This window comes from Bradyrhizobium sp. ORS 86 (assembly GCF_045571475.1).
In the GTDB taxonomy this organism is placed as follows: domain Bacteria; phylum Pseudomonadota; class Alphaproteobacteria; order Rhizobiales; family Xanthobacteraceae; genus Bradyrhizobium.
Genome location: NZ_CP120699.1, coordinates 5,916,212 through 5,973,138 on the forward strand (window position 1 = coordinate 5,916,212; position 56,927 = coordinate 5,973,138).

General features: G+C 61.9%; 53 protein-coding genes, 1 tRNA gene and 1 pseudogene (2 of these 55 running past the window's edge). 16 read left to right on the forward strand and 39 right to left on the reverse strand.

Features of this window, described 5'->3' with window-relative positions:
• On the reverse strand, positions 1-960 hold the 5' end (the start) of the coding sequence (locus P6U25_RS27265; RefSeq protein ID WP_407147850.1) for a Druantia anti-phage system protein DruA. 1,059 nt of this gene lie to the left of the window's left edge; only the first 960 of its 2,019 coding nucleotides appear in the window; its start codon is at positions 958-960; its stop codon lies beyond the left edge, outside the window.
• On the opposite strand from P6U25_RS27265, the gene P6U25_RS27270 reads away from it, so the two are divergent.
• Positions 951-1,466, forward strand: coding sequence for a sigma factor (locus P6U25_RS27270; protein ID WP_407147851.1), 516 nt, complete (start codon positions 951-953; stop codon positions 1,464-1,466). The two genes, P6U25_RS27265 and P6U25_RS27270, sit on opposite strands and share 10 nt — an antisense overlap.
• 960 nt (positions 1,467-2,426) lie before the next feature.
• On the opposite strand, the pseudogene rplC reads toward P6U25_RS27270, so the two are convergent.
• From rplC to P6U25_RS27310, 8 genes and pseudogenes are all read right to left on the reverse strand, one after another.
• A pseudogene (rplC, locus tag P6U25_RS27275) lies at positions 2,427-3,143 on the reverse strand (50S ribosomal protein L3); the annotation flags it as partial.
• On the reverse strand, positions 3,136-3,447 hold the full coding sequence (locus tag P6U25_RS27280) for a CHAT domain-containing protein (protein ID WP_407147852.1): 312 nt from the start codon (positions 3,445-3,447) through the stop codon (positions 3,136-3,138). The pseudogene rplC and the gene P6U25_RS27280, both read right to left, overlap by 8 nt.
• A complete protein-coding gene (locus tag P6U25_RS27285; RefSeq protein ID WP_407147853.1) occupies positions 3,431-4,306 on the reverse strand; it encodes a hypothetical protein in 876 nt (291 codons plus the stop codon). The genes P6U25_RS27280 and P6U25_RS27285 overlap by 17 nt, the downstream gene beginning before the upstream one ends.
• Positions 4,303-5,574, reverse strand: a complete 1,272-nt coding sequence (locus P6U25_RS27290; RefSeq protein ID WP_407147854.1) for a hypothetical protein — start codon at positions 5,572-5,574, stop codon at positions 4,303-4,305. The genes P6U25_RS27285 and P6U25_RS27290 overlap by 4 nt, the downstream gene beginning before the upstream one ends.
• Positions 5,575-6,525 (reverse strand): DNA/RNA non-specific endonuclease, encoded by a 951-nt coding sequence (locus tag P6U25_RS27295; protein WP_407147855.1) that lies wholly within the window; start codon positions 6,523-6,525, stop codon positions 5,575-5,577.
• Positions 6,522-9,737, reverse strand: coding sequence for an ATP-binding protein (locus P6U25_RS27300; protein ID WP_407147856.1), 3,216 nt, complete (start codon positions 9,735-9,737; stop codon positions 6,522-6,524). The genes P6U25_RS27295 and P6U25_RS27300 overlap by 4 nt, the downstream gene beginning before the upstream one ends.
• Positions 9,734-11,755, reverse strand: coding sequence for a trypsin-like serine peptidase (locus P6U25_RS27305; RefSeq protein WP_407147857.1), 2,022 nt, complete (start codon positions 11,753-11,755; stop codon positions 9,734-9,736). Before P6U25_RS27305 ends, P6U25_RS27300 begins: the two co-directional genes overlap by 4 nt.
• A gap of 3 nt (positions 11,756-11,758) precedes the next feature.
• The gene (locus P6U25_RS27310) at positions 11,759-14,653 is read right to left on the reverse strand and encodes a S8 family serine peptidase (RefSeq protein WP_407147858.1); all 2,895 of its coding nucleotides are present in this window, start codon (positions 14,651-14,653) and stop codon (positions 11,759-11,761) included.
• Between the two features lie 686 nt (positions 14,654-15,339).
• Here P6U25_RS27310 and P6U25_RS27315 point away from each other — a divergent pair.
• From P6U25_RS27315 to P6U25_RS27340, 6 genes are all read left to right on the forward strand, one after another.
• Positions 15,340-15,654 (forward strand): hypothetical protein, encoded by a 315-nt coding sequence (locus tag P6U25_RS27315; RefSeq protein ID WP_407147859.1) that lies wholly within the window; start codon positions 15,340-15,342, stop codon positions 15,652-15,654.
• Positions 15,655-15,738: 84 nt separating this feature from the next.
• Positions 15,739-16,161: an IS66-like element accessory protein TnpA gene (gene tnpA, locus P6U25_RS27320; protein ID WP_247280258.1), complete on the forward strand. Its 423-nt coding sequence runs from the start codon at positions 15,739-15,741 to the stop codon at positions 16,159-16,161.
• Positions 16,155-16,508, forward strand: coding sequence for an IS66 family insertion sequence element accessory protein TnpB (tnpB, locus tag P6U25_RS27325; RefSeq protein WP_011931031.1), 354 nt, complete (start codon positions 16,155-16,157; stop codon positions 16,506-16,508). Before tnpA ends, tnpB begins: the two co-directional genes overlap by 7 nt.
• Before the next feature lie 51 nt (positions 16,509-16,559).
• Positions 16,560-18,125 (forward strand): IS66 family transposase, encoded by a 1,566-nt coding sequence (tnpC, locus tag P6U25_RS27330; protein WP_407147860.1) that lies wholly within the window; start codon positions 16,560-16,562, stop codon positions 18,123-18,125.
• On the forward strand, positions 18,122-18,724 hold the full coding sequence (locus P6U25_RS27335) for a plasmid pRiA4b ORF-3 family protein (protein ID WP_407147861.1): 603 nt from the start codon (positions 18,122-18,124) through the stop codon (positions 18,722-18,724). Before tnpC ends, P6U25_RS27335 begins: the two co-directional genes overlap by 4 nt.
• 225 nt (positions 18,725-18,949) lie before the next feature.
• Positions 18,950-19,087, forward strand: a complete 138-nt coding sequence (locus tag P6U25_RS27340) for a hypothetical protein (RefSeq protein WP_407147862.1) — start codon at positions 18,950-18,952, stop codon at positions 19,085-19,087.
• Positions 19,088-19,230: 143 nt separating this feature from the next.
• On the opposite strand, the gene P6U25_RS27345 is transcribed toward P6U25_RS27340, so the two are convergent.
• From P6U25_RS27345 to P6U25_RS27455, 23 genes are all read right to left on the reverse strand, one after another.
• Complete coding sequence (locus tag P6U25_RS27345; protein WP_407147863.1) at positions 19,231-20,316, reverse strand: IS5 family transposase; 1,086 nt, start codon at positions 20,314-20,316, stop codon at positions 19,231-19,233.
• Between the two features lie 347 nt (positions 20,317-20,663).
• Positions 20,664-22,208 carry a DUF6538 domain-containing protein gene (locus tag P6U25_RS27350; RefSeq protein ID WP_407147864.1) on the reverse strand — a complete coding sequence of 515 codons (1,545 nt, stop codon included), beginning with the start codon at positions 22,206-22,208 and terminating at the stop codon, positions 20,664-20,666.
• A 350-nt stretch (positions 22,209-22,558) separates the two neighbouring features.
• Positions 22,559-22,634 (reverse strand) — tRNA-Lys (locus tag P6U25_RS27355).
• Positions 22,635-22,807: 173 nt separating this feature from the next.
• Positions 22,808-23,398 (reverse strand): Spy/CpxP family protein refolding chaperone, encoded by a 591-nt coding sequence (locus P6U25_RS27360; protein ID WP_407147865.1) that lies wholly within the window; start codon positions 23,396-23,398, stop codon positions 22,808-22,810.
• A gap of 218 nt (positions 23,399-23,616) precedes the next feature.
• On the reverse strand, positions 23,617-24,906 hold the full coding sequence (locus P6U25_RS27365) for a TRAP transporter large permease (protein WP_407147866.1): 1,290 nt from the start codon (positions 24,904-24,906) through the stop codon (positions 23,617-23,619).
• Positions 24,906-25,478 (reverse strand): TRAP transporter small permease, encoded by a 573-nt coding sequence (locus tag P6U25_RS27370; protein WP_407147867.1) that lies wholly within the window; start codon positions 25,476-25,478, stop codon positions 24,906-24,908. Before P6U25_RS27370 ends, P6U25_RS27365 begins: the two co-directional genes overlap by 1 nt.
• 290 nt (positions 25,479-25,768) lie before the next feature.
• Positions 25,769-26,773, reverse strand: coding sequence for a TRAP transporter substrate-binding protein (locus tag P6U25_RS27375; protein WP_407147868.1), 1,005 nt, complete (start codon positions 26,771-26,773; stop codon positions 25,769-25,771).
• A 1,081-nt stretch (positions 26,774-27,854) separates the two neighbouring features.
• Positions 27,855-28,787: a copper homeostasis membrane protein CopD gene (gene copD, locus P6U25_RS27380; protein ID WP_407147869.1), complete on the reverse strand. Its 933-nt coding sequence runs from the start codon at positions 28,785-28,787 to the stop codon at positions 27,855-27,857.
• 39 nt (positions 28,788-28,826) lie between these two features.
• A complete protein-coding gene (locus P6U25_RS27385) occupies positions 28,827-29,186 on the reverse strand; it encodes a copper resistance protein CopC (protein ID WP_407147870.1) in 360 nt (119 codons plus the stop codon).
• Positions 29,183-30,190 carry a hypothetical protein gene (locus tag P6U25_RS27390; protein ID WP_407147871.1) on the reverse strand — a complete coding sequence of 336 codons (1,008 nt, stop codon included), beginning with the start codon at positions 30,188-30,190 and terminating at the stop codon, positions 29,183-29,185. Before P6U25_RS27390 ends, P6U25_RS27385 begins: the two co-directional genes overlap by 4 nt.
• Before the next feature lie 57 nt (positions 30,191-30,247).
• Positions 30,248-30,616: a DUF2946 family protein gene (locus P6U25_RS27395; RefSeq protein WP_407147872.1), complete on the reverse strand. Its 369-nt coding sequence runs from the start codon at positions 30,614-30,616 to the stop codon at positions 30,248-30,250.
• Between the two features lie 877 nt (positions 30,617-31,493).
• Positions 31,494-31,673: a hypothetical protein gene (locus P6U25_RS27400; RefSeq protein WP_407147873.1), complete on the reverse strand. Its 180-nt coding sequence runs from the start codon at positions 31,671-31,673 to the stop codon at positions 31,494-31,496.
• 248 nt (positions 31,674-31,921) lie between these two features.
• A complete protein-coding gene (locus P6U25_RS27405) occupies positions 31,922-32,170 on the reverse strand; it encodes a hypothetical protein (protein WP_407147874.1) in 249 nt (82 codons plus the stop codon).
• A 307-nt stretch (positions 32,171-32,477) separates the two neighbouring features.
• Positions 32,478-33,437 (reverse strand): LysR family transcriptional regulator, encoded by a 960-nt coding sequence (locus tag P6U25_RS27410; protein WP_407147875.1) that lies wholly within the window; start codon positions 33,435-33,437, stop codon positions 32,478-32,480.
• A gap of 380 nt (positions 33,438-33,817) precedes the next feature.
• Positions 33,818-35,380 (reverse strand): 2-isopropylmalate synthase, encoded by a 1,563-nt coding sequence (locus P6U25_RS27415; RefSeq protein ID WP_407147876.1) that lies wholly within the window; start codon positions 35,378-35,380, stop codon positions 33,818-33,820.
• Positions 35,381-35,893: 513 nt separating this feature from the next.
• A complete protein-coding gene (locus tag P6U25_RS27420; RefSeq protein ID WP_407147877.1) occupies positions 35,894-36,838 on the reverse strand; it encodes a polyphosphate kinase 2 family protein in 945 nt (314 codons plus the stop codon).
• Complete coding sequence (locus P6U25_RS27425; RefSeq protein ID WP_407152624.1) at positions 36,804-37,799, reverse strand: branched-chain amino acid ABC transporter permease; 996 nt, start codon at positions 37,797-37,799, stop codon at positions 36,804-36,806. The genes P6U25_RS27420 and P6U25_RS27425 overlap by 35 nt, the downstream gene beginning before the upstream one ends.
• An 11-nt stretch (positions 37,800-37,810) precedes the next feature.
• Entirely contained in the window at positions 37,811-38,692 is an 882-nt protein-coding gene (locus tag P6U25_RS27430; protein ID WP_407147878.1) for a branched-chain amino acid ABC transporter permease, read from the reverse strand.
• Positions 38,693-38,764: 72 nt separating this feature from the next.
• A complete protein-coding gene (locus tag P6U25_RS27435) occupies positions 38,765-39,469 on the reverse strand; it encodes an ABC transporter ATP-binding protein (protein ID WP_407147879.1) in 705 nt (234 codons plus the stop codon).
• Between the two features lie 5 nt (positions 39,470-39,474).
• On the reverse strand, positions 39,475-40,248 hold the full coding sequence (locus P6U25_RS27440; protein ID WP_407147880.1) for an ABC transporter ATP-binding protein: 774 nt from the start codon (positions 40,246-40,248) through the stop codon (positions 39,475-39,477).
• 271 nt (positions 40,249-40,519) lie between these two features.
• On the reverse strand, positions 40,520-41,221 hold the full coding sequence (locus tag P6U25_RS27445) for an NUDIX hydrolase (RefSeq protein WP_407147881.1): 702 nt from the start codon (positions 41,219-41,221) through the stop codon (positions 40,520-40,522).
• A 100-nt stretch (positions 41,222-41,321) separates the two neighbouring features.
• Positions 41,322-42,350: an ABC transporter substrate-binding protein gene (locus tag P6U25_RS27450; protein WP_407147882.1), complete on the reverse strand. Its 1,029-nt coding sequence runs from the start codon at positions 42,348-42,350 to the stop codon at positions 41,322-41,324.
• A gap of 144 nt (positions 42,351-42,494) precedes the next feature.
• On the reverse strand, positions 42,495-43,388 hold the full coding sequence (locus P6U25_RS27455) for an SDR family oxidoreductase (RefSeq protein WP_407147883.1): 894 nt from the start codon (positions 43,386-43,388) through the stop codon (positions 42,495-42,497).
• An 89-nt stretch (positions 43,389-43,477) separates the two neighbouring features.
• Here P6U25_RS27455 and P6U25_RS27460 point away from each other — a divergent pair, with 89 nt between their 5' ends.
• Positions 43,478-44,335: a helix-turn-helix transcriptional regulator gene (locus P6U25_RS27460; RefSeq protein WP_407147884.1), complete on the forward strand. Its 858-nt coding sequence runs from the start codon at positions 43,478-43,480 to the stop codon at positions 44,333-44,335.
• Here the strand turns inward: P6U25_RS27460 and P6U25_RS27465 are convergent.
• The 3 genes from P6U25_RS27465 to P6U25_RS27475 all read right to left on the reverse strand — a co-directional run bounded on the left by P6U25_RS27465 (position 44,318) and on the right by P6U25_RS27475 (position 47,131).
• Positions 44,318-45,442, reverse strand: a complete 1,125-nt coding sequence (locus tag P6U25_RS27465) for an alpha/beta hydrolase family protein (protein ID WP_407147885.1) — start codon at positions 45,440-45,442, stop codon at positions 44,318-44,320. The genes P6U25_RS27460 and P6U25_RS27465 overlap by 18 nt on opposite strands.
• An 82-nt stretch (positions 45,443-45,524) precedes the next feature.
• The gene (locus P6U25_RS27470) at positions 45,525-46,310 is read right to left on the reverse strand and encodes an ABC transporter permease (RefSeq protein ID WP_407147886.1); all 786 of its coding nucleotides are present in this window, start codon (positions 46,308-46,310) and stop codon (positions 45,525-45,527) included.
• The gene (locus P6U25_RS27475; protein WP_407152625.1) at positions 46,310-47,131 is read right to left on the reverse strand and encodes an ABC transporter ATP-binding protein; all 822 of its coding nucleotides are present in this window, start codon (positions 47,129-47,131) and stop codon (positions 46,310-46,312) included. The genes P6U25_RS27470 and P6U25_RS27475 overlap by 1 nt, the downstream gene beginning before the upstream one ends.
• A 186-nt stretch (positions 47,132-47,317) precedes the next feature.
• Between P6U25_RS27475 and P6U25_RS27480 the strand changes: the two genes are divergently transcribed.
• On the forward strand, positions 47,318-48,241 hold the full coding sequence (locus tag P6U25_RS27480; protein WP_407147887.1) for a 2-dehydropantoate 2-reductase: 924 nt from the start codon (positions 47,318-47,320) through the stop codon (positions 48,239-48,241).
• A gap of 190 nt (positions 48,242-48,431) precedes the next feature.
• Here P6U25_RS27480 and prpB read toward each other — a convergent pair whose 3' ends face one another.
• Together prpB and P6U25_RS27490 are read right to left on the reverse strand one after the other, a co-directional pair.
• The gene (gene prpB / locus P6U25_RS27485) at positions 48,432-49,352 is read right to left on the reverse strand and encodes a methylisocitrate lyase (protein WP_407147888.1); all 921 of its coding nucleotides are present in this window, start codon (positions 49,350-49,352) and stop codon (positions 48,432-48,434) included.
• A gap of 115 nt (positions 49,353-49,467) precedes the next feature.
• Positions 49,468-50,286 carry an IclR family transcriptional regulator gene (locus P6U25_RS27490; RefSeq protein ID WP_407147889.1) on the reverse strand — a complete coding sequence of 273 codons (819 nt, stop codon included), beginning with the start codon at positions 50,284-50,286 and terminating at the stop codon, positions 49,468-49,470.
• A 129-nt stretch (positions 50,287-50,415) separates the two neighbouring features.
• On the opposite strand from P6U25_RS27490, the gene P6U25_RS27495 reads away from it, so the two are divergent.
• The 7 genes from P6U25_RS27495 to P6U25_RS27525 are packed head-to-tail and all read left to right on the forward strand — an operon-like array spanning position 50,416 to position 56,343.
• The gene (locus P6U25_RS27495; RefSeq protein WP_407147890.1) at positions 50,416-51,657 is read left to right on the forward strand and encodes an ABC transporter substrate-binding protein; all 1,242 of its coding nucleotides are present in this window, start codon (positions 50,416-50,418) and stop codon (positions 51,655-51,657) included.
• Positions 51,658-51,715: 58 nt separating this feature from the next.
• Positions 51,716-53,068 (forward strand): aromatic ring-hydroxylating oxygenase subunit alpha, encoded by a 1,353-nt coding sequence (locus P6U25_RS27500; protein ID WP_407147891.1) that lies wholly within the window; start codon positions 51,716-51,718, stop codon positions 53,066-53,068.
• Positions 53,065-53,871 (forward strand): SDR family NAD(P)-dependent oxidoreductase, encoded by an 807-nt coding sequence (locus P6U25_RS27505; protein WP_407147892.1) that lies wholly within the window; start codon positions 53,065-53,067, stop codon positions 53,869-53,871. The genes P6U25_RS27500 and P6U25_RS27505 overlap by 4 nt, the downstream gene beginning before the upstream one ends.
• Positions 53,872-53,901: 30 nt before the next feature.
• Positions 53,902-54,495 carry a 3-phenylpropionate/cinnamic acid dioxygenase subunit beta gene (locus P6U25_RS27510; protein ID WP_407147893.1) on the forward strand — a complete coding sequence of 198 codons (594 nt, stop codon included), beginning with the start codon at positions 53,902-53,904 and terminating at the stop codon, positions 54,493-54,495.
• 16 nt (positions 54,496-54,511) lie between these two features.
• Positions 54,512-54,706 carry a hypothetical protein gene (locus P6U25_RS27515; protein ID WP_407147894.1) on the forward strand — a complete coding sequence of 65 codons (195 nt, stop codon included), beginning with the start codon at positions 54,512-54,514 and terminating at the stop codon, positions 54,704-54,706.
• A 23-nt stretch (positions 54,707-54,729) separates the two neighbouring features.
• Positions 54,730-55,125 (forward strand): hypothetical protein, encoded by a 396-nt coding sequence (locus P6U25_RS27520; protein ID WP_407147895.1) that lies wholly within the window; start codon positions 54,730-54,732, stop codon positions 55,123-55,125.
• Positions 55,126-55,140: 15 nt separating this feature from the next.
• A complete protein-coding gene (locus P6U25_RS27525; protein WP_407147896.1) occupies positions 55,141-56,343 on the forward strand; it encodes an FAD-dependent monooxygenase in 1,203 nt (400 codons plus the stop codon).
• A 37-nt stretch (positions 56,344-56,380) separates the two neighbouring features.
• On the opposite strand, the gene P6U25_RS27530 is transcribed toward P6U25_RS27525, so the two are convergent.
• On the reverse strand, positions 56,381-56,650 hold the full coding sequence (locus P6U25_RS27530) for a DUF3551 domain-containing protein (protein WP_407147897.1): 270 nt from the start codon (positions 56,648-56,650) through the stop codon (positions 56,381-56,383).
• A gap of 138 nt (positions 56,651-56,788) precedes the next feature.
• Positions 56,789-56,927 carry the final stretch of a hypothetical protein gene (locus tag P6U25_RS27535; protein WP_407147898.1) on the reverse strand. 530 nt of this gene lie beyond the right edge of the window, so 139 of the gene's 669 nt are visible here — the last part of the coding sequence; its start codon lies off the right edge, out of view; its stop codon occupies positions 56,789-56,791.

Sequence of the window (56,927 nt, forward strand, 5' to 3'; positions counted from 1 at the left end):
ATAATGCTCTTCCCGAGCTTTGGCAGCGAGCTTTTGAAGTTTCGCTATAGTCTTTTGCGGGACGTGCTTTGGAAGCTTGGCCGGGAGCAGGCCTTTCTCCAAAAGGTCCTGTCGAAAGATAGCCTTCAAGGCTTTGTCGATTGTACTGAGCGCCCAGTCGGCATACTCCGGACTGGGATCGGCCTTGCAGGCAGCGATGATATCCTCGCCAAGCCAGCCGATATAACGGTCACGCGCCTCTAGTTGCACGGCAGCGCTGCTGACTGCGCCAATGCCCATAACCGGATGATTGGGTGCGGCACCAACACGCACAAGGAACAGCATGCTGCGGCCAGGCACGCTTTCGTATGGATTACTCCATGTATGGCGAAAGTAGCGCCAAACGTCCTGGAGTTGTAGACCGGTGATGGGACAGACGGCCGTCGACGTAACAAACTGAAGGTATGGCCGAACGACCTCGCCGAGTGTCTTACCGGAAGAACCCGAGAGAGCGCCTGCGATTTCGAAATGCAGATGCCTTCCATCTCGCATGAGAGAAAAGATTGAGTGGCGCCCCGTACTCGTCAGCGTGCCGCGTTCCATCCGCTCAATGAAAGCGCGGGTGGCAGGCTGTCTCAATTGCGCATCACGAGCGGCGTGGTAGCGCCGGCGCTTATGTGTACGAACCTCTTCATCGTCGTCGAACGGACGATGGCCGAGAATCCGTTCGTCCCTGGCAACTCTGACACGCCAGCCCTGTTCGACCAGATCCGCAATCATAAGCCCCGAAGCGATCAAGGCCAGCTTGTCGGTCTTTTGCTTGTCTGCTTCGAAAAGGAATCGCGTGCGCGCGCTGAGCCGTACCGACTTGAGTTCGTCCCGGTCAGCACCAGTTACGGCAATGTCTTTGACAAAGTGCGCAAGAAGGCGCCTTGAGGTGGCCGTTGTGACCGCCTTTGGCGTGATGTCGAGTGCCGCCACGTCTGCGCGCCTCGATCCTGGCCATAACGCGCCGCCGCGCGCCCGATCTCGTCAGCGATCTCGAAGACGTCCTCGACGAAGCCTTCGTTTTGATGATGGAAGCACCTCGTCGCTTCGACCAGGCGCGCGGCTCTGCGTCGACCTTCATCACGTCGGTTTGCATTCCGGAAGCGATCCAGCGCGTCCGCGCCAAAATGGCTCGGCCAGGTACGACAACGCGTCGCCGCAAGCGGCCGAAGACGGTGGCGCAGATCACTTTTCCAATGCCGGATCCGAAGCCGGAGGCGGACACCGTTCCAGTTGCTGGGTACGGTTCGGAGGCTTCAATCGAGGCGGCCTGTGACGCGCGCGCGCTGTACTGGCGGGCCAGCGCCCCCTTGCGATTGCTGATCTGTGGGCTGATGGACGGAAAGACTCAGATCGAAATCGCCGACGAACTTGCGACAGACCGCTTCAAGGTGGCTCGCATGATCAAATCCTTGCACGGCGCGCCTCGAGCGGCGTGACTCGCGCGACGACTTCATTTCCCGGCAAGCCTCAGAGGACGCTGCCGGGGGATGGGGCCTGGAAGGTGTCTGATGCCCCGCGATTCGCGGTGCGAGAAGCGACCTTCGACAGAAACGAAGTTATCGAACGGTCGTTAATTTGGTGCTGTGACCTTCACGCTCGAGGATCAGACGAACCGGCACGCTCAACGTGTTGAGAGCCCGACCGTCGATGTCGAAATCGACAAAAATCTCCTCATCGTTCCCGGTCGGCACGGACACCTGCGTTTCGGCTCGAACGGTGGTGTCGGCATCGCCGGCCGTATTTTCGATAATCGCATTGACGGTGCCGCTGGTATCGGTGACGGTCACCGTCAACTTCGAACCGCTCTTCAGTGACTCTTTGGTGCCGGTCAATGCCGCGCGGCCGGCGAGCGTCACAGGTAGTTCGCGCGACACGCGGGCCACAAGTTTGAGACGTGTTTCATCGGTGGTTTGATTGACGACGTCGAGCGAAAGGCTCGTTAGCAACTCGACTTCACGCGCTTGAAAATAGTGCTCGAGTACGTCGCGAATATACTTCTCTCGCTTCTCTCCGACTTGATCGCTTGGAGGGATCTTGTCCCCTTCGAGTTGATGCTTGGGGTCTTCAAGCGCCGCAATCGCATACGCGGCCGCCCATCTCACGGATTTCTCGTCGTCGAACAGCGCGTCGACAAACGCCTTCTGCATTGCCCGGACACGCTTGCGCACGGAGCGATCAGGAGCCTTCGCGCGGCGGGCGGCAAAAGCTTTCGCTAGCATGATTCCGATCGCCGCGAGCCTGCCAGCGGGATCTGCCTCCTCGAGGTCGACGAACGCCTGCATAAGTCCACGCTCCAACTCGCCGGCTGGATCCATCTTACCGAGGTTCTCGGTTAGGGCCACCGGCTTTCCGCGCTCCGGCAAAGATTCAACTGATTCGGTATTAACGTCGGGTGTCTGGAAGGCCCCCGGTAGAGGGGCTGCCTTCGGGCGCGGCTTTTTGACCGCATCCCGCACATTGACCCAGCCGTCGCGGCCCGGAACGGCGCCTCGAACATAGATAACCTCACGCGCCACATCCGTTCCTACGACTTCCAAATTCTGTATGGTCGCTTTTTCGTTTCCCATTTGCCCCGGCATCTTCTTGTTTTTGAAGGTTTTTCCGGGATCTTGACGCCCCCCCGTTGAACCGATGGAGCGGTGAGAAATCGACACACCATGGGTGGCCCGCAGCCCCCCAAAACCGTGCCGTTTCATTCCGCCTGCAAAGCCTTTGCCAACTGTGGTGCCCCGCACATCTACGTACTGCCCCACGACGAAGTGATCCGCAGTGATGACAGAGCCGATAGGAAGCAGGTGCTTGTTTGGCACGCGAAATTCGACCACTTCACGGGCGGGCAAGACTTTGGCGGCAGCGAAAATTCCCCGCTCGGCCCTCGTCAGGTTGGCAACCTTGATGTCGCCGGCGCCCAGTTGCAGAGCGGTGTATCCGTTCCTTTCTTCCGTCATGTGGCCAACGACGCGGCAGCCGGACAGGCAAAGAATGGTAACCGGGACCATATTCCCCTGCTCGTCGAATATCCTGGTCATGCCCATCTTGCGTGCAATCACACCCGTCCGACGCTCGTCCTGGCGGTGAGCAGGGCCGTTTTCCCGAAGTGCGGCCTCAGCCATGCGACACCTCGAGTTCAACATCAGGATCCAGATGATCCCAGACATCTCCGAACGCAGTCCAAAAGAGCGCCGTCGGATTCTGCTGCACCTGGAGAATTCTGCGACGCGCGAACAACAGTGCTGCCGCAACGCTTGCGCCCTGGGTAAGACGCAGGAACAGTTGTTCGGAAATTTGCTCCGAAACGATCGGATCAACCTTACCCATCGACGCAACAACGGCTGTCGCTCCGTTGTGATGCATCCGTTCTGCAAGGGACGCCGGTGACACCGCCTCGCAATAAGCTGAGTTATCGACGTCGAACATGACGACCACGCGATCCTGCCCGCGAAGCCTCAACGCAACAGAGTTCTGAAAAAGTCTGGTCGTACGCACTGCGTATTCTCATATCGATTTCATGCGGAATCGATGGAGCGCGAAACCAGCCACAACAAAACAAAAAGGCGTCTTTGATCCGAAATAAGAAGGCAGAAAGATCGAGCGGCCCGCTTGGCAAGGAGAGCGGATTAAGGACATCCGGGTTAGGATTGCTTCGCGACATGAACCAGGTGTGCGCAAGTGGTCGCGCAGGCGTGTATTTCTGGTCGTCGTAAATCGCGCCAAGCTCCATTTTCCAAATTGGAAGCGTCGCTGTGGCTTTCGGCGCGAAGTCGCCGGCACCAAATGAGGGCCTCGCTCCCGGCGATATCCGCGCCAGAAGATGTTTCTGTCCCAAAAATCCGATCGGGTTCACTGGCTGACCGACCGGATCCAGATAGACGAATTCCCAAGGCAAACGGAGTGGCGAATTGCGGATACTGACCGCGCCGTCAGGAGCGCCGTTTTCCTGCAAGTTCAGGAGCTTCTTGAATTCATCATGTCGAGAAGTCGGCACCAAGGCCGAGAATAACTCGTATCCCTTCTCGGCTATTGGCGTAAGAAGTGCGTCGCGCTGCGCCGCATTCAGTTGACTGAAACCCCTCTCTTCGAAGTGCGGGGCCATCGCGAGGTCGACGACCTCCTTAGCTAGTTGGGTGATGACGTCCAGCCGTTGAGGCGAATCGAAGGTCTTGCTCGGCTTCTGCCAAACGTCCACGATCACCTTGACGTTTTTTCGATAGACCCTGGTGCGGATACAGACGGGCCATCCGCCCGAACGCACGAACTGATTGATGTTCTTGGTCATGGGACTCTTGACAGATGACTGCGAATGACAATTGGCGACGAATAGGCCATGGCGAACTCGATATCGACGATGCCCGCCCCAGCTCGCGGCGTTTCAATATGGAATAGTGCTTCCTCGCCTATCGAGCGATCCAGCCGAGTTGGCGTTATCCGACAGCTTGAACTGAACACCCTCAGTTCGTAGCGACCTTCCTTAAGCCCTGCCTTACCTCCGACGCCGAGGCTGACTGCAATCTCAGCGTCGAGGCCCGTCGTCAGTTCGAACTCATAACGAGAAGGCCGCATTGCGCGTAAGCTTACGAAGGGTTTGACCCTTCGCGATGGCGCCCCCCTGATCCATTCGCAGACTTGCGCAGGCGGTATCGATTGAAGATCCAATTCTTCGCGGACAGTCGAATGAGGCTGCGAGCGGGGAAACTCAAGGTCGGCCATCGTGAGGCGCTGCGCGATAATCGGAAATACACGATAACCGGCTCGATAGGATGAGTGTGCCTTGTTGGACTGCGAAGCCAGACTGAAGAGATCCGGTTGGTCCGTATTGGTCGCACGGCCATGCCGCGGCCGCTGCGCCATCCGCCGCAATCCCGCGAAGCTCTTGGCCCAATTGTGGTAGGCGCTGCTTTTTTCGCTTCCGAGCGCGTCTATTCGCTCAAGTTCGAGAAGCGCCAGCAGAAGTGGATCAGCGTCATTTGCTAGCTCTGCAAGCGCTGCCCTGCTTCGCTCTTCCCGGACCTCTGGAAGGCCTTTCGTGGCGCTGTGCCGGAGAGACGCAATAAGCCGATGAAGACGCGTGCTCGACAATGCCGGATTACCGGAGATTATTCCGCTTTCGCCAAGAAAAATGCCGATCACGTCCCGTGACGGTTCACGGAGGATTGCTCCGCGCTCCTCCGCTAGCGCGTGAGACAATGACCGCATTGCGTGCGCGGGGTCGACTCCGACAGGGCCAAATGCTCGAAAGCCTGAAATGGTGGGGTCGTTCAACAAGATAAGGTCAGCCGGTCCGATGGCCGTCCGCCCGTCACTTCCATCAACAAAAGCGTGTTGACGCGAGCGCATCCGCTCAGCGATTAGCCCCGCCTGCCTGCCCTCACAGGCCATAAGCCAGACATGCGGAACGGAACGACGATAACCAAGGTCAATCGGCAGATCCAACTGCACCGTGCAGGGCTCCGAAGCGAATTCGTCGGCGAATCGTGGCACCGTTGCCGGCGCGATCGAAGGCGCTTGATGACGATCTCCACAACTTATTGGGGTGGATTTCAGCATCTATACCCTCACATCCCCCGGCACCCGCACCTCGCTCGATATCGAGGTCCGGCTTTTTGCCTCTTCATTCGAGAAACCGTCGTAATCAGCGAGATTTCCAAACGAGAGACTGGTGAGTTGCTCGATAGCGCGGACACTACGTTGGTAGGTCTTGAATGCACCGAAGACCGCCTCAAGATCCTTCAATTCCTGGATCTGATCGATAGTGTAGGCGGTCGAGGACGGTCGACCGCTATCAGACACGAAAGAGATCACCTTCCAGAACGCCGTCGGGATCTTGACCTCTCTGTATGTACGATCGCGGTCGCGAAAGATCGGTCCGCTGAACACGTTGACCTTCGCTTCCTGGACCCGAGCGTTTTTGAGGATGTAGTTTTCCAGGCTAAGCCAGGTCTGCTGGTTGAAATGCGCGGTCTGCGGCGTGCAGTTCGTGAAGTGAAACGTATCGTCGTTCGCGACTCCTGCGATCTCCTCGTCTCCCCAGTTCGGATCCTCCCTCCTCACGAGATGGCCACGGTCCAGAATATTGTCGACGTAAAGATCCTCCCCGATCTGCGCTTCGTCAGGGATTCTACCGTCAAGGAACCACTTGTCCGGCGGCTGTCGAACCACCTTGACCTGGTTAGCACCGTCGATGTTCACGCCAGCAAACATCGGCATGCGTCTGGATGCCGACATCACGACAGAGAAATGTTGGTAGTCGAGACGGTTACCTTCAACGCCGTCAATCTTCAGCACATCACGTTTGCGCAGGCCAAGTGGAACGGGAAGCGGCACGCCAAAGCCCAGGAAATCGTTGCTAAAGCCTTTGCGGCCGGCAAATCGCTCAGGCGGAGAACGCTTGGGCCGCCGGACTGCCTCTAGCGATCCATCGCCCCCCGGCAATGAGCCCGTTGGCAAAAGATACTCGAGATCGGCGAGCAATGGTCTCGTGGCCAAGTCGACATTCATTTCTGCTTCCTCCTTCCGCCCGGCACGGCGCCGACAACTCCATTCAACAGCAGTTCGTCGTAGAGCTCGAACAATCGCGCAACATTATGGACGCGTTCTAGCGCCGAACTTGAGTCCAGCGCCTCAAGCATCTTTCCCAGCAATCCGGAAACGTCCAAAACCTCAATGAGCCGCTGCAGAAGGAAATCGGCTTGTCTCGCTTTTTGCAATTCAATGATCAAACGCGCCGGCTCAAGTTCGACAGGCCAAATTGTGGCGCGAGACTGCATATATTCCAGAGCCGATTGGAAATTGTCAGGCTCGTATCTTGCTGCGTCAATCAACGCTGCGCGAGCAGGCGCATACAGTTCGTTCGTGCGTCCCCGCACAAGCCAACGCATCTCGCGATCGTCACCAGACAGCACAACCCGCGCAGCTTCGCGTCTGCTGACTACCTTTTCAAACTGCAGATAATTCACTTGCTTGCTTCGGCGAAGGCTCGCAAGTTCACGTGCGATTGCGGGATTGACCGGCACCGGAGGGCGACCGTCACGCTCGCCGCTATCTTTGCGTAAAATCTGACTGTAAGCCGCAGGAATATCGACCGTCTTGGGTACTATTGTCAGGCCGAGTGCCATTAAACGCATGACGTCTGGCTCTAGTCGCTCCCGCACGACGTCCAGCCTGCGTACGCGTCCTCGACTTGCCCATGTCTGCCCGCCGGTCGCGACGGTCGCCACTGCAGCCAGAATCAATCCACCGAAGCGACGCAATTCCCTCAGTTCGTCCAGCATCCAACTTGCGATGACGTCGTCAGAACGGTCAACGCCAAGGTTCGCCAGAGCCCACTTCCATATCCAATGCCCTGTGAGCCATCCGGGGGGCGAAGGATCAAGTTCATCGATCCCCTCGATATTCAGAAGCTTTGAACGCGCGAGGCGTTGGATTCCGAAAAAGTCAGCTTGATTGAACAAATCTCCCACGCGCGACTCGAGATCGCGATCCTGTAGTACGCTCCACAAGGATTTGCGTGTGGACGGCGTCGAACTGGCAATTTGCTCCTCATCATCGTACTGTTCCCTGGCTACGCGAACTCGTGAAGCGTGAACGACGCCTGACTTTGCCTTCCTTGCTCTTACGTCGCTCCTCACCTTCCTACGCTCGGGTTCAGGTAGAGCAGCCGCTTGATCTTCCGTGAGATTACCCTGGACCAAGAGGGAAGCGGCCACAATCGGCATAGCATGCGCGTCTTCACCAGCAAGACGTCCAACAGCCAGGCGGAGTGCATCGTCGTTCTCAAGCATCTCCGTTTGTCCCAGAAACGCGCGGTAGTAAGCTTCGTTCTGTCGATTTTTAGGGTTGTTGGGGTCCTGCCTTGAAAACCAATCAGCAGCGCGCGCATGAACTTCTGCGACGATTTCCCTCAGAGGGCGGCCATCCCCCTCGCCCTCTCGGGTCTCGTCTCCGCGAAGCATGGGCAGCATAATCCTGCGCAGGTTCTTGACGTGCGCCACTTCTTCCGGCCCGACATACTCGACGAGCCACACTTCCCTCGCCAACGCCAAGAAGAAATCCTTCGCCTGTTCTTGGCTGATACGCCCGAGGCCACAAGGCTCAGCTAATACTTCTCGGATAAGCGCCGGCGTAACACTGCGCAGGGCCAGCCCCGGATGCGCCAAACTCCGTATCTCGTTTGCCTTCACCTCTCTTTCGCCGACGCCGTCGACGGCAATCTTGTGATCTCTAATGCGATCGATGAAGCGGGAATAAAGCACAGAGATCGCCGACTTTGACCCATAGAATTCCGGCCCTCCAAAGTCCGCGATCAAATCATCAATCTCTTCACCCGAGCGACCGCGTACATAGAGGATCAGGATCAAAAGAAGGAGCGGAAACCACTCGACCTCATCAATCTCAGTTATTTTTCTGATCCGCCGATTAGACAAGATCCTGGCATCGTCGCGGCGGTTCTGAAGGAATTCGGCGGCCTCACTCGGAGAGAACCCCCCGATCTCGATGTTGGCTCCGAACCACGCGGCGAGCCGATCCTTTTCGTCCGGAAATGGCGCCGCTCGGCCAGCCACAATTGCCCGGACGCTCGCGAACGGTGGCTGACCATTTGACCCAGCCAGCGACTTTATCGAATCGATCCAACTGAGGAGCAGCCCGAACGGGGTGAGTTCGAGCATTTCGTCATGCTCGCCAACTGTGACACCCTCTGGTCGCCGCATATCACACTGAACCAGAACCTCTTCAAAGGTATCGACGACGATGACGAGATGATAAGGTTTCCTTCTCTCGGATATTATCTTCGTCAGACCGAGCATTGCATTCCCGACAGCTTTAATTTCGCCGTCTGGGCCGCGGGCTTCCCGAGCCATTTCGCGACGCAGTGTATCCATCTGAGCGTCAAGTTCGGCGCGCGCCCGACCGATCTGACGCGTAAGTTCGGCGGTCCACTCCCGCTCAAGACCCAGCGAAAGATTGGGTTCGTCGAAATCTAGGAGAACCGTGATCGGACCGCTCCAATCATCCTTACGGAGAGACTTGACGGTCTCCGCAATGAGGGCCGACTTCCCGCTGCCTCCGATGCCTGTAACAAGTACTGGTCTCAACCAGGGCAGTTTGCCGGGATCCGTCACCGGCTCCTTGAGCTTGGTGAGCGGCTTAACAATCTCGCCCTCCAGCGCGTACTTTCGCAGAGCGGCAAGCTCCGCCCTTCGACCTACCAATTTTGGTGCCACATGATCGAGGCGCTTCTTCTCATCTATGCGACCGAGTACCCATCTTGGGTCATCGCTCCCAGCCGGACTTTGCTTACCAGTGGCGTGGTTGACGAAATCCTGCGCGACAGCGATCTCAAGCAATTCAGGAGGATCGATCTTCTCGTAACTCGCCGAAGGTTGATCCTTGAGCAGCCTGATCAGATGCTGCGCGAAACGATCGCCTGGAAGCGGCTTGGCGTTCTTCAGCAATTGACGAAAGTCACCCCTCGCTATTGCGCGAGGCAACTCTCGGTGCCTTGCATGCGCCGATAGGCGCCATAGCGTCTTTGTCCCAACGATCACTTCATCGATATCATTGGCAAGCGCATTCAGAACACTCTCTTCCGCCTTCTCGTCCAGGTCCCTATCCAGAAGATCAAACGGATCAAATGCGCCAATGATCGCCGCTCGTGCCCTGACGAGATCGATACGCTCTTGTGCCTGGGAAGGTTCATCTCGAGAACTCATACGGTAGTCCTCCGAGGAAACGAGGGCTCGAAGAATTCGTTGATAACGCGGCCGACCGTGACACTACGCGCGGGCTTCTCGTCGCGCTCGGCGATCGCCACAGCAATGTTGGCGAAACTGGTCAAAGCGTCATCTGAGATTGGGATTCCCTCCAGCCTTTTGGCGACCCAGTTCTTGATGTCCAGTTTGCCGAGATGGTCCTTCAGTTCGTCAACTTTTTTGGGCCCGACCTTCTGAAGGGCGGGCATATCCGGGTCGGAGAGCCCAATAAGAACCAATCGCAGGTTTTGCCGTGCCGCAATTTCCGGATAAAGCGCGTCAAAAAACGAACGCGTCGAGCCCTCCGTCAGGGGATGCTTATCCAACTCATCGATCACAACCCACAGTTTTTGACGGGTCGCGATCTGGTCGAGGATATCACCGACTTTGGCGGCAAGTTTCTTGATCCTATCATTGAGATCCGTTGATTGACTGTCTTCGCCAAGCTGCTTCTCTGTCGGAAGTTTTGCTGAGAGGCCAGGAGAAATAGCCTCGAGGAGCGAGGCAGCGGTATGGTAAGCACTCTCTTTGATACTCTCGGCGCCCACGCGCGCGACCCGATCGACCGCAAAGTTGAGAGAATCCATCAAAATTTCGGTCGAGAATGTTTTTCCGATTTGTGAAGGCGGCTTGTTCTGAAAGTCATATCCAATCTGGACGACGAGTATCTTGCTGACTCCGGCACGAGCGGATGCTACAGCTTCTTGCAGCTTGACACGCCCTATGAGCGCTCGGCCGTTCGATAAGTGGCAGCGACTCGACTTGAAATCACCTATGCGAGCCCTGATAGCGTCGCCCGCGCGAGCGACGATGACCGAGAGCGGGATTGCAACGTTAATTTTGCTTTCGCGCGCAGTCTCCCCGTTAGTCACGATTATTTCGAGACCCGCCTGGTGTATGGCCACAGGCTCCATTTCGTAGTTGAGACAGAGTCCTCCGGATGAGCCGGAGATTGTGCTGGCGTCGTGAAGAACGCGGCATGAACTGCCGGCGACAGCCGCGAAATCTACCGTGGCCGTCTCGGAGACGTCGAAGGTACCCACTGTCATTCGCATCGGAAAATTGCCCGGATGCTGAAGAACAACGACGCTGCCAATTGGCTTTTCGACTTCTTTCGAAGTGATGTCGTAGTAGAGCCGATCCAGGCCCGCATAGGCATCAAGTTCGATAACAGCGAAATCTAGATATTGGTCCAGATCCTGTTGCTCGGTCGGCCAGGCGAGCCGCCTATGTTCGTCTTTATCTATCTCGTGCTCTGGAGCCGCCGCACGACTCCCGGCGACGAGCCAATTGTCGGTGACGCCGCACGATGCATCCTCGCCGTTTGTCGCCGCACGCGAGAGGAAATCAAACTCGACTCGCAATTTGCTACGTGATCCGTCCTTCTCCTTGCCAGGGTGATCGAGCCTCGGATCTCCAGGAACCTGACATAACAAGGACTGGACGACGTGCCAGCAGGTTAGGACCAGCCTCGGCCCAATCAGGAAGCCGGTCCCCGCCTCATCATCGCCGACGCGGATCTTGCAAGTATTCCGCTGAGCTCGCATGAGCCCACACATCACCTGATCGGGCTTTTGAAATTTCTTATCGGACATCACCTTCTGGTAGGTGGCCTCGATCATTCTGCGACTGGTTAGATCCCGCGCCGCAAGTGCTGGAATAATTGCCTTGGCCGGAATCTCCTTGTTCTTGCGCTTTTCCGGCGCTTGCAAAAGTTGGTCGCCGCTCGTCTCAATGAGCATTCCGAGGAAGCCGCGCTTCTGCGCCTCTTCAAACGCAGCCTCGTAGTCGGCGGCGTCCTGTTGAGGACCTGCGGGTAACGGCCGGCCTTTTTGGCGGCGCTGGGCCAGTGGATAAAAGAGCAATGCGCCGCTGTGTTCAGCAACCTGGTCGTAACATTGCTTGAAAACGGCTCGCGTTGCCTTGACTCTCGCCGCGAGTTCGGCCGGTTTGACGGAAATCTCAGGTGACTTCGTCATTCGCTAAACCCAGTTCAGTCGCTCAACCAAATCGGGCGGCATTTTCTCCGAGGCGCGCACAGCTGACAAAGCGTGGGCGAAGTTTGCGGTGAGCGTCCGCCCTGCGAAGTGCAGCCCCGTAACCGGGAAGTCGGCGACGAAACTTGAGACCATCGACCCGGAATTACCGGCGAGCGTCGTGCAATCGTGCGTGAAGACCCACGCCGCGGTATCGCTCGGCACGGTACCGACCGTCATGTCGATGCGACCCGGTGCAAGATATTTACGCCCGTAATCTAGGCCGAAGATCTCGCTAAGCCGCTTGGCAATCGCCATACTTGCCTCATGCGTAGTCGGATCCTCAATGGCAGCCATGTCGGGCTGGGCAGGATATCCGACAACGATCACGTCCTTCGTCGTCGGCTTCTTCGTGCTTTTCGACAATGGCATCCGAGACGGAAACTTTGTCTTTGCTGCATTTGAAGTCTCGACCTCAAAAATTGCGAGATCGAGGTGCGCGAAGTTGACGGCATCAGAAATCGGATCCGCGCCCGCGTAGATGAGCGATTTAATCTCGAAACGCTTCTCATCGCCTTCGCCGCGATCGTCGAAGTTGATCGTGACGTCGTCTTGGAGAATCCACTTATTCCCGACCTGATCCGCGACGGCCTCGGCGACATGGCGGTTGGTCATGATCAAACCGTCACCCACGACAAAGCCGGTGCCGACATGATCGCCATCGATGTCAATCCGACCGACGGCGCCCGCCATCTCCTTCAATTGATCGGGTTCAATGGCAAAGTCGCCCTCCCAGTCACTGCCTTTCAGCGAATTCTGATCGAAGACGCCGTCAGTGATCTTGATCGCGGGGCGCCCCTTCATCATCACGAGGGCCTCGAGATTGGCGATATCAGCACTACCTCGGATACCGGAGCCGTTGTTGTTGGCCAGGTCCAACAAGATCCTGTCAGCGTTGTCGATAAGATTGCGCCGCACGGTCGCACTTTCCGGCGATACTCCCAGCGTGGCATTAATCGAAGCGAGCACGCTCTCAGCGTGCCGCATGATCTCGGCCCGCCCGTCTTTCGTCAGATATGCTTTCGCAGCTGAGACAGAGGATTCGTTTTTGCCGCGTCGCTTGCCGAGCAATTTCAGTCGGTTCCGCGCAATTGGCAACGGGAGTTCGATGGGACGAATCAGTTCAGGCCCGGAGCGGGCGCGCAGAAGTACGCGACTCAGGACGGGCGGCGCAGAGGCCGCAACCACAGGGGAAGGCTTGGGACGAATGCGGGATTCAACTAATCCCGCTTTCTTGGGGTCTGTTCTGCGGCGCTCATCGGCAGCAAGGAATGACGCCTCTGCGCCAAATCGCGCCCAGTCGAACCCCTGATAATTTTGGCGAGTTTCGGCAAGTTTGAAGATTTCTTCGATATCGCGATCGCCCTCATCAAGACCGGCCGGAGCAGCGCCCTCGGTGGCGCCAGGCGAAAGCTGGATGTCTGACAGGGGGAGCCGGAGCAATGCGTGCGCATCAATTATGCCGGCACCATTGAGACGCCTTTGCCACCCATCCGGGGTTCGCACGGTGGCCTTAAGCGCTGCGCGGAAAAGCTCTTGAACACTGATAGAGCGCTTTTTGGCTTCCGCACGAATGTTGTCGCGAGTGAAATGCGATATCCAGGTTGCTGCAACGCCCGCGGTCAATGCCGTCGCAAATGACGTGCCCTGTCCACCTGCAACAATTCCCTTGCCGTCGTCGCCAGGCGTTCGTCGCGCGACGAAGACGTTCTCGGCGGGAGCAGAGATATCGACGCGCGAACCCCGACTGGTGCCCTTCCAGGGCTTATCGCCAATATCGGTCCCTCCTAGCGAAATCACATTACGGTCCGACGCGGGATAGACCACAAAGCCCACGCAGTTGCCCGATGCCGCCACCACGATGCAGTCGGCCGCCACAGCCTGCCTTACCGCGGCGGCAATCGACGGACTATAGATGCCGCCGAGGCTCATCGAAATCACGTCCGCTTTGATCGAGACGGCATGAAGGATTGCCCGCGCAACGGGCGCGCCGTCGAATATTTTGACATCCTCGATGCAGCGGATCGGTACTAATTGGGCCAGCGGCGCAGAACCCGTCATGGATCCCTGCGCTCGGCTCACTGCCGTGCTCGATGTCGCAGTGCCGTGTCCCGGATTCGCCGTGCCCTCACGCAGCGGATCGGTCGGATCGTTTCCGCCTTCTAGAATGTTTGCAGCCTTATCCAAAGCAAGCGAACCCGCTTCCAGTTCAGCGTGTTGCGCGACGCCCGTGTCTGGCTGCGCGACAATCACGCCCTCGCCGCGACCATTTGGCAGCGACCAGGCCTCGACGGCTCCGATCTTGTTCAAGGCCCAACGCGTGTCCGTTGGCACGGCAGCGTCGGACCAGCAGAACGCATTTGTAATGACGGATTCCGGAACGTCGTCGTGCAACAACCGAGCGTCTGGCTCGGCGTACAGCGTCGATCCGATGTCTGGTACGCAAGAAACAAGGCCAAGTTCGTCGACCAGATAAGACGCAACAGCGAACAGCCGAGGCGGCGCGATGGTTCTGCGGACACCCGGAAACTGGAGAACAACAAACTCGGGCGCCTTCGCAGCAAGCGGTTCAAGCGTAAACGATTCGGCGCCCAACAATGTGACAAGCTTAGTTTTCAGGTCGTCGAGATTAGCACCAGGTGGCAGTTCAAGCGTGAAGCGAACAATACCCGGCGGCATTCCCGCTACGGTGCCCTCCGCGGCCCCGGCGATGAGACGCAACAGTTCGAGTTCGAACCCCGAACCACCCAGATTCGAGTTTCCCATACCGATCCCCGCAAAAAAAATGCGTCGGGCCGCGCGAGGGCCCGGCAAAATGCCGTGCAGCAGGAAATTAAGCAACTATGAATTGAACACCGTCTTGTTCGCTTTGTCTAGGCTGATTGCGCTGTCATTGAACGCATGTACGGTCACGCGAAGTCTGAGCATATGCGACTAACGCCCGTCGACGGCCCAGCGGCCGAGTTTGCTCACTCTGTTTAGCTTCAGCACTTGGGATCCTCATGACACCCTCTCGATCAATGCCCTGGCCGGCCTAGGCGCCGGCCGCGAAAGCCTCCTCTACGCGACTTACGAGAATTGCATCGCGGTTGGCTAAGTAGCGCTGCCAGGCTCTCACCTCTGGCAGTGCTGTAGCGGCCGCGCGATCATAGAGGCTCCACAGTTGAGCTAAACAACGCTATACACTGGCGCATGATGAAAAAACGACAGAGGCCAGCGAGCGCAGAACCGGTCAAGACGGCGGCCGCTGCGGCGGACCGGTTCTTCCGCGCTTATTACAGACATAGCATGGCGCCCGACGAAGACACGCTGTTTGACCTGTTTAATGCACTACACAGCCTGAACGATAAACTCGGAAAATCGGCAGGGGGGAACCTTCATGGATCTGCGTCCTTTACGGTTCTGCGCAAGCTTCGCAACCTCTTCCATCATGAGCCAGAACTCCTGCATGAAGTGAGGATGATTCACGCCCGCGATATCCAGTCGTCGTTAGCGATCTTGGCTCCGTGTGCCTGGTTTCACACGATTTGGTCATTCAGTCCCTGAAGGATGAAAGAAAGCCTGAGGTCAACGAACTGGTGATGACGACCGTAAAATGGTACGGGACCGTCGCCGACATCCAGCCGAGTATCTTTAACGCTGCCGTCGACGTGTACGAAGCGATCCAACCGCTCGATCTCGAACTTCACTCGGAGGCATACGCCGCATTCCGCCACGCCTATGACGAAGAGACACTTCACGGTCACTCGCATCATGTGACTGGCGAACTCTCTTCGCTCGCTGCTGATGTCGACACTGTTCTTGAGCGGCTTCCCTTGGCTAGTTTCAGAAGTCAACCGTAAGCGTGGCGTTGAGGCCCTTGAGAATTTTTGTACTCAGTCCTGAGAGGACCGCTAGAAGAGTCATCTTCTGCAAGGGTGCTCACAATGGACGACCATTCGGACGACATAAGACGACCGTTGTCACCGCGTATCGAAGTGTACGCAGGCGCAGGTCGAAAGCGCTGGCCGGACGATTTGAAGGCACAGATTGCCGCGGAAAGCCTTGAGCCGGGGGCGATTGTCACAGATGTCGCGCGTCGCCATGGGTGCCGGCCCCAACAGGTGCACGACTGGCGGCGCCGGGCGCGTTTGGGCCAGTTGGTGCTGCCGGCTTCGGCGGACACGCTGTCGTTCGTGCCGGTGGTATCGGAATCGGCGCTACCGGCGGCCGCAGAGCCCACCGGGTCGCCGGAAGCAGCCGTTGTGACGGTTGAACTCCAGGGGGCACGCGTGGAGGTGCGAGGGACGCCTGGCCTTGCTGTGTTGAGTGATGTGTTCTTGGCGCTTCGACGGACACGTTCATGCTGACGCCGCCCGCGAGCCTCATGATTTACGTGGCGACGCAACCTGTGGACTTCAGAAAAGGTGCGGAGGGCTTGGCGCTGTTGGCGAAGGAGACGCTGGGCCATGACCCGATGAAGGGCGTGGCGGTGGTGTTCCGTGCGAAGCGCGCCGATCGGGTGAAGATTGTCGTCTGGGATGGCAGCGGCCTTGTGATGTATTGGAAGCGGCTCGATGGCAGCGGCTTCAAATGGCCTCCCATCGTGGCCGGCGTGATGCGGATGAATGCCGCCCAGCTGTCCGCGCTTCTGGCCGGCATGGATTGGACGCGGATGCACGCGCCTCGAATCCCGCAGCCGAAAGCACTTGCGTAGGACATAAAATCTTCGCTGCATCGGGGCGCGAAGCATGGCAGACTTGGGCCAATGAGTGATTTGCCTGATGAGCTGCCGAGCGATCCAGCCGAGCTGCGTGTCTTTGCCGCGGCTCTGCTGGATCGCTGCGCCAGGCTCGAGCGGTTGCTCAAGCTTGCGAAGGATGCGCAGTTCGGTCGATCGTCGGAAAAGCTGGACGCTGATCAGCTGCAGCTTGTTCTGGAGGACATCGAAGAGGCCGTCGCGGCTCTCGAAGCAGCTGAGGATCGCGCCAATCCCAGAGCCCGCGAGAAGAGAACTGCCAAGCGCAGAGCCAACCGTGGTCAGCTTCCGGAGCATTTGCCACGCATTGTCGAAACGCTGATGCCGGCTGCAACCTGCTGCCCGTGCTGCAAAGGCGATCTCGTTGAGATTGGTCACGATGAGAGCCAGAGGCTCGACGTCGTTCCGGTGCAATACAGGGTGATCGTCACCCGCCGGCCCAAGCTGGCTTGCCGCGCCTGTCATGGCGTCGTCCTCCAGCACGCTGCGCCCGAGCGATTGATCAAGGGGGGACTGCCCACCGAGCGTCTCGTCGCGCATGTAATTGACGCCAAGTATCATTGGCATTTGCCGCTCTATCGTCAGGCGCAGATGCTGGCGACCCACGAAATAGCGCTGGACCGTTCCACGCTCGCCTTCTGGGTCGGCTACGCCGCCCAGGAATTGAAGCCCTTGTGGCATCGTCTGCGCCAGCTTCTGCTCGCCTCTTCGAAGCTCTGTGTCGATGAGACCCCGGCGCCGGTGCTGGATCCAGGGCGCGGCAGGACCAAAACCGGCTACTTCTGGGCGCTGTCACGCGATGACAGGCCCTGGGCCGGACCTGACCCACCTGGCGTGGTTTACGCCTATGCACCGGGCCGTGGGGCCGTTCATGGCTTGAGGCTGCTCGAGGGCTATCGCGGCATCATCCACTGCGACGGCTATCAGGCTTACAAGACCATGACCCGAGAGACGCGTGCGGACGCCTTGTCCGGAACGCTCGCCTTCTGCTGGTCGCATCTGAGGCGCCAGTTTGTGAAGATCGAGCGCGAGGCTGCTCCGGCGCCAGCTCCGGTTGCCCGCGAGGCTCTTGAGCGCATCGCCCAACTTTACGCGGTCGAGAAAGCGCTCCGCGGCCGATCGGATGCCGAGCGCCGTGCTGGCAGGCAGGCGCATGCCCGACCTCTGGCTACAGCCTTGAAGCAGTGGTTTGAGGCCAAGCTTGATCACCTTGCACAAAAGAGCGACACGGCGAAGGCCTTGCGTTACGCGTTGCGTCATTGGGACGGCCTGACGCTCTACCTTGATGACGGGCGCATCGAGATGGACACGAATGCTGTCGAGCGTGCGATGCGGCCGATCAAGCTCAACGCCAAGAACTCCCTTTTTGCCGGTTGCGACGAGGGCGCCGAGAATTGGGCAGTTCTGGCTTCGTTAATCGAGACCTGTAAGCTCAATGGCGTCAGCGCCGAGCACTGGCTCGCTGATGTTCTCGCGAAGCTCGTCAATGGTTGGCCTGCGGCGCGACTGGACGAACTGCTCCCTTGGGCGTCGATCTACACGATGCATGCACACGATCCGAGGCTGGCGGCATGAGCCTGAACACGACCGCGGTCCGGATCAAGGTGACCCTCAAGGATGTGAAACCGGAGGTGATGCGATGCCTTGTCGTGCCGCTCACGCTGCGCCTTGATCGGCTGCATCTGACGCTTCAGGCGGCGTTTGGCTGGACGAACAGCCATCTCTTCGAGTTCCTGGCCGGCGAAGGACGTTGGGGTATCCCTGATCCCGATGGAGATTTTGGCCCTCAGCCCATCGATGCCCGCAAGACGCGGCTCTCTAATATCGTTCAGGAGACCGGCGCGAAGACGATCCATTATCTCTACGACCTCGGCGACAGCTGGGATCACGTGATCAAGCTTGAAAAGTGGTTCGACAACACGACAACGGAGGGACTTCCGTTCTTGCTCGAGGCCGCCGGCCGTTGTCCTCCGGAAGATGTCGGCGGTGCGCCAGGCTATGCTGAATACCTCGACGCCATCAGCGACCCCACCCATCCGGAGCACGAACATATGCGCCTCTGGGGCCCGGAGCAGTTCGATCCCAACGTCGTCGACCGGAAGGCGCTTGAGGCCGCTGTCAATGCGTTGTCCGACATATGGAAGCCGCGCCGGCGCACCACGCGCTCAAAATAGACGTCAAGCGCCAATCAAATGGGCCTCAGAGCTACGCTTACAGTCAACCTGAGTGAAACAGCCGTCCTTAGCGGCGCCAAGGGTCTAAGATTGAAGAGCATTCTTAGATTTTTTAACGACCACCAAGATACGATCTGCAACAGCACATTTCCTGGCGTCGCGCTTGGCTTGCTAGATGACCACAGGGCTGCGCGTGTTTCACCGCTAATATTGCGGGGACTAGGAGTGAATTCTGTTGAACAAATCGTCGCAGACGGCGGACCTCTTGGTTTTCTTTCTGATTCCGGCGACCGGCAAGTGGCTGCCTACGCTCTTCTTGCAAACATTCCGGCTATTCTGACCACGGATCGCAAGACGTTTTGAAAGCATCGAAATGTTCTAACGGTCTGCTGAAGAACGTTGAGGTGAGGAGTTTTCTTGTTCTCGCCAGTCGTTTGGAGGGGTGGCGCGGTGGGGTCGGATATAATTTGCTAGGCTGAGGTTGGCCGCTCCCTGACGAGAGGCGGCTAAGCGGCAAGCAGTTTGGGAATGCGGATCAGATTATAGGCGATCAGATTGAGCAGGAAGTCGGCGGCAACGCGAGCGATGCCGCGATGTTTGGTCTTGCGCATGGTGCCATGCTGCTTGCCCCATCCGAAGATGCACTCGACCATCGCGCGGCGCGATTGCGACATGCCATATCCCGGATGCCGCGTGGTTCGTTCGTCGATGGCGCTGTTGCGGGTCTTGCCGGTTTTGGTGACGGCCTGGTTCTGTGTCACATGCGGCGTCACACCGATGGCGCGAAGATTGGCGACGTGATCGGCGGTATCGTACGCCTTGTCTTCTCCGGCCGTGATGCGGCGGCCTGCGGCTTTGCGTTTCGCCTTCAGCATGGTCTCCGAAGCCCGGCGTTCGGCGGTGCCATTGGCGTGCGTGACCTTGCCGGCCACCGCCAGCCCATGCCGGTTCTCCATGGTGGCGTGGCCCATATAGCAAAGCTTGGCCTCCCGTCCGGCCGCCTTGCGATACAGCCTGCTGTCCGGGTCGCTGGTACTCGCATGGGTGTCGTTCTTGCGCTTCTGGCCGTGGAAGTTGGCGCCATTGTCATCGTCACCGCTGCCGTCCTTGGGACGAAAGCTCTTCTGTGAAGCCCAGGCTTCGATCAGCGTTCCATCCACCGAGAAGTGCTCGTCCGACAGCAGCGGCTTGACCTGCGGATGGTTCAGAAGCCTGGTCATGAACTTCGTGAACACATCGCCGTTCTGCAGCCGCTCCCGGTTCTTGGTGAAGGTGGTCGGGTCCCAGACCGGATCGTCCGGCGACAGTCCCACGAACCAGCGATACAAAAGATTGTAGTCCAGTTGCTCCATCAACTGGCGTTCCGAGCGGACGCCGTAGAACACCTGCAGCAGCAGGGCGCTCAGCAATTGCTCCGGAGGGATCGAGGGGCGTCCCTCGCTGGCGTAGAGCCTCCCAAGGCTGCGGTTCAAATCACTCAAAACATCCCGGACAAGTTCCCGGACCTTCCGCAGCGGGTGGTTCGCCGGCACACGCTTATCCGGCGCGATGTACGAAAACAGGCCACCCTGATCCATAAACCTGCCGCGCATGATCCTCTCCGCCGATTCGAGATGATAAAGTGAATCATCAAGCTCCCTCCGTGACGAGGGGGTTCTTCAGCAGACTGCTAAAGGATCTCGGCGTGGAGGTGGTTCGCCCGAGTGAATTGCTCGACAAATATGAACCTTACTGGGAAGCTCTGTCTCGAGAGTCGGCACGCCGCCAAGACGAGGCTAATCGCCGGAAGACCGAGCGAGCATAGATCCGCAAAACGACGGCAGTAGGGTTGCAAGAGCGACGCCAGCGGTTTCCTCAAGGCTAAGCGAGAACAGAGAGCTTCGCGCCAACGGAGGATGCCCGCAGGACCGCTTACGTTGCTTGCTCGCGGCCCTTACGATCACGCTGCTTTTCGTTTCTTGGCGACCGCGCTCTTTGCGCGGTTCGGGAGCGGCGCGCCGACCTCGTAGCGCGGCAGTTTCCGGATTTCACGCTGCGCAGTTTGAGGCCAGAGATCACCGTAGGCGCGCGCCTCGTTGGCGGGCGCGTGTCCCTGGATGATGTTCTGAATGCGCTCATCCATCCCCGCGTCCATCGCAGCGCTGGAGAAACGATGTCGCCAGCCGTGATTGGGCTGAACCCCCTCCGGAATGCCAAGGTCGCGAATCCATTCCGCCAGCCGCTCGCCGACTTTTTGCCAATGCGGGTTGGCATCGGAGCCGCCGCGGCTGCGAGCAGGGTCGTAAAAAAGCGGCTGGCTGCCGCGCGACGCCACGTAGTCCCAAAGCCCCTGCTCAAGCAGGTGATCGTGGATCGGCACGATCCGATACTCGATGGTCTTCGTATTCTCCGCCCTGATGCGAAACACCTTGATGCCGGCCAGAGTGCGAACGTCGTCAGGAAGCAGCGAGGTGATCTCGTTGACGCGCGCGCCGGTGTAGGCGCAGATCCATGGAATCCATCGGCGCGCGGCTGCCATCTCCCGGCTCATCTTGGCCGGCGATTTGACAAGCGTCGCCTTGAGAATGGTCGTGGCTTCGGCGAAGGTAAATCCCTTCTCGCGGGTGCGCGCCTTCTTCTTGACGCGCACTTTGATGCTGGTCGCCGGGTTGCTCTTGATCCAGTCCTGGCCGAGCGCGTATTCGAGGGTCGCTTTCGCTGCGGCGATATAGCCGTCCCGGACGCTGCGCGAACTCAGCCCTTGCGCCAAGAGGTCGTTCTTCCAGTCGATCATTTTGGTCCGCGTCACAGCCGACAGATCATCGCGGCCGACATGGACGACAAGGCGATCGATGATCGGTCCCCATTTCTTCACGGTCCGCGCACCGAGTTCGGCTTCCTTGGCGTAGGCCTTGAACGCCGCGACGATCGAGGTGACCTGAGGTTTGGCGCCGCTTTGCCATTCAGGAAACCGCGCCGCCTGGGGATCCGGCGAATAGTCGCCATTGGCGTTGCGCAGCAGATGGTCCTCGGCCTGGGTACTGGCCTTGGCGATGGCAAGCGCGACGCGGTCAAAGCTGTCGCTGTCGAGCACCAGACCCTGGCGGGTCAGGAAGGTGCGCACCTGCGCGCGATGGAGCGGCCAGGATTTTGGCGCACGCCGAACCTCCAGCTCGCCCTGTTGCCATTGCCGCTCCCAGCGCCGCGCCGGTCCGGGGTTCTCCTCATGGCGCGCCACCATCTTGCGGTAGAACTCGCCTGCGAGCGCGACGGCCTCCTTCTGGCTCAGCGATCGCACGCCCTCCTTGAGGCCGCTCCAGCGCCGCCGCACCTCGGCGGCCTTGAGCGCGTGGCGGATCTTGGCCTCGTCTGGATCGCGTGTCCTGAGCGAGCACTTTTCCTCGCGCTTGTTGACGATCGGCCGCAGCTTGAGCGGCACGGCCATGCGAAACCAGAAAATGCCGGTGACGGGATGCGGCCAGGGGCGCGCCATAATCAGGACCATGCGTTGTACCAACCTTTTGTACCAACGGCCGGTAACGAAAGCCCTTATTTTCCCGAAGGATTCAAATAATCAGGCACTTAGGAGGATGCTTGGCGGAGAGGGAGGGATTCGTCCCCCGCTAGCAAGATCCGCTGGACCGGTGAACACGCGGTCGAAGGCCTTCTCGTGCGGCGGTGGCCACGTCGAACTAGGAGCAAATGTAAACGTCGCAGCAGGCCGAGCGAGCCCCCTGCGAGGTCCTCAATCACATTGTCGAGAGGCTTTTTTCTGAAGCCTAGAATACACCGTTTGAAAAACCGTTTTAGTTCGGCCTTCTCAAACGGTTTCTCTCGCTAAGGTCTTGATTTGTATGGTGGGCGCACCAGGGCTCGAACCTGGGACCCGCTGATTAAGAGTCAGCTGCTCTACCAACTGAGCTATGCGCCCGGAACTTGTCCGGAAGTGACCCTCGCAAGAGAGCCGCCGTTTAGCAAAGCGAACCCGGGATGTCCAGCAAGCCGGAGCGAGTTTTCCCGACTTTTGGCAATTTGCTTCGGCCGGCCAAAGCCGCCGGAATCCGGCGGCTTTTCCGTGGCTTGGCGCGGACGCCGCGACCGTGATCAGAGCCGGCCCGACTGTTCCTGATCCGGACCATCGTCGTGGTCAGAGCGGTCATGGTCATAGCCGCGGCCGCCGTGTTCCCAGCGGTCCATGCCACGCTCGAAGCGGTGGCGGCGCCAGCCCTCGGCGCCGAACCCATGCCCTTCCATGTGGGTGAGCATGGTCAGCCGCCGCTTCTGGTTGTCGTCGAGCGTCTTGTAGAGCGGATCGGCGGCATCGGCGATCTTCTTCAGCGACGTCGCGGTCGCCGACATGTTGTCGGCGCGCTCGCGCAGGCGTGCCACCGGATTATCCGGCGCCTGCGCCGAACCGGCATCGTTCTTGTCCGCGGTCATCCGCGCATTGGCGCGATCGATCCGCATCTTAGCGAAATCGCGCACCGCGGCCTCGACCGGCGGCCACAGCTTCTCCTGATCGGCGTTGAGCTTCAGCCCGGCGTGGACGGCGGCGATGCGCGCGTCGAGAAAGGCCGCGCGGTCCTCGGGGCTCATCCGCATCTGACCATGAAACCATGGACGATGCTGGGCATAGACCACGGTCGAACCGGCAATCGTGAGCGCCGCGACGCCGGCGAGCAGAGCTTTCTTCATGCGAACCTCCTTTGAAGGTTGCCTGAGGATGGTGCGCCCCGCCTGCGCCTTCAACTTACGGATTGGTCAGAGAGACCTCTGTTACCAAGATGTAATCCGCTTTGTTGCCCGCCAGAAATAGAGAGCTACGCTAATCCACGTTTTGGTTTCGGTCTGCGCCCGAAGTTGTCGGAAAGCCGCGATACGCCTCGCGCTCACGCGGCCCTCCGGCGTGCGGATCAGGGGCCGATCATTCCCAGCAATCGCGGCAGCCACAGCGATATCTCGGGCACATAGGTGATAAGACCGAGGAACACCAGCATCGCGCACAACCACGGCAGCACCGAGACCGTGATCTCGCTGATGCCCATCTTGGCGATACTGCTCGCGATGTAGAGATTGAGCCCGACCGGCGGGTGGCACAATCCGACCTCGGTGTTGACGATCATCAGGATGCCCAAATGCACCGGATTGACGCCAAGCTTGGTCGCCAGCGGATACAGGATCGGCGCCATGATCAGGAGGATCGACGACGGATCCATCACGTTGCCGGCGAGCAGCAGGATGACGTTGACCACCAGCAGGAACATCCACACCGAGAAGTTCTTGTCGATGATCCAGGCCGCCATCTCCTGCGGAATCTGCTCGTGCGTCATCAGGAACGAGAACAGCACCGCGTTGGTGATGATGTAGAGCAGCATCGAGCTCATGCTCGCGGACTGCAGCAGCACCTTCGGCACCTCGGAGAGCTTGAGCTCCTTGTAGACGAACACCGTGATGAAGAAGGCGTAGGTCGCAGCCACCGCGGCCGCCTCGGTCGGCGTGAAGATGCCGCCATAGATGCCGCCGAGCACGATCACGATCAGCAGCAGCCCCCAGATGCTCTCGCGGAACGCCTTGAACTGCTGGGCGAACGTCGCCCGCGGCATCTTCGGATAGCCGTTGCGCTGTGCGACGAAGAACGTCACGCCGGCCAGCATCAGCGCGAGCAGGATGCCCGGCACGATGCCGGCCATGAACAGCGCGCCGATCGAGGTGTTGGTGGAGACACCGTACAGCACCAGGATGATCGAAGGCGGCACCAGGATGCCGAGCGCGCCCGAGGTCGAGATCACGCCGACGCCGAAACGACGCGGATAGCCGTGATCGACCATCGCCGGCATCATGATCGAACCGATCGCAACCACCGTGGCGACGCTCGAGCCCGAGATCGCTGCGAACATCGCGCAGGCCGCGACGCCGGCAAGCCCCAATCCGCCCGGCAAATGGCCGACCAGCGAAGTCGTGAACGCGATCATGCGCCGCGCGACGCCGCCGCGGGTCAGGAAGGTGCCGGCGAGGATGAAGAACGGGATCGCCATGATGCCGAAATTGTCGAGGCCCGAAAACAGCTTCAGGCCGACGCTCTCGATCGGCACCTCCGTCATCGTGAACAAGAAGGTGAGCACGGTCAGGCCGAGCGAAATCGAGATCGGCATGCCCGTCAGCATCAGGGCAAACAGCAGTCCGAAGATCAGTGCGGCGCTCATCACGCTTCTCCAAGCGCGATCGGCGCGTTCTTGCTGGTCTCCACGCCCTCGACATGCGAGGCGTCATGGTGCGGCAGGTCGCCGGTCCACCAGTAGGTCCAGCACACCTGCAGGAAGCGGAAGCACATCAGGTAGGAGCCGAGCGGAATGCAGGCGTAGACGATCCAGCTCGGGATTTCCATATCCGGCGAAACCTGGTCGGTGTGCATCAGCTCGATGACGAACTTGGCGCCCATCGTGCCGACGATCGCGGTGAACAGCGCGCCGCCGAGCAGCCCGAAGGTGATGGTGCGCTTGCGCCAGTAGTCGTTGAGGCGGTTGATCAGCACGTCGACGCCGACATGGATGCCGGTGCGCACGCCATAGGCGGCGCCGAACTTCGCCATCCAGATGAACATGTAGATGCAGAGTTCCTGCGACCAGGCGAGATTGATACCGAACAGGTATGGATAGAGGAACGGCACGTCCACCAGGAAGCGGTGCAGGACGGTGACGAAGGTGAGGATCGTTGCGGCGCCCATCAGGCTCGCGATGATGATTTCCTCAAGCCTGTCGAGAATTTTCAGCAGCATTGATCTCCCCAGTCATGGCCGGACACGGCAACCGGCCACGCCCTCATGCCGCGGCCTGATCCGGCCGCGGCGCTCATTAGATTTGCGAGAGGGTTCTCGACTGAGAGGCCCATCCGCGAACTCGTTGCACCTCTCCCGCTTGCGGGGGAGGTCGTATCGCATCGAAGATGCGATACGGGTGGGGGCTCTCTCCAACGGAATGACGCGCGGAGATAGCCCCCACCCCAACCCTCCCCCGCAAGCGGGAGAGGGAGCGCACCGCCTTCCTGGCGGCTATTAGGCGATTCGCCTTAGTTCATCGGGCCGCGGCCCGTTTCCTTCAGGAACTCATCGATCAAGGGCTGGCCGACGCGCGAGGCGACTTCCTTGTAGACCGGCAGCATCGCCTTGCGCATCGCCTCGTTCTGCTCCGGCGTCAGGCTGATGATCTCGGTCTTACCGGCCTTCTTGATCGCTTCCAGCGCGTCGTCGTTTTCCTTGGCGGACTGGCTGTTACCGAACTCGGTCGCCTCCTTCATCGCCTTGGACAGCTCGTCGCGAATGTCGGCCGGCAGGCCGTCCCAGAACTTCTTGTTCACGATCACGACGTAGCCGATATAGCCGTGGTTGGTTTCGGTGGCGTACTTCTGCACCTCATGCATCTTCTGGGTGTAGATGTTCGACCAGGTGTTCTCCTGACCGTCGACCACGCCGGTCTGCAGCGCCTGGTAGACGTCCGAGAACGCCATCACCTGCGGAATCGCGCCGAGCGAGCGGAACTGGGCTTCCAACACCTTCGACGATTGAATGCGGAACTTGAGGCCCTTGTAGTCGGCGGGCGCGACGAGCTTCTTGTTCGCGCTCATCTGCTTGAAGCCGTTGTCCCAGTAAGCGAGGCCGGTCATGCCCTTGGAATCCAGCTTCTTGAGCAACTGTGCGCCGAGCGGGCCGTCGGTCACCTTCCGCAGCGCCTTCAGGTCAGGCAGGATGTAGGGCAGATCGAACACCTCGAATTCCTTGATGCCGATCGGGCCGAACTTCGAGTTCGACGGCGCCAGCATCTGCACGGCGCCGAGCTGCAGCGCCTCGAGCTCTTCCTTGTCCTTGTAAAGCGTCGAGTTCGGGTAGACCTCGACCTTCACCTTGCCGTTGGTGTACTTCTCGGCGAGTTCCTTGAACTTGTCCGCCGCCTTGCCCTTCGGCGTGTCCGAGGCGACCACGTGGCTGAACTTGATGATGATCGGCGATTGGGCCGACGCCGGCCCCACAAAAGTCAGTGCCGCGATCGAAACCGCAGCCAAAATCAGTTTACGCATGTATCCTCCCGCGTAATTGCGGGGCACGAACCGCCGGCCCCCGAGACATCCGGCCGCACCATTACAGAGAAGCCGCGGCGAATGCCATTGCCCCTTTAGCAGGGTCTGATTTGCACGATTGCTGCACCGCAAAATCGCACAGTGGTATCCACGTCTGCGCATTGCCCCGAGCGAACGACGGCGTGACGCGCGATCCGCTGTGCCCGGCGGAAGCGCGGCGGTCAATGAGAGGTTCGGAAATGGCGGGTTCGCGCGGCACGAACGCTGGTGTGCATATCGATCGCTCCGCCGTCATCCCCCGCGCATGCGGGGGATCCAGTACGCCGCGGCCTCTCGGATCAATCACTGCTGCCTCTGGAATACTGGATCGCCCGCCTTCGCGGGCGATGACAGTCGTTGAGATATGGCGTTGCATTCTCGCGACATGTTTTGTCCGAGCTTTGCTTCTTCGTTCCGCCCTCTCGTGAAGAGAGGGCGCAGGGAAAGCCGGGTGCCGATCGCACCCATGGGCCCGGTGCAATAAAAGTAGCACCGGGGGTAGGACCACAGGTGTAACCGGAGCAATCCCGGCTTTCCCTGCGCGATGGGTTACGGCTTATACGTGCTCGCCCCGGCGAGACTGGGCTTGGTTGTCACCGCTGTTGCAACACGCAATTGCGTCTTGCAACAGGACACCTGCCACTAGGGCGTCAGGCCTGCACGACTTCGCCGTCCGCCTTGCATATGCTCGTCAGTCACACGCGCGGCGTCCACCGCATCCCGACCCAGCACTCGTGACGATCGCGAAGCGCCCCTCAAGCGGGTGAGACGGGCGCATTAGACTGCTGAGTTGGGTCAATCGCAAAGCGGGAAATTGCCCGTCGGGTTACTTTGTCGCATCTCGCGACGCCATCCCCGTTACCCTGAGAGGTTGTGAATTTGCGCAGACTGCCATTGCGCATTCGCGCGACCCGTTGGCTCGCAATGACAACGATGACGCCATGTGCGCCAGCCAGAAGCGGCAGTCCTGCGCTGACCGCTTCGGACGAGCAATGGACTTCGAAATCTCCGCGGCGAGAAGGAGGGCTTCGACGGGTGCCGGTTACCAAGAGGTCGTAACGTCGACCAGGTGGGTGGCCGGATGCAAAGTTCCGAGCAGCGCGACGATGACGAGGATGCCCAGTCCGAGCGCTGTCTCAATTGCGCTGTTACGGATCAGCCGATGGAGCGCAGCAGCCGATTGCTCCTTTCCGGTCGAGGCGAGTTGTGGGGTCAAGCGAAAGCGGTTGGCAGCGGCGAAGGCGAGCATCACCGCGAACATCGCAATTTTGAGCATCAGCAGGCGTCCATATTCGGTCGCGACAAGCCCGTAGAACGAGCCGACCAGAATGACACCGTTGACAATGCCAGTGAACAGAATGATGGCCACGCAAATCATCCCCATTGTCGAAAACCGCTCGATGGCATGGCGGACGACCGACACGTCTTCGCGTATCCGGCTCGTCGCCAGCAATGTGATCAGTGACACCAGACCGCCGATCCAGGCTGCCGCAGCTACGGTGTGCAGCGCGTCTGCGGTGAGATGCAGATAGCCGGCTGCGCCAACACTCGCGCCGGCATGGCCGGTCCAGGCAAGACTGCCGGCAAGCCCGGTGGCCGCCAAGAGCCCGAGCCATCGGGAGGCTGCCGTACGGTGATGGACGAGGCACACGGCCAGGAAGATCGCCAGACCCGCGCGAATGATCGCCACCCGACCGAACTGGGTCTCGTTGATGACCGTCGACAGCGTGTCGGTAGACAGTGCTTCGTTGAACGGTAGCCCGCTCATCGAGGACGCCTGTAGCAACAGCCACGTCAGGCCGGAGATCACCGCCACGGCAAGGCCGGTCCATGTGGCCCGCCCCGCTCGCTTCCGGAACGAGATCGCCGCCGTCGCGCGGTGCTGCAAGACGAGTGTGGCGATCAGCACCTCGAAGATGACGCTTCCGACCGTGACCGCGGTCGCCGCGAAGTGCACGGCGCGCGTCGCGACCATCGGCACTCCTGCTGCGGACCAATCCATCGCAGCAGTGCTCTATGGTCCTACCTGGAAGGTGAAGCTCCCATCAGTCTTGTGGGTATCCGCGGACAATACGTGCCAATTGACGTGGTAGGTCCCGGCACCGCCACCCTTCAGTGAGACGGACATCTGAGTGCCGCTGACGCGCGCCCTTCCGCCATCGACGCGCTGTCCGGAAGGACCGGTCACCGTTAGCGAACTGAATGCCGGTTCGAGCTTCTGGGTGAAGTAGAGCGTCACTTGGCGCGGCGGGCTCGCCACCTTGTTGCCGACGCGCGGTTCGGCATGATCGAGAAAGGCATGGGCCTCTGCCTTGCCGGCCGAAAACGACAGCAGCAGCGCGACGATCGAGATCAACGATGAGAGTCGCATCATCGATTCCTCGCAAAAGGACTGGCGGGCTGTATCGCTCCGCCAAAGATTGGCCTGCCGATTCCGTGGGGGTCGATATCGTCCAGATAGAGGTGGAGCTGAGCGATCACGCCGACGCGGGTCCCGCTTTGCCTGTTGACCGGGACAAGCGCCTCGACACCGAGCTGATAGGTGTTGCCGACCCAGAGGACGCCGGGGTTGATGGTGCCGGTTGTCACCGTCCCCGATGTCAGCGTGTTCGCGACCGGCGTCTGCATCGTGGCTTCCACCAGAGGGATCAGGTGATTCAAGAAATCCGGCAGCCCGAGATCGACGACCGCAGATTTCAGGTAGGGCATGCTGTACTGGATCGTTCCGCCCCAGCTCAGCACCTGCGGATGAAACTCGGTGTCGGCAGTCGCTTCACCGGTATCGGGATCGACCCCGAGGCTCGTGGTGGAATGCCGGCCAGGAATGGCATAGCCCACCTGTCCGGTGACTGCGACCGGGCGCAGCCATGACAGGGTATCGGGCAGGTCACCGAAACCTTTGCCGAAAAAGACGGTCGGCGTGTAAGTGTTGAACGGATCGGCTCCGACGCTATCGGAGCCGGTGCCGCCCCACTCGATGCTCAAGCCGACCGACATCACGAATTCATGGGCCGGGTCCTTGAAGACCCGATACTTGAAAGTCGTCTCGAGGTTCTGGAATCCATGCGCACCCATCCCGGTCGGGCCGCCCGGCGGGCTGAAGACACTGTAGGTCGAGCCGATCGAGATCGCGAACGCCTCGGTGATGCGCTTGGAAAATTCGCCAGAGAAGTCCCGCTCTCGAAATGACGGATCGTCGCCGGTGTTGAAACCCGCCACCGTCGGCAATGAAAGCTCGTCATTCACACCGGGGTCGTCGATGCCGAGCGTCGCCGGAAAGAAGCGGTTGCCGACGATCTCGTGGGCTGTGCTTCCGGAAAGGGGAACGAGGGCGATGACGAGCCCCGGTAAGGCTGCACGCGCCTGACGGATGAGCATGGAAATCTCCGCGAGCGTTGATGTGTAACGCTGTCAGCGGCCGGTGGCCGTGCGACTTTACGACAAAAATGGCGGAGCTCGCGCCTGGGCCTCAGAAGCAGTTCTCGAACCGAACAGACCCGGCGCCCGATCCTGCCAGGCCATCTGGCTCATCTGGCGATCTACCACGATCGTGGCTGATGCCTGGCGCGCGTCGATCAAGGCTCCAGTCTGCAGCGAGCTGCAGGCGACACAGCAGTCATGGACATGCTGGCCGGTCTGATCTTGCCCAGGTTCTTGTGCTGCACTCCCGTGGCAGATGACTGCGCCTGCAAGCGGATCGGAGGCCGCAACACTCACCGCCCGGCATGCGCTGATCGGCGCGAAGATCTGCACCAGCAGGGCAAGCAGGACTATGGGCAAGAGATTTCTCAGCCGTCGGCGCATCGGTCTCTCCTACGGCGAGCCTATCGCAAGGCAGACCCTCCGTCGAGCCAAACGATCCGGCAGTATCAGGCAAGGCAAGTGGAGCAAGCCGCGCAGATCTGCTGCAGGTGCGAGGGTCATCGAATGGTACGCATCGGCCCGCTTCACATCGCGAAGTGTCACCGCTGGATTCTCACAACAGCGATGCGCGCTGCTTGGCCCAGCCCAATCGAAGTGTGGTGGCTTCGCTTGAGGCAGTGCCTGCCGAGGGGGCTCGGCGGGCACTGGAAGCATCACATGGTGTGATGACGCCTATGGCTTTTACGGGAGCTCATCCTTGAGCCACCTTTCAACTTCGTGTCGTTGGCGGTTGCGCCGGGGTTGGCGTATCTGGGGCTGCTGCTTGCGCCTTGGCCGCTCGCGGATGCTGGTGAGTTTCCACCGCCGCCGCCTCCACTGCCCGCGCCTCCGCCTTGTGCGGCGGCAGCAACAATCGATCCGAGGATAAACGCAGTAGCCAAAGCGACTTTCGCGAATCTCATCTGGGTATTCCTCCTGTTGAGACCCACTGCCAACCGCTGGTGCTGGCAGTCGTTCCTGGGAGGGTCGACGCGCGGCGACGCGTCCGCGAAATATCGTCGGTGATCTCGCTTGAATATGTTGCGAGAGCCGCGCTGAGCCCGGCGCAAAATCATCGCCGTAGCCAGGCGGTGTGCCCTCGTGCAGCGGATGATTGCGTCGACCTCAGGTAGCGGCCCCTCTCATGTGGGTGCACAAGCAGCGTATAGTGACGCGCGGCTTTGCCGGCCCCGCGACACCCCACGTGAGTGAAGGCACCTGACGAACCCACGACAGGCGAATGCTTGGAATCCGCCGGTCCGCTGCACTGCGAACGGATCTACGCAGCCGCGTCAACGCTTGCGATCACGGTCCGCATATCGGTTGCCAGCTCGCGATAGCGTGCGCCCAGCCGCAAATATAGCTCCCGTTTGCCCCCGTCCATCGCCCGGTTAGCGATCAGCTCGCATTCGGCAGCAAGGGTCTCAAATCGTTCCAATTTTGCTTGGAGAGCGGGCATGGCGGGGTCCCTGAACTGTTACTGAGGGGACAACCATCGTACTCACTTCATTACGTCTTCGGCAACATTGTTATGGACTAGAACTAATTAGTCGATCGCGCCACTCGCCGATGACTTTCGCCCGCGAACGGGATTGATGGATCTGGGTGAAGTGGAACTCCCCTGCCCGGTCCGCAACAAACTCGGCAAAGGAAGGGCCCCGCCTCGGCGGGGCCCTTGTTGCCGGATTGGCCGGAGCAGAGGACGTATTAGTCCTCGTCCTCCCAATGATGACGCCGGATCACGAACCCGCGGTCGTAGTCACGGTCATGGTGGTACCAGCCATGATGCCAACCGCGATCATATTCGTAGAACCGCGCATGAGGGCGATCAAAGCGATCAGCGTAATAGCCACGGTCGCCGCCGATATAGACACCAACGCCGCCCGCATTAGCGATGGTCGGAGCACCGATTACGAGAGTCGCTAGCGCCGCGAAAGCGTAAGTGAGGCTCTTCATCTGTCCCTCCTTTCACCGTCTGTCAGCGAGGCAACGGTCGTCATCCGCAGACGTTGCAGGAACTTGATAGAAACTTTCCTGAATAGCTGTTCAGGTTCGGCTTTGAAGCCGCCGCGCGAAGTTGCGACAAGGTTGGCAGCACGCGCCAGAGAGCGATTCTGAAAAATGGAAACCGTATTTCCTTCGCGAGACCCCAGGGCGCATTTGCGGGGTCGACACCGTCACCAACCTAGTCAGGGGTAACGGGCTGCAGAGCCCGGCAGACAACGTCGTATCTGCGCTTCGCTCCCGCAGCCATGCGCCGCCTTCACGAGGTCTCCGCTGCGCGCAAATGATCGAGCATCAGGCGGCTGGTCGCAGACAGATGCGCGGCGTCGCGGACGACAATCTTCAGCTCGCGCCGGCCCCACGCATCGCGCAGTGGAATCGCCCGAAGACCCATGCCGGCGCCGACAACATGGAAGGCGCGATCGGGGATCAGCCCAAGCCCCATATTCGCTTGCACCATGCGGCAGACCGCATCGAAGCCCGGCACGTTGATGCGCAGCCGCATCGCCTTGCCGGCCTGGGTCGCGGCATATTGCGAGCGTAGATAGATCGAGCTCGCGGTATGCAGACCGATGTGATCGTAGTCGAGCGTGTCGGTGAACGAGAGGCTTCCGTAGCCGGCGAGCGGATGGTCCAATCGCATCACCACGACCAGATTGTCATAGCGGTAATGAAAAGCTTCGAGCCCGCGGCTGTCCGCCTCCGCTGAGCAAATGCCGATCTCGGCTGCGCCCTCCTCGATGCCGCGCACCACCTGCCCGCTCGGCCGCTCCTGCAGATCGACGCGCAACAGTCCGTACCCACCGAAGAAGGCGGAGAGATCCTCGGGCAGGTACTGCACGATCGCCGACAAGTTGGCGAGCATGCGGACGTGCCCGCGCACCCCTTGCGCATATTCCGACAGCTCGACCGCAATCTTCTCGACATTGAGCAGCGTGACGCGGGCATGATGCAACAGCGCCTCGCCGGCCGGCGTCAGTGCCATGCCCTTGGCGAGACGCCTGAACAGCGTGACGCCGAAGGCGAGCTCGAAATCGTTCATGCGCTTCGACACCGCCGATGCCGCGATGCCCTCGCGCTGCGCAGCGCGGGTCAGGTTCTGCTCGTCGCAGATCGCGATGAAGAGGCGCAGCGTGGTGAGGTCGACCCGGCGCGTGAGCGCGGTCTCCGCCGGGGTCGGGCTGCGCGGAAGGTCTGACACGACGGGGGAGATCAGCATGGGCGGCGTCCTGGGAAAGACGCAGGGTAGCGCTGGAGTTGGCGCGGAAGATTCCAAACCGGCGCGGGTTAGGACGGATTGTTGGGATAGGATTCCAGAAATGATCTAATAGCGCTGTTCCCATCCCAATCGCACGGGCCATGGCCGTCGTGTGAGAAGCGACGCAGCGAAGCAAATCCATGCATCAGCGAGCGGTAAGATGGATTACTTCCGCCTTTGCCAAGGCTTCGGCGGACAAGTTGCTTCGCTCGCAATGACAAAACGTAGTGCGTGCGGGCGGCGACGGCACGGCTGCGCCCAACCCGCCCTACGTACGAGCTCGAACAAAAACGCGGCGCCGAAGCGCCGCGTTTCGAATGTTGTGTCGATCAGATGTGCCGTCAGCTCGCAGCGGCCGCCGCCGGAACGTCGCGCTGGCGCTTCATCACGATCTTGTTCAGCGCGCCGAGATAGGCCTTGGCCGAGGCAACCAGCGTATCCGGATCGGCAGCGCGCGCGGTCATCGAGCGGCCCTCATGCGCCAGCCGCACCGAGACTTCGGCCTGGGCGTCGGTGCCTTCGGTCACCGCGTGCACCTGGTACAGCTCGAGCTTGGCGTCGTGCGGCACCAGGCGCTTGATGCAGTTGAACACGGCGTCGACCGGGCCGTTGCCTTCGGCCTCCTCGATTCTGGTCTGGCCGTCGACGTCGAGCTTCATGGTGGCGCGCTGCGGGCCATGGGTACCGGCGATCACCGTCAGCGAGGTCAGCTTGATGCGGTCGTGCGCGGCGGCGATCTCCTCGTCCAGCAGCGCCTCGATGTCCTCGTCGTAGATGTCCTTCTTGCGGTCGGCGAGCGCCTTCATCCGCGTGAAGGCATCCTCGAGCTGGTTGGGGCCGAGCTTGTAGCCCATCTCCTCCAGCTTGTGCACGAAGGCATGGCGGCCGGAATGCTTGCCGAGCACCAGCGAGGACTGCTTCAGGCCGACCATCTCCGGCCGCATGATCTCGTAGGTCGAGGCATCCTTCAGCACGCCGTCCTGATGGATGCCGCTCTCATGAGCGAAGGCGTTACGGCCGACGATCGCCTTGTTGTACTGGACGGGGAACGAGGTCGCGGCCGACACCAGCTTGGACGCGCGGGTGAGCTGCGTGGTGTCGATCTTGTTCCAGTACGGAAACTTGTCGTTCCGTACGTTGATCGCCATCACGATCTCTTCCAGCGCGGCGTTGCCCGCGCGTTCGCCGATGCCGTTGACGGTGCACTCGACCTGGCGCGCGCCACCGACGATGCCGGCCAGCGAATTCGCGACGGCCATGCCGAGGTCGTTGTGGCAATGAACCGAGAACACTGCCTTGTCGGAGTTCGGCACGCGCTCGATCAGCGTCTTCATGAAGTGGGTGTACTCCTCCGGCACGGTGTAGCCGACGGTATCGGGGATGTTCACCGTGGTGGCGCCGGCCTTGATCACGGCTTCGACGATGCGGCAGAGGAAATCCATCTCGCTGCGGGTGCCGTCCTCGGCCGACCATTCGACGTCGTCGATCTGGTTGCGGGCGCGCGCCACCATGGCGACGGAGGTCTCGATCACCTGCTCCGGGGTCTTGTTCAGCTTGACCCGCATATGCAGCGGCGAGGTGGCGATCACGGTGTGGACGCGGCCGCGCTTGGCGAACTTGACCGCTTCGGCGCAACGGTCGATGTCAGCCGGATGGGCGCGCGACAGCCCGGCGATGACGGCATTCTTGGAGCGGCGGGCGATCTCGCTGACCGCCTGGAAATCGCCTTCCGAGGTGATCGGGAAGCCGGCTTCGATGACATCGACGCCCATGTCGTCCAGCAGCTCGGCAACCTCGAGCTTCTCCTCGAAGGTCATGGTGGCGCCGGGGCACTGCTCGCCGTCACGCAAGGTGGTGTCAAAAATGATGACGCGGTCCTTCTCGGACTTGTTCACGGTGGCCATGTCAGAAATTCCTTTAAGCTTGTGCGCCCGTCATGTTGCTGGGGCGTGTCAGGGTCCGGTGATCTCGTACAAACCCCTGAGTGCCCAGGCGCAGACGCCCAGCCGGCCCTCAGGGGCAGGTAAGAAGAAGGCCGCCAATAAGCAGGGTGGGCAGCGCGGCCGGGATCGCGGCGGTACGGGCGGCGAACGCCACCTCCCCCGAAATCCCATCAATTTGGCCGCGAATCAGCATAGCCAGACCCTTTGGAGCGCCAGATCCTCGGCCAAAACCGTTGACAGTCGGTTGCCGGGCAGCGCCGTGCGGCTGTTTCTAGACGATTATGGCAAGCGGCCGCAATGGGGAAAGATGGTCAGGCGGACTGACCTAATGGACGCGCGGGGTAAGCCACCACACGTCAGGGACGCACCGGTGGTAGGGTTCCCTCCCCCCTTGCGGGGGAGGGAGCCCGACTGACGTGCTCACCTCACGCAAGCAGCGGCCTGCGTTCCAACCTCCGTTCGAGCAAACAGCGACTACTTCTTCGCAACCGGCTTCGCCCTCTCCGCACCACCCTTGCCTTCCGCCTCCAGCGCCTCGCGGACGCGCTTGAATTCGCTTCGGTCGGCCTTGTCGACTTCCGGGAATTTCAGATCGAGCCGGTCGAGCGCGGCGACGATGGTCGAGCCGATCACGACGCGGGCGAACCATTTGTGGTCGGCGGGCACGATGTGCCACGGCGCATCCTTGCTCGCGGTGTGGTGGATCATGTCCTGGTAGGCCGCCTGATATCTCGCCCACAGCGCGCGCTCGGCGATGTCGGCCATCGAGAACTTCCAGTTCTTGGCCGGCTCCTCGAGCCGGGCAAGGAAGCGCTGGCGCTGCTCCTCCCTGGAGACGTTCAGGAAGAACTTCAGGATCACCGTGCCGTTGCGCGACAGATAGCGCTCGATCGCGGAAATATCCTCAAAGCGCTCGCGCCAGATGCGCTTGGTCACCAGCCGCTTCGGGATCTTCTGCTTGCCGAGCACCTCCGGGTGCACGCGCACCACCAGGCATTCCTCGTAGTAGGAGCGATTGAAGATGCCGATGCGGCCGCGCTCCGGCAGCGCGACCATTGCGCGCCACATGAAGTCGTGATCGAGCTCCTTGGTCGAGGGCTGCTTGAAGGACGACACCTCGCAGCCCTGTGGATTGACGCCCTCAAACACGCTCTTGATCGCGGAGTCCTTGCCGGCGGCGTCCATGCCCTGGAAGATCAAGAGCAGCGACCAGCGGTCCTGCGCATAGAGCTTCTCCTGAAAGTCGCTGAGCCGCTTGCGATTGGCCTCGATGATCTTGCCGCCGGCGTCCTTGTCGATGCCGCCCCTGTCGGCGGTCGGATACGACTTCAGGTGGAATTGGCCCGCACCGTCGAACCGGAACGGTGCGACATAGGGCTTCAATTCATCGGCGAGCGACGCGGACGGTTTCTTGCTCATGAGCTCTCGGTGGCTTGCGGGGCGACTTGATCCAGTCGATCACGCTACCAAGAATGCCCTTGGGCAGGAAGATGATGAACAGCACCAGCAGCACGCCGTAGACGAGATTGTCCCAGCCCACCGCGTTCGCTCCGAAACTGATGCGCAACACTTCCGCGAGCAGAATGGTGATGATAGCGCCGACCGTCGGCCCGAGCGCGACATAGACGCCGCCGACGATCGCGGCGAACACCATCTGCAGCGAGACGGCGATGCCGCTGACCGTGTCGGGCGAGATGAACATCTGATACTGGCAATACAGCGCGCCCGAGAGCGCGGTCATCAGCGCGCTGATCAGCGTGATCTTGAGCTTCTCGGCCGTAACGTTGACGCCGGCCGCGGCGGCCGCGTCCTCGTCCTCCGAGATCGCCTCCATGGCGTGACGGCTCATGCTGCGGTCGATCCGGTGCCAGATCACGATGCCGGCGAGCCAGACCGCGAGCGCGATCAGGTACCAGGTCGTCTTGTCGTCGAATTGCAGCGCAAGCAATCCCTTGCCGCTCGGGGCGCGCTGCGGCGTGTAGCCGAGCGAGCCGCCGGTATAGTCGCGGGTTGCGGTGATCACCTGCAGCACGATGCCGGCCAGCGCCAGGGTCACCAGCACGAAATAATGGCCGGTGATGCGGAAACGGAAGCAGGGATAGGCGACGACCAGCGCGAGCACGCCCGCCGCCAGCATGCTGAGCGGAATGCCGATCCAGGGCGACAGCCCGAAATTATTCCACAGCAGCGCCGTGACATAGGCGCCGGTCCCCATGAAGCCGCCGTGGCCGAGCGACACCAGGCCGAACCGGCCCATGATCGACCACGACGTGTAGGCGAACGACCAGATCAGGATCAGCACCAGGATGTGCAGGTGATAGGGATCGCTGTGCACGAAAGGCACCGCCACCAGCACGGCAAGCGCGACGATCCACGCCATGATCCGCCGGTTCACGAGCGCCTCGCGAGCAGACCCGCGGGCCGGATGAACATCATCACGATGAAGAAGGCGAACGCCAGCACATAACCCCATTCGAGATCGGAGAACAGGCCGCCGAGCGAGATGATCTCGGCGAATAGGAACGAGGCGATGAAGCCGCCGATGAAGTTGCCGAGCCCTCCGAGCACACAGATCAGGAAGGTGATCGGGCCGAACGAGAGCCCGACGAAGGGATGCACGTCGTATTGCAGCACGAGCAGGCACGCGGCGAGACCAGCCAGCCCGCCGCCGATTGCCGAGGTGATCAGATAGATGCGCTTCGCATCGACGCCCATCAGCGGCATGATCTGGCGGTCCTGCGCGATGGCGCGGATCGCGGTGCCAGTGAAGGTGCGAGTCAGGAACAGATACACGCCGATCATGCCGAGCAGCGCCGCGGCAAAGGACAGCAGCCGCGCGTAGCTGAAATTCATGTCGCCGAGCGACAGGACCGGCAGGCGGATGCCGAGGTTCTTGAAGTCGATGCCGAAGGCGACGGTGGCAAAGCTCTGCAGGATGAACAGAACGCCGCCGGTCGCCAGGAGCTGGTTGATCGGCGGCGAGGTCAGCAAAGGCGCGATGACGAGGTAGTGCAGCGCCGCGCCGAGCAGCGCGACCAGCATGATGACCAGCGGCGCGGCGGCCCAGTATGACAGGCCGAAAGACTGCACCAGGTAGTACATGCCGTACATGCCGATCATCACCAGCTCGGCATAGCAGATCCAGGTGACATCAATGACGCCGAAGATCAGGTTGAGGCCGAGCGCGAGCAGCGCCAGAACGCCGCCGAGCAGGATGCCGTTGATGACGGCCTCGAGAAAGTAGATGTCGAAGATGTCGAGGAAGGATTGCATGGTGTTTCCTCTCCTTACCTCTCCCCCGCAAGCGGGAGAGGGAGAACACTGATCGAGTGGACAGTGTCATCCTCACACCCCCAGATACGCCTGCTTGATGGTGTCGCTCGCCGCGAGCTCCGCCGACGTGCCGGCGACACGGATGGTGCCGGCCTCCAGCAGGTAGGCGCGGTCGACCACGCGCAGCACCTGCTGCACGTTCTGTTCGACGATCAGCACCGTGAGACCGCTGGCGCGGATCCGCTTCACCAGTTCGAACACCTGCTGCACCACGACCGGCGCGAGGCCTGCGGAGGGCTCGTCGAGCAGCAGCAGCTTCGGGTTCGACATCAGCGCGCGGCCGATCGCGCACATCTGCTGCTCGCCGCCGGACATGGTGCCGGCCATCTGGTGGCGACGCTCCCTCATGCGCGGGAACAGCTCGAACACGAAGTCGAGCCGCTCGGCGTAATGGGCGCGTGCGCCGGGCATATAGGCGCCCATCTTCAGATTGTCGGCGACGCTGAGCCGCGGAAACAGCCGGCGGTTCTCCGGCACATGGGCAATGCCGAGGCTGACGATGCGATGCGGAGGCGTCGCCACGACGTCCGTGCCCTGCATCGTGATGCGGCCTCTGACGGGACGGATCAAACCTGAGATCACGCGCATCAACGTCGTCTTGCCGGCGCCGTTCGGGCCGATCACGCCGACCGCTTCGCCCGCCTTGACGTCGAGACTGACGTCGAACAGCGCCTGGAAGCTGCCATAGCCCGCGTCGATTGATCTGAGCTCGAGCATGCCGGTCACGCCTCGATCCGGCGGCGCGCCTGCGCGGCCGCAGCCGCCGCAAGGCTCGCATCGGCATCGGTGCCGAGATAGACCTCGATCACCCTGGCGTTCCCAGCGACATCGGCCGGCAGACCTTCGGCGATCTTCTCGCCATGATCGAGTACCATCACGCGATCGACGACGCGCATCAGGACGCCCATGATGTGCTCGACCCAGATGATGGTGATGCCGAGCTCGTCGCGGATCCGGCGCAACATGTCGGCGGCCTGGTCCATCTCGGCTTCGTCGAGGCCGCCGAGGCTTTCGTCGGCGAGCAGCAGCTTTGGCCCGGTCGCGAGTGCTTTCGCCAGTTCAAGCTTCTTCAACCCGGCGGCGCCCAGGCCCTCGACGCTGGCATGGCGGTCGGTCGGCAGGCCGACCATCGCGAGCGCGCGCTCGGCCGCCTCCTCCGCTCGGGCACGGCTGTGGCGGCCCTGGCCGTAGAAGCCCGCGAGCGCCACGTTCTCGAAAATGCTGAGCCGGTGAAACGGCCGCGGGATCTGGAAGGTGCGGCCAACGCCGCTGACGATGATCCGGTGCGGAGCAAGCCCCGCGATCTCGCGGCCGTCGAACAGGATCGAGCCTGCGGTCGGCGGCAAGGTGCCCGACAGCATGTTGAAGATCGTGCTCTTGCCCGAGCCGTTCGGGCCGATCAGGCCGAGGATCTCGCCCCGCTCGACGCGGAACGACACGTTGTTGACGGCGCGAAAACCGCCAAACCGCTTGACGAGACCTTCGACGGCGAGCACGGCGGTCCCTTTCGAACTGCGGTCTAGGTCTGATGAGAGGTCACGCCGGCTGGCCGCCGCGCGGTCGCGCGCCGCATCCGTGCCGCGGCACCGGCGTACGACGCCGCCGGCGGCCTGCGTGGCGCCTTCGTGACCCGCATGAATCCCTCCCGGGGGTTGTGCACCGCGTTTTTGTTTCACCTATCACACGGGGACCACGCGATGATGTCAAGCGCCATGGCCGTGTCGGTGCGGCGCAGTTCCTCTAGCACTTGGTTGCAGGCGCGCGGCGCTAGGCCGCAAGCTGTGCTTCGATGAACGCCGTGACGAAGCGCGGCATCGCGGCGCCGAGATCGGCGCGGCTGCGCACCAGGTGGATCGCGACGAGCTCGGGATCGTGCTGCCGCGCGAGATTGGCCTCAAGCCGTTGGCGCAACGCCTCGCCGGGCATGTCGACGCGCAGGATGCGGATCATCGCAAGCGCGGGCCCGGTGTAGACGCAGTACCAGTCCGCATCCGCACGGCAGTCTGCGGCGGAAAGGCCGGTCTCCTCCTCGAGCTCCCGCATCACGCTGCCGGCGATGTCGACGGCGTCTTCCTTGATGTCGTTGAGGTCCGGCGTACCGGACGGAAAGTAGATCCGCCCGGGATTGGCCGTGTGCTGGCCCATCTCGCCGAGCACGAAGGCGCCGTCGTTCGCCAGCAGTGCGCCCATGCCGAAGCCGTTGAAGATCTCCCCGTCGGGGAAACCCCAGTCGCGCCAGGCGAGGAAGCTCGCGAAATCTGTCTCGAAGTAATTGGCGCTGAGACGCCCGCCCGCAAACACGGGGTCGCGGCCGAGCAGCACGCGGCCGTTCCACAGGCTCGGCTTCGCGCGCTGCTGGGCGGCGAAATGCGCGTCGATCTCGGCACGCCGCGCGTCGGCGAACGGCCAGCGCCGATTCCGCAACGTCAGGTCGAGCGCGGTGACGCGATGAATGACCGGAGACTGCATGTCGTTCACCGCACCCTGATTCCCTTGGCTGCATGGTCCCGCCGGAAAGCCGCTACAACGCCTTGTGCGACAGCAACTCTCCGGTTCCAGACCATGCTCCCTACTTCGCGTTCATTCCTGTCGTTTTCTTGACCTGATCGACAAATTTGTTGGTGTAGGTCTTGGTCACGTCGACGCCGGCTTTCGCCACGTCGGGCGAACCCACGCTGAACACCGCAAGCACCGCCTCCGCGCCCTTCGGATCCATCTTGCCGGTCTCCGAATACATCGGGATCGTGTTCTTCAGCGCGGCCAGATAAAGATCCTTGTTCTTGCCGACGATCTCATCCGGCATCTTGGCCATGATCTCTTCGGCCGAATGCGAATGAATCCAGGACAGCGTCGCCATGATGGCGTTGGTCAGCGCCTGTGCCTCCTTCTCGTGCCCGTTCACCCAGGCCGCGGTCGAATAGAGCGCGCCGCCCGGGTATTCGCCGCCGAACACCGCGAGCGTGTCACGCTGCGTGCGGGTGTCGCTCAGGATCTTGAGGTCGGAATGGCTGCCCTGCAGCACGGTGACGGAGGGATCGAGCATCACGGCGGCATCGATCTGGCCCTGCTCCATCGCGGCCACCGCAGTGGCGCCGAGACCGACACCGATCACGGACGTGCCCATCGGGTCGAGGCCGTTCTTCTTCAGCATGTACTTCAGGAAGAAATCGGTCGACGAGCCCGGCGCGCTGACGCCGACCTTCTTGCCGGCGAGATCCTTGATCGAGTTGATCTCACCGGTGTGCTTCGGCGAGACCACCAGCACGAGGCCGGGATAGCGGTCATAGACCACGAAGGCCTGCAGCTCCTGCTTCTTGGCCGCGAGGTTGACGCAATGGTCGAAATAGCCGGAGACGACATCGGCGCTGCCGCCGAGCACCGCTTTCAGCGCATCCGAGCCGCCCTTGAGATCGACCAGCTCGACCGAAAGCCCCGCCTTGTCATATTCGCCGAGTTGCTTGGCGAGCACCGTCGGCAGATAGCACAGGCAGGCGCCGCCGCCGACCGCGATGGTGATCTTGCTTTGCGCAGCGGCAAGGCCCGTGCTCATCACGAGCGCCAGCAACACACCCGCGACCTTGCCCAACATCGTCCTCATGACGTCCTCCACTCGAAATTTGGCGGCAAGATAATGCAGGGCGGCTGGCTTGAGAAGGCGACTTTCCGATAGCTGGTTACGGCCGCGCTTCGCGCCGGTCCGAACTCGCAACGAAGGCTAATAGCATCGGACCGCTCTCCCAGACTATTGCGCGAAATACGCGGGGTGATCGATGTCGGTGAGCAGTCCCGGCTGCTCCGGCTGCCAGTCGAGCCGCGACCTCGTGCGCGCGCTCGAGGTCGGGACGTCGATGGCGACGAACCGGCCGAACCAGCCGAAATGCGCGGCCGCCTCCTCCGGCGACTTCGACACCAAGGGAACGTTGAGACGGCGGGCGATCACCTCGGCGATGTCCTTGAACGCTACGCCTTCGTCGGCCACGGCGTGGAAGGGACCGCCTTCGACGCCGCGCTCGAGCGCCAGCCGGTAGACCCGCGCCGCGTCGAGACGGTGCACGCCGGGCCAGTGGTTGAGCCCTTCGCCGATATAGGCGGAGACGCCCTTCTCGCGCGCGAAGGCAACGAGGCGCGGCACGAAGCCGTGATCGCCGTGGCCGTGCACCGACGGCGGCAGACGCACCACACCTGCACGCACGCCGCGTGACGCCACCGCCATCGTCGCCGCTTCCGACGCGCGCGGATAGGCCTCGGAGACTGCATGTGGCGCGTCCTCCTCGGTGGCGACGCGGCCCTGCGCCATGGTTGCAACGCCCGATGTCGTGAGCAGCGGCCGCTTCGAGCCTTCGAGCACGACGCCCAGCGTCTCGATCGCGCGCCGGTCATCCTCGCAGTTCCTGGCGAACTTCGAGAAGTCGTGGTTGAAGGCGCAGTGGATCACCGCATCTGCCTGTTCGGCGCCGCGCTTGAGGCTATCCAGGTCCTCGAGTGTCCCGTGATGCGGCTCGGCACCGGCGGCTGCCAGTGCCTCCGCGCCCTTCTCCGAGCGGGTCATGCCGAGCACCTGATGGCCGGCGGCGATCAGATCCTTGGTGACGGCCGAGCCGACCCAGCCGGTGGCCCCAGTGACGAATACACGCATAGGCAAATCTCCAGGTTTCGCTGGAGACAAATCTCATCTGGATTATTCTGGTAAAGTAGTGATCTTATCATGGTATAATAGCTAACAGGATGAGCATTTCAGGCGCGCACGACAATCGGCTCGGGACCTATCTGAAAGATCGGCGCAGCAAGCTCGATCCCGCCACCTTCGGCTTTCCGGCCGGGCGGCGTCGCACGCCGGGCCTGCGCCGCGAGGAGGTGGCACAGCGCGCCAATATCAGCCCGACCTGGTACACGTGGCTCGAGCAGGGCCGCGGCGGGGCGCCGTCGGCAGATGTGCTGGACCGCATCTCGCGCGCGCTGATGCTGACCGACGTCGAGCGCGAGCACCTCTTCCTGCTCGGCCTCGGCCGCACGCCCGAAGTTCGTTACCAAAGAAGCGAAGGCGTCACGCCGCGGTTGCAGCGCGTGCTCGACGCGCTATCGCCGAGTCCGGCGGTCATCCGCACCGCGACGTGGGACGTCGTCGCTTGGAACAGGGCCGCGACCGTGATGCTGACCGACTACGGCGCGCTGCCGCCGAACCAGCGCAACATCCTGCGCTTCATCTTTCTCGATCCGCGCGTCCGCGCCGCGCAGCGTGATTGGCAAAGCGTGGCGCGCTTCGTGGTCGGCGCATTCAGGGTGGACGCGGCGCGCGCCGGCGCGGCGGCTGCGGTGCAACCTTTCGTCGACGAGCTCTGCCGGCTGAGCCCGGAGTTCGCGGCGATGTGGCGCGACAACGACGTCCGCACCCATGGCGAGGGCGTCAAGCATCTCCGGCACCCGATCCTCGGCCCGATCACCTTCGAATATTCCGCATTCGCGGTCGACGGCCGGCCCGATCTCAGCATGGTCGTCTACAACCCGACCGAGCCGGAGGTTGCGAACAAGATCCGAAAGCTGATGGACGCGGCGCGGCCATCCGGTCTAGCCGCGCATACGTGACTGTCCGACGGCATACAGCGAGCAGTCCTTCCATGCCTCGACGCACAAGCGCATCGCCTCCTGCCTGGCTTCATCGGCGGTATGGTCGATGACCAATGAACAATGACCTTGGGCATTCCATGCAAATGCCTTGGCGTCAGTGCGCGTCGCCACGTAATCATTGAAATACATCGCACATGCGGCATTGAGCGGGCTGGGCGCGGGAATCGAGACTAGCGGCGGCAGCTCGACCATTACCGAAACCGGCAGGCGCAATCCGCTTAGAAAGCCTTCGACGGCAGGCCACCATGTTTCAACAGGTCCGGTCGCAACGCGATGGCCCTCAACGCCGAAAGGCGGCAGCATCTCCAATTGCGCGGGAGCGCCGGCGGCAGTGTAGGATTCGAACATGCGGCGAGCCAGGGGCGCCGGAATGTAGTGATCGTTCTCGGCATGAATCCACAATGCGGGCACCCGGGTGGTGCGGCCGAGGATACCGGCATCCTCCACCAGACGATCCGGGCTGCAGACGTGGTCAGAGCCGGCCGATCCGTGACCGCCGGCGAAATCGAGGACACCTATGACGCCGGGAGTATTGTTGGCCGCGGCGACGATCACCGCAAACCCGCCGGTCGAATGACCAAATAGCAGAACCCGGTCCGGGTCAGCCCAAGGCTCGCTGCGAAGGGCGACGACCGCGCCGCTGACGTCCTCGGCCGCAGCATGTCCCACGGCCAGATAATCCCGATCGTTGCACGGTCCCGAGAGGCGCTCGGCAAATGGTCCCTCCGAATGGCCAAAGCCACGGCGCATGATCGATACGGCCGCGTAGCCGCGCTGCGCGAATGCTACGGCCGGATTGGCGAGCGCGGTCGGCGCTTGATGGGCGATCGCGATACGAAAGGCCTCTCCTGTCGCAGCCGGCGTGCCATGAACCAGAATGACCACCGGAAACCGTCCGGGCCGATCCGGGCGTACGACCATGGCCTCGAGGTTAACCTGCCGCTCCTCCGAAAGCCTGATCGGTACCTTGACGAATTCCTGGATCAAACCTGGCAATGCCATATCGGCCGAAGCCTGGCGGAGGAGTAACAGGCAGAACGCGAGCGCGTAACCAAGCCGCCTCATGATCGTCTCCTGACGTCAGGCCAAGGCTAGGCCACACCCTACGGCAAGCGAGCGGAACGGGTCAACGCGGCGGGAGTTTGCCCTACTGCCGCGACGCCGTCGTCGGCCGCCAGACCAGCAGCCGCTTCTCCACGACCGTCACGCCCATGTCGATCAGGATGACGAACGCCGACAGCACGAACATGCCGGCGAACACGCCCGCGACGTCGAACACGCCTTCGGCTTGCTGGATCAGATAGCCGAGGCCGGCCGCGGCACCGAGATATTCGCCGACGACGGCGCCGACCACAGCGAAGCCGACCGAGGTGTGCAGGGACGAGAACATCCAGGACAGCGCCGAGGGCCAATAGACATGCCGCATCAACTGCCGCTCGTTCATGCCGAGCATCCGGGCATTGTCGAGCACAGTGGTCGAGACCTCCTTGACGCCCTGATAGACGTTGAAGAACACGATGAAGAACACCAGCGTCACGCCGAGCGCGACCTTGGACCAGACGCCGAGCCCGAACCACAGCGCGAAGATCGGCGCCAGCACCACGCGCGGCAGCGCGTTGACCATCTTCACATAGGGATCGAACACCGCGGCGGTGCGCGGCTGCCGCGCGAACCAGAAGCCGACCAGGATGCCGCCGGCCGAGCCGATCACGAAGGCGAGGATGGATTCCCACAAGGTGATTGCGAGATGCTTCCAGATCACGCCGGACGAGAACCATTTGACGATCTGGCTGAACACGTCGACCGGATTGGAGAAGAAGAACGGCGGCAGCAGGATCTTGCCGAACACCGGCACGGTCGAGAAGAGCTGCCACAGCACCAGCACGACAACGGCGACCAGCACCTGGAGCGCCAACAACGTCAGGCGCGACATCAGGCGGCTCCCGCCTGCGAGGACTGCACGTAGCCTTTCATCACCTCATCCTTCAGCACGCTCCAGATCTCCCGGTGCAAGGCGTGAAAATCCTTCTCCATGCGGATCTCTGAAATGTCGCGCGGCCGCGGCAGCGCGATGCGCCAGTCGCCGATGATCCGGGCCGAAGGGCCGGCCGACATGATCACGACGCGGTCGGCCAGCGCGATCGCTTCCTCGAGATCGTGGGTGACGAACAGCACCGCCTTGCGATCAGCGTTCCACAGTTCCAGCAGCAGATTGCCCATGATCTGCCGGGTCTGCGCGTCGAGCGGACCGAATGGTTCGTCCATCAAGAGGATCTTCGGATCGCGGATCAGGACCTGCGCGAGGCCGACCCGCTTGCGCTGGCCGCCGGACAGCATGTGCGGATAGCGTCCCGCGAAGGCGCCGAGGCCGACCGACTCAAGCCACGTCTGCGCGCGCCTCAGCGCTTCGGTCCGCGGCGTGCCCCTGATCTCGAGCCCGATCGCGACATTGTCGATTGCGGTCTTCCACGGGAACAGCGCATCGGCCTGGAACAGGTAACCGGCGTCGCGGTTCAGGCCGGCAAGCGGCTTGTCAAAGATTCGCGCGGTACCCGACGCCGGCCGCAACAGACCGGCCGCGACGTTCAGCAGCGTCGATTTCCCGCACCCGGTCGGCCCGACAATGGCGACGAACTCGCCATGTGCCACTGCAAGATTTGCCTTCTCGACCGCGGTGTAGACCCGTCCACCCGCCAACCGAAACGCCACCGTCGCGTTGTCAAGCGCGACCGCCGTCGGCCCTGTCTTCTCCACCACGTTGCCTCCCGAACTTCGCAGCATGGCTTAGCGATTCAGGCCGGCAAGTTCAACGCAGGAAGGTGGCTTAGACGGCCATTGCCGCTGGGTCGGCGCGGTTCTCAGGACAAGCGGGTTGAGAATTGGCCCGATATCGTCGAGGCTATCGGTCCACCACCGAAGCGGACCAGTAGGAGACAGATCATGCGGATTGCAGTCGTTGGCGCCGGCGGCGTCGGGGGTGGCTTTGGCGCGGCGCTCGCGCATGCCGGAGCCGACGTCACCTTCATCGCGCGCGGCGCCCATCTCGCGGCCATGCGGAGCGAAGGGCTGAAGATCCAGGGCGGACGCGGCGAAACCCATCTGGTGCCGACGCGGGCGACCGACGATCCGGCCAGCGTCGGCCCCGTCGATGTCGTGCTGTTCTGCGTCAAGCTGTGGGACGTTGAAAGCGCCGGCGAGCATATCAAGCCGATGGTCGGTCCCGAGACAGCGGTCATCCCGCTGCAGAACGGGATCGACGCGCCGGAGCGGCTGATCCCGATCCTCGGGCGGAAGGCGGTGATGGGCGGCGTCGCGCAGATCAGCGCGTCGATCATCAAGCCCGGCGTGATCAATCAGGTCGGCACCTTCATGCGCATGATCTTCGGCGAGCTCGACGGCAGCATCACGCGGCGCGGCAAGGCGTTCCTTGAGCTCTGCCTGAAGGCAGGCTTCGATGCGACGCTGAGCGAAGAGATCATCACCGAGCTCTGGATGAAGTTCATCCTGCTCGCCAGCAATGCCGGCATGACGGCCGTCACGAGGCAACCGATCGGCAGACTGCGCGACGATCCCGATCTCCGCCCGCTGTTCGTGTCGACCTGCCGGGAAACCATCGCCGTCGGCCGCGCCCACGGCATCAAGCTGCCGCCCGACGCACTCGAGAAGGCGCTCGACTTCATCGGCCATGCGCCGCCGGCAATGAAGGCGTCGATGGCGCTCGATCTCGAGCGCGGCAACCGGCTCGAATTGCCCTGGCTGAACGGCAAGGTCGTCGAGCTCGGCCGCAAGCTCGGCGTTGCGACGCCGACGCACGACTTCCTCTATGCGGTGCTGAAACCCTATGCGATGGGCACGCCAACCTAAAGCATGATGAGACGAGAACAATCTGTGCGGCAGGGGATTCACCTCTCCCATCGGGAGAGGTCGCGCCGACGGCGCGGGTGAGGGGTTGCGCTCTCGCATGGAGCCGAGTCCCCTCACCCGATTTGCACTGGACGATGCTCCGCATCGCCACGCGCAAATCGACCTCTCCCCGCTGGGGAGAGGTAAAGGATCAGCGCTGTGGCATGGTTTCGGGGATGACAGTGGCGACGATCGAGGCATCCAGCGCCTCGTAATCGGACAGCCCGATGGTCGCGTAGAGCTCGGCGCGGGTCTGCATCTTGTCGATCATGTTCTGCGTGCCGCCGTCGCGCGCGATCGCGGCATAGAGCTGCTCCTGCGCCTTGTTCGCGACCCGCAGTGCGGAGACCGGCCAGATCACCATCGCGTAGCCCATCGCCTCGAACTCGGCAGCGGTGAAGAATGGTGTCCTGCCGAACTCGGTCATGTTGGCGAGCAGCGGCGTACCCGGCATCCGCTCCGCGAAGGCGCGGAACATCTCGGCGCTATCGAGCGCCTCGGGAAAGATCGCCTCGGCGCCGGCTTCCATGTAGAGCTTGGCGCGCGCCACCGCGCCATCGAGGCCCTCGCTTGCGGCGGCATCGGTGCGGGCGACCACCACGAGATCGCGGCGCGCCTTTGCCGCGGCCGCGACCTTGGCCGCCATGTCATGGGCATCAGCAAGCTTCTTGTCGTTCAAATGTCCGCACTTCTTCGGAAGAAGCTGGTCCTCCAGATGCACCGCGCCGGCGCCCGCCTCCTCGAACACGCGCACCATATGCATCACGTTCAGCGCCTCGCCATAGCCGGTGTCGCCGTCGACCAGGACCGGCAGGCCCGACGGACGTGCGACTTGGCGCACGAAGAACGCGACCTCGTCGACGGTGATGATGCCGAGGTCAGGCAAGCCCATCGACGCCGTCATCGCCGCGCCCGACAGATAGACCGCCTTGAATCCGGCAGCCTTCGCCTGCAGCGCGGCCATGCCATTGTGCGTGCCTGGCAGCCGCAGGATGCCCGGCTCGCGCAGCAAGGCACGAAACCTGCGGCCCGCGCTTTCAGTGGGGTGATCGGCGGCAACAAGATACGGCATGGTAGCCTCCAATTCGGCTCTCGCGGTCCCATCAACATTGCGATTGTTCCGACGATAGCAACTTCCAGGCAGCGCACCCAGCCGCCGAGCACCGGGCTGCCGAGCGGGATTGGCATCAATCAGGGCGTGCGCGTTTCGTTGCGGCCGGCTGGCCGTCCTGAAATCCCAGCAAGGCGGAAATCTGCCGTCCCGCCTCGCGCACCAGCTTTGAATAGTCGAGCAGTTTCTGTTCGTCGATGCGCGCGCTCGGCCCGTAAAGACCGATCGAGCCGACGACGCTGCCGCGGTGATCGAAGCATGGCGCGGACACCGCAACGGCGCCGGCGAAGATCTCGCTGTGGCTCATCGCATAGCCGTGTCGCCGCGCGAATTTCAGAGCTTCCTCGAGTTCGGTCCGCTCGCCGCTCTTCCTGATGGTGGAGAGAAGCTCCGCCTGCCGTTCCGGCTCCATGAAGGCCAGCATGGCCTTGCCCGTCGACCCCTGCGTCAGACTCAGGCTATCGCCGACGCCGCGGCTGATCGAGAGCACGTGACGGCTCTCGCATTCGAGAATGCAGATGCCGCGATCCTCCTGCACCCGGAACAGCGCGGCGGTCTCGCCGGTCGCCTCGCGCAAGCCTTCGACGATCGGGCGCGCGGTTGCAACGATATCAAGTCCCTTTAGCCAGACATGCGAGAGCTTCATCACGCCATGAGCGAGGCGGAAGCGCTGCGGCTCGCCTTCGGCCTGGATGAGGTCGCGTTGCGCCAGCGTCTGCAACAGACGGTACAGCGTCGGTCGGCTCAGCCCGACGCGCTTCTGGATCTCGAGCACGCTCAGCGCCGGCTGATCGGGAGTGAAGCATTGCAGGATCGCGATCGCACGGTCCACCGCCCGCACGCCTGATGCCCCCTGCTCCGCGTCCCGGGTCTCCGCCTTGGGTCTCTTTGTCATCCGTCACATCCGCGATTCCGGCAGGGGCGCACTGCGCGCCGCGCATCTTGACCGATTTGCCGTCGTCGATAGTATCAGAATATGAGAATGATGTCCATCAGATGGACACACATTTTGGGAGGACCGGAATTGCTTCAGACAGTTCGTCCGCATAGACGGCCCGCGGCTTGGGCGGCATCGACGATCGCCACATGGCTGCTTTCGACGCCGCTTACACATGCCGCGCCCGATGGCTCGGGCATCTCGGACGGCGTGGTGCGCATTGCGGTATTGGGCGACTATGGCAGCGGCCGCGATCTCGGCGGCCCGGGCTCGGTGACCGCCGCAAAGCTTGCGGCGGAGGATTTTCACAGCAAGGTTCTAGGGAAGCCGATCGAAATCATCTCGGCCGATCATCAGAACAAACCGGATGTCGCGGTCGGGATCGCGCGGCAATGGTTCGACGTCGATCATGTCGACGCCGTCACCGACCTTGCGGTGAGTTCCGTCGGTCTCGCCGTCGCCGGGCTTGCGACGCAGAGCAACCGGACGGCGCTTGTATCGGGCGCTGCGACATCGGAACTGACCGGCGACAAATGCTCGCCCGTCGTCACGCACTGGGCGGACGATACCTACGCGCTGTCGGCCGGTCTCGTCGGTGAACTCAGCCACCGTGTCGGCAAGGATTGGTTCTTTGTCGCGGTCGACTATTCGTTCGGCACTGCGATGGTGAAAGACGCCTCGCGAGCGGTCACCGATGCGGGCGGCAAGGTGCTGGGCGCGGTGCGATATCCCTTCAACACCACCGATTTCTCGTCCTTCCTGCTCGCGGCGCAGAACTCAAGCGCCAAGGTCGTGGCGCTGGCCGGCACCGGCGCGGACACCGTCAATGCAGTGAAACAGACCCACGAGTTCGGCCTGCAACGGGGCGGGCAGACCATCGTCGGCATGCTGACTTTCATTTCCGACGTCCATTCGATCGGACTAAAGGACGCACAGGGCATGTACGTCGCATCCCAATACTATTGGGATGACGACGACGGCACCCGCGCGTTTGCCAAGCGGTTCTTTGCGATCGAAAAGCGTGAGCCCACCAAATTGCAAGCGGCGACCTATGCCGCCGTACGTCATTATCTGAAGGCGATCGAGGCCGGCGGCACCGACGAGGCGAAAGCTGTCAATGCCGAAATGCGCAAGCTGCCGGTCGATTTCTTCGGTCGCCCCGCGCATGTCCGCAAGGACGGCCGCGTCATCTACGACCTCTCGCTCTATCGCGTGAAGAAGCCGGGCGAGAGCAAGCATCCCTGGGACTACTACCAGAAGATCTCGGTCATTCCCGGCAACAACGCATTCCGTCCCGAGAACGCGGGCGGCTGCAAGCTCAGCAACTAGGAACCCAACCTCATCCGCCACGACGCGCCGTCGCCCAATGCAACATAAGGAGGAGCCGATGTCCTTGCGGAACGATTTCGAGAAGCTTGTTGACGTCAAGAACGGCTTCATCAGCCGCGAGATCTTCGTGGACGCCGATATCTACCGGCAGGAGCTCGACAAGGTCTTCACCCGGGCCTGGCTCCTGGTCGGTCACGAGAGCCTGGTCCCGAATCCCGGCGACTTCTACACGTCACGCATGGGCGAGGAATCCGTCATCCTCTGTCGCGACAAGAAAGGCGAGATCCACGTCTTCCTCAACTCGTGCCGGCACCGCGGCATGAAAGTGTGCCGCTACGAGCAGGGCAACACGTCGCTGTTCACCTGCCCATACCATAGCTGGACGTATACGACGGACGGCAAGCTGCAGGGTGTTCCGCTGCACCGGACACTCTATGACGGCGTGCTCGACCGCGAGGCCAACTCACTGGTCTCGGTGGCGAAGCTCTGCAACTACAAGGGCTCGATCTGGGCGACCTGGGACAAGGACGCGCCCCACTTCCTTACCTATCTGGGCGACGCCAAGATCCATCTCGACCAGGCGCTCGACTGCCGCGACGGCCGCGAAGGCGGCTCGGAGGTGATCGGCGTCCACAAATGGGTGTTCCCTGCCAACTGGAAATTCGCCGCCGAAAATTTCTTAGGCGACACCTACCACAATCCGAGCCACCGCTCGGTCGACCTGATCGGCATCGGGCCGAGCGCGGCCGCCGGCAAGAAAGGCCGCCGCGACGACGAGCTGGAGAAGGCACAACACGTTTGGATCAGTTTCCCGGGCGGGCACGGCGTGCACAGCGCCATTCAGCCGGAGGCCAATGAATACGTCGAGTCCTTCCTCGACAATCCGATCCTTGAACAATATTTCCGGCACTGCTTCGAAGAGCGCAAGCGACGGCTCGGCGAACAGGCGCGCCTATTGCCCTTCGTCGGCACGATCTTCCCCAACACCTCCTACCATGGCCGGCAGCCGCGCGGACTTTGCGCCTGGCATCCGCACAGCCCGACCTCGACCGAAGGCTGGCGCTTCTTCCTGGTCGACAAGGATGCGCCGCAGGAAGCCAAGGATTATCTGCGTCACTACTACATGCGCTACTCCGGTCCGGCCGGCATGACCGAGCAGGACGACATGGAGAACTGGCTCTATGCGACCGCCGCCAGCACCGGGACGATCGCACGGCGCCATCCCTTCAATTATCAGCAATCCATGGGGGCCTACGTCACCGACCACCCGCTGGGCGGTGAGGTCAGCACTCAAGTCACCGAACAGATCGCGCGCGGCTTCTATCGTCGCTGGACCACTTACATGCAAGGCGGCGACTGGAACGAATTGCTCGGGTCGCCCGCGAGCAACAGCAGGCAGGCCGCAGAATGACCGCATCAGGAAAAATCATTCTCGTCAGCGGTGGCACTTTCGGCATTGGCCGCGCGATCACGCTCGGCCTAGCGAGGCGCGGCCATTCGGTCGTGGCATTCGGCCTCGAGGCGCCGCAGGTCTCGAGCACCGCACGGAACGCCATTCCCGGGCTACGCGAGGAACTTGACCGCGAGGGCCTCTCCGCCGAACTCATGGAAGCTGATGTGTCTGACGCGGACGATGTTGCTCGCGTGATCGAGCGGGCGCTGGCGCGCTTCGGCCGCATCGACGGCGTCGTCAACAATGCCGCGATCGGTCCGCTCGGAACGGTGCTCGATACCGACGAGGCGCTGTTCGATCGCATCATCGCCGTCAATCTCAAGGGCCCGTACCTGACGAGCCGCGCCGCGATCCCGCATATGATCGCGCAAGGCGGCGGCTCGATCGTCAACATCGGATCCGGCGCCGGCTGGGGCAAGCCGAACATGGCGGTCTACAGCGCGAGCAAGGGCGGCGTCGTGGCGCTGAGCGCGGCGATGGCCTACGATTTCTTCCATCAGCGGATCCGCGTGAACACAGTCATCCCCGGAGGCGGCGGCATCGTCAGCGGAATGAGCCTCGGCCGCGTCGGCGGCGATGCGAACCGCTTCGGCAAGGGCGCACCGGGCACGGCCGCAGGCCGCACCGCCAGCGGCGATGACATCGCCAACGTCGTCGCCTTCCTGCTGTCGTCGGAAGCCGAGACGCTGTCTGGGACCGTGATCGACGTCGGCTGCTTTGCGCAGCAGGGCGGACCGGTGCCGCCCAAGCCGGCGCTCTGACGACGCGCCATGCCTGATGAGGAGATGCCAATGACAACGACTGTTCAGGACGCGCAGCCGGCCGCCCCGGCATCCAACGCGGCGATCGAACGCTCCGCGGCCTACTACCGGCTGAAAGCCGATGTTGAGGATTTCTACTACCATGAGGCCGACCTGATCGACGACCGGCGCTTTCGCGACTGGCTCGATCTCCTGGCCGAGGACATCAGCTATTTTATGCCGATCCGGCGCAACGTGAAGTTCGGCCAGCAGGCCGCACGCGAGAACACCAGGCGCGGCGAAGGCATGAGCTGGTTCGACGAGGACAAGTGGACGCTGACCAAGCGGGTCGAGCAGATCCTGACCGGCGTGCACTACGCCGAAGAGCCGCTGTCGCGGATCACGCATATGGTCAGCAATGTGCAGATCAAAGGCGCACGACCGGATCTCGACGCAGCGCGCGAGCTTGACGTCACCAGCCGCTTTCTCGTGTATCAAAACCGTGTCGAGTACGAGACCTACACCTTCGTCGGCCGCCGCAACGACACGCTTCGCCTGACCGATGCCGGTTGGAAGATCGCAAGGCGCGAGATACTACTTGAACAGAACATCCTGATGGCCAAGAATCTGACCACGTTCTTCTGAGCAAGGCCGCCGCGCAATGATGGATGTCAGGACGATCAAGGTGGGGACACACCTGAAATTGCAGGAGAGCGTCATTGCCGAGGTGATCGAGAACATGGGCGACGGTGAGTGGTTGCAGGTCCGGTGCCTGAAATCCCCTGCCCGGCCCGACGAGGTCGGCACGGTCGAGCTGTGCCACGCCCAGGACATCTTCAAGGTGCTCAATCAGTAGTTCCGACGTTTGGACCAGCGAATATGCTGCGATTTGAATACATGCCGAGCGACTTCCATCCGCTGTTCCTGTTCCTCGGCGAAGGCACCGACCTCGCCGCACTGGCAAGGCTGTTGCGTGGATTTGCCGAGGACCCGCAAGCCATCACGGTGGCGGAGCGGATTCCCGGCGCCGTCTCGCGAGACGAACTGGTTCTGGTGCCCGCCGACGATGAATTCGGAATGCGCGACCTCGGGGGCCGCTTCGCCTGGAAGCTGACGAGCTGGCAGGCAGAGCGGATCGCCGAGCGGATCGAATTGCTGGCGCCGCGGGACAACAAGTCCGGCTCAGAGATCCTCGAGATCGGCAGCGAGGGTGAAATCCCGGTCAAGGTATCGCGCGGCGAATTCACCGACGACTTCCTGATCACGCGCAGGTAGCGGCGGGCCTTTCGCGTGAGTGCACCGCGCAAGCCGCCCAAGGTTCTGATCGCCGGTGCCGGAATCGGCGGGCTGGTGGCGGGATTGTCGCTGCTGCAGCGTGGCATCAAGGTCGAGATCTTCGAGCAGGCGTCCGAGCTGCGCGAGCTCGGCGCCGGAGTCCAGCTCAGCGCCAACGGCACCCGCGTCCTGATCGCGCTCGGCCTCGAGCAGCAGATGGAGGCGATTGCCTGCGAGGCTTCGGGCAAGGAGATCAGGCTGTTCAGCACCGGGCGGACCTGGAAGCTATTCGACCTCGGCGCCTCCTCGCGCGCGATCTATGGTGCGCCCTACTGGATGTTGCATCGCGGCGATTTGCATCGCGTGCTGGTCGAAGCGTTCAACGCGCAGGCACCGGGCCGGCTGCATCTCGACAGTCGCTGCGCCGGCTTTGACGAGAATGGTGACGGCATCTGGCTTCGGCTTGCGAATGGCGAGCGGCGTCACGGCGATATCGTGGTCGGCGCCGACGGCGTGCATTCCGAAGTCCGTCGGCAGATCGGCGGCGATGCAAAGCCGTTCTTTTCGGGCGTGGCGGCTTGGCGCGGCCTGGTGCCGATGGCGCGGCTGCCGGCGAGCCAGCGGCGCGACGTTGGTACCAATTGGGTCGGCCCCGGCGGCCATGTCATCACCTATCCGGTGCGCCGCGGCGAAATTCTGAACTTCGTCGGTATCTTCGAAGGCGCGAGTTGGTCGGTCGAATCGTGGACCGAACGCGGCACGCGCGAGGCCTGCCGCGCGGCCTTTGCCGGATGGAACGCGGAAATCCACGCCATCATCGAAAACCTCGATGTGCCCTACAAATGGGCGCTGCTAGGACGCGATCCGCTCGATCGCTTTGTCGCGGGGCGCGCCTGCGTGATCGGCGATGCCGCACATCCGACGCTTCCCTTCCTGGCCCAGGGCGCCAACATGGCGATCGAGGATGGCATAGTGCTGGCGCGCTGCCTTGAACGCTTTCCGCCCACCGAGGCGCTGCAGCGTTATCAAGCCGCGCGGCTGACGCGGACGAACACGATCGTGGTGAAATCGGCCGAGAACGCCAAGCGCTTTCACAATCCGGCGCTCGCAGACGCCCGAGGCGCCGACGCTTATGTCTCGCGCGAATGGCAGCCCGACCGGGTCCGCGAACGCTACGATTGGCTGTTCACCTATGACGCGCTGACCGCGCCGGTCTGACTGCGACCGTTCGCTGCACTTGCTCGACGTTGCTGCGCTAATGAAGGGGATGGCGTCCGCGGCGCAACCGGCGTTTCGGTGGCACCGACGGAGCGTAAAACGGATTCTCCGAGCACATCGCCGACCGACCCGACGCGGATGCCTGGCACTGCGGGATCGAGGTGAAACTGCAATCGATGTAGTCGGCGGTCAACCGACCGCCATAGACGTGCATGCACACCGGATAGTTCGGATCGTAGGCCTGTGCGAAGGCAGGGCCGGCAAGACAAACGCCGAGGGCAGCAATCGCGTAGAGTCTCGGGCGCATCGAATTCTCCTGGTTCTGTGGATCGTTTCCTCACAACTGTCGGAGTTAGTCAACAGACGAACGCCTGAAGTTCAAGACGTGGCGCCCTGCACCGCGGGCAACACTGCCTCGAGGATCGCCGAAGCGTGGCCGACCCCGCTATTGCTGATCGCCGGCCGGCTTGCCATCGTCCTCGCCGAGGCAGCGGATGATGAAGGCGGTGGTATCGCGCGGCAGGACCCCGGCTGCGCGGGCCTTGAGTCGGCACTCGAGCTGCGCGATCTGGCGCGCGCGTTGC

What these genes read in the sequence shown, in the direction of transcription:
- P6U25_RS27280 (WP_407147852.1), bottom strand. Translation starts at nt 3,447, where the DNA reads ATGTTCGACGTCGATAACTCAGCTTATTGCGAGGCGGTGTCACCGGCG.
- P6U25_RS27285 (WP_407147853.1), bottom strand. Translation starts at nt 4,306, where the DNA reads ATGACCAAGAACATCAATCAGTTCGTGCGTTCGGGCGGATGGCCCGTC.
- P6U25_RS27290 (WP_407147854.1), bottom strand. Translation starts at nt 5,574, where the DNA reads ATGCTGAAATCCACCCCAATAAGTTGTGGAGATCGTCATCAAGCGCCT.
- P6U25_RS27295 (WP_407147855.1), bottom strand. Translation starts at nt 6,525, where the DNA reads ATGAATGTCGACTTGGCCACGAGACCATTGCTCGCCGATCTCGAGTAT.
- P6U25_RS27300 (WP_407147856.1), bottom strand. Translation starts at nt 9,737, where the DNA reads ATGAGTTCTCGAGATGAACCTTCCCAGGCACAAGAGCGTATCGATCTC.
- P6U25_RS27305 (WP_407147857.1), bottom strand. Translation starts at nt 11,755, where the DNA reads ATGACGAAGTCACCTGAGATTTCCGTCAAACCGGCCGAACTCGCGGCG.
- tnpA (WP_247280258.1), top strand. Translation starts at nt 15,739, where the DNA reads ATGGACGACCATTCGGACGACATAAGACGACCGTTGTCACCGCGTATC.
- tnpB (WP_011931031.1), top strand. Translation starts at nt 16,155, where the DNA reads ATGCTGACGCCGCCCGCGAGCCTCATGATTTACGTGGCGACGCAACCT.
- tnpC (WP_407147860.1), top strand. Translation starts at nt 16,560, where the DNA reads ATGAGTGATTTGCCTGATGAGCTGCCGAGCGATCCAGCCGAGCTGCGT.
- P6U25_RS27335 (WP_407147861.1), top strand. Translation starts at nt 18,122, where the DNA reads ATGAGCCTGAACACGACCGCGGTCCGGATCAAGGTGACCCTCAAGGAT.
- P6U25_RS27345 (WP_407147863.1), bottom strand. Translation starts at nt 20,316, where the DNA reads ATGCGCGGCAGGTTTATGGATCAGGGTGGCCTGTTTTCGTACATCGCG.
- P6U25_RS27350 (WP_407147864.1), bottom strand. Translation starts at nt 22,208, where the DNA reads ATGGTCCTGATTATGGCGCGCCCCTGGCCGCATCCCGTCACCGGCATT.
- P6U25_RS27360 (WP_407147865.1), bottom strand. Translation starts at nt 23,398, where the DNA reads ATGAAGAAAGCTCTGCTCGCCGGCGTCGCGGCGCTCACGATTGCCGGT.
- P6U25_RS27365 (WP_407147866.1), bottom strand. Translation starts at nt 24,906, where the DNA reads ATGAGCGCCGCACTGATCTTCGGACTGCTGTTTGCCCTGATGCTGACG.
- P6U25_RS27370 (WP_407147867.1), bottom strand. Translation starts at nt 25,478, where the DNA reads ATGCTGCTGAAAATTCTCGACAGGCTTGAGGAAATCATCATCGCGAGC.
- P6U25_RS27375 (WP_407147868.1), bottom strand. Translation starts at nt 26,773, where the DNA reads ATGCGTAAACTGATTTTGGCTGCGGTTTCGATCGCGGCACTGACTTTT.
- copD (WP_407147869.1), bottom strand. Translation starts at nt 28,787, where the DNA reads ATGGTCGCGACGCGCGCCGTGCACTTCGCGGCGACCGCGGTCACGGTC.
- P6U25_RS27385 (WP_407147870.1), bottom strand. Translation starts at nt 29,186, where the DNA reads ATGATGCGACTCTCATCGTTGATCTCGATCGTCGCGCTGCTGCTGTCG.
- P6U25_RS27390 (WP_407147871.1), bottom strand. Translation starts at nt 30,190, where the DNA reads ATGCTCATCCGTCAGGCGCGTGCAGCCTTACCGGGGCTCGTCATCGCC.
- P6U25_RS27395 (WP_407147872.1), bottom strand. Translation starts at nt 30,616, where the DNA reads ATGCGCCGACGGCTGAGAAATCTCTTGCCCATAGTCCTGCTTGCCCTG.
- P6U25_RS27400 (WP_407147873.1), bottom strand. Translation starts at nt 31,673, where the DNA reads ATGCCCGCTCTCCAAGCAAAATTGGAACGATTTGAGACCCTTGCTGCC.
- P6U25_RS27405 (WP_407147874.1), bottom strand. Translation starts at nt 32,170, where the DNA reads ATGAAGAGCCTCACTTACGCTTTCGCGGCGCTAGCGACTCTCGTAATC.
- P6U25_RS27410 (WP_407147875.1), bottom strand. Translation starts at nt 33,437, where the DNA reads ATGCTGATCTCCCCCGTCGTGTCAGACCTTCCGCGCAGCCCGACCCCG.
- P6U25_RS27415 (WP_407147876.1), bottom strand. Translation starts at nt 35,380, where the DNA reads ATGGCCACCGTGAACAAGTCCGAGAAGGACCGCGTCATCATTTTTGAC.
- P6U25_RS27420 (WP_407147877.1), bottom strand. Translation starts at nt 36,838, where the DNA reads ATGAGCAAGAAACCGTCCGCGTCGCTCGCCGATGAATTGAAGCCCTAT.
- P6U25_RS27425 (WP_407152624.1), bottom strand. Translation starts at nt 37,799, where the DNA reads ATGGCGTGGATCGTCGCGCTTGCCGTGCTGGTGGCGGTGCCTTTCGTG.
- P6U25_RS27430 (WP_407147878.1), bottom strand. Translation starts at nt 38,692, where the DNA reads ATGCAATCCTTCCTCGACATCTTCGACATCTACTTTCTCGAGGCCGTC.
- P6U25_RS27435 (WP_407147879.1), bottom strand. Translation starts at nt 39,469, where the DNA reads ATGCTCGAGCTCAGATCAATCGACGCGGGCTATGGCAGCTTCCAGGCG.
- P6U25_RS27445 (WP_407147881.1), bottom strand. Translation starts at nt 41,221, where the DNA reads ATGCAGTCTCCGGTCATTCATCGCGTCACCGCGCTCGACCTGACGTTG.
- P6U25_RS27450 (WP_407147882.1), bottom strand. Translation starts at nt 42,350, where the DNA reads ATGAGGACGATGTTGGGCAAGGTCGCGGGTGTGTTGCTGGCGCTCGTG.
- P6U25_RS27455 (WP_407147883.1), bottom strand. Translation starts at nt 43,388, where the DNA reads ATGCGTGTATTCGTCACTGGGGCCACCGGCTGGGTCGGCTCGGCCGTC.
- P6U25_RS27460 (WP_407147884.1), top strand. Translation starts at nt 43,478, where the DNA reads ATGAGCATTTCAGGCGCGCACGACAATCGGCTCGGGACCTATCTGAAA.
- P6U25_RS27465 (WP_407147885.1), bottom strand. Translation starts at nt 45,442, where the DNA reads ATGAGGCGGCTTGGTTACGCGCTCGCGTTCTGCCTGTTACTCCTCCGC.
- P6U25_RS27470 (WP_407147886.1), bottom strand. Translation starts at nt 46,310, where the DNA reads ATGTCGCGCCTGACGTTGTTGGCGCTCCAGGTGCTGGTCGCCGTTGTC.
- P6U25_RS27480 (WP_407147887.1), top strand. Translation starts at nt 47,318, where the DNA reads ATGCGGATTGCAGTCGTTGGCGCCGGCGGCGTCGGGGGTGGCTTTGGC.
- prpB (WP_407147888.1), bottom strand. Translation starts at nt 49,352, where the DNA reads ATGCCGTATCTTGTTGCCGCCGATCACCCCACTGAAAGCGCGGGCCGC.
- P6U25_RS27490 (WP_407147889.1), bottom strand. Translation starts at nt 50,286, where the DNA reads ATGACAAAGAGACCCAAGGCGGAGACCCGGGACGCGGAGCAGGGGGCA.
- P6U25_RS27500 (WP_407147891.1), top strand. Translation starts at nt 51,716, where the DNA reads ATGTCCTTGCGGAACGATTTCGAGAAGCTTGTTGACGTCAAGAACGGC.
- P6U25_RS27505 (WP_407147892.1), top strand. Translation starts at nt 53,065, where the DNA reads ATGACCGCATCAGGAAAAATCATTCTCGTCAGCGGTGGCACTTTCGGC.
- P6U25_RS27510 (WP_407147893.1), top strand. Translation starts at nt 53,902, where the DNA reads ATGACAACGACTGTTCAGGACGCGCAGCCGGCCGCCCCGGCATCCAAC.
- P6U25_RS27515 (WP_407147894.1), top strand. Translation starts at nt 54,512, where the DNA reads ATGATGGATGTCAGGACGATCAAGGTGGGGACACACCTGAAATTGCAG.
- P6U25_RS27520 (WP_407147895.1), top strand. Translation starts at nt 54,730, where the DNA reads ATGCTGCGATTTGAATACATGCCGAGCGACTTCCATCCGCTGTTCCTG.
- P6U25_RS27530 (WP_407147897.1), bottom strand. Translation starts at nt 56,650, where the DNA reads ATGCGCCCGAGACTCTACGCGATTGCTGCCCTCGGCGTTTGTCTTGCC.